Source organism: Actinacidiphila yeochonensis CN732 (genome assembly GCF_000745345.1).
Taxonomy (GTDB): Bacteria; Actinomycetota; Actinomycetes; order Streptomycetales; family Streptomycetaceae; genus Actinacidiphila; species Actinacidiphila yeochonensis.
Map to the genome: position 1 here is coordinate 2,303,119 of NZ_JQNR01000005.1, position 57,671 is coordinate 2,360,789.

A 57,671-nucleotide genomic window follows, 5' to 3' on the forward strand; every position below is an offset into this window, starting at 1 on the left:
CGTCGGCAAGGACACCTTCGATGCGAGCCTCGCCAGCCTGCGAACCCGCGGCCACCTGGTGCTCTTCGGCGCCGCGAGTGGTGCAGTGCCGCCCTTCGACCCTATCCGGCTCGCCCAGGGCGGTTCGCTGACCCTGATCCGGCCAAGCCTCGGGCACTTCATCGCCGATCGGTCCGAGCTGCTCCGGCGCGCCGCCGACGTGCTTGAATTGGTGCGCACCAAGGCGCTTGAGACCACCGTGACGGCCCGCTACCCGCTCGCCGAGGTCGCCCAAGCTCACCGCGATCTGGAGGCTCGGCGTACCACCGGCAAGCTGCTCGTCATCCCCTAGGGCAACCGGCGGAATTGACTGACCTGCAGGAACGTGGCTTCCGTCAGGCGTCGATCCCGCGCAGCTGTGTCCGCGATACCGGGTGATGACCCCTAACGGGAGCCAGCTGCGGTGCGAGCGCAAGCAGAGCCGAAGAGCCGAGATGCCCGGCCGACCGTCGACTGCGTTTCGTCACCTGGGCAGGCCCATTCCGTCGGTGGTACACCTTGGCGTCCGGTGCGGGGTATGCCGGTCCGCTCCGCTCCGCCCAGTTCGGTCCTGACGATCAGTCAAGGACGGACCGGAGCGGCACAAGCCAGCGCCGTGGCCGAAGCGACCCCGGACGCGGCTGACGTGTCGGACACCGAACTGGCGCGCCGGATCGTCGAGGAGGAACAGGCCCGGCTGGGCATGACCGACGAGAGGCTCACGGCAACCGAGCACCTCGGGCCGGAACAGGCGGCGGGCGTGGCCGACGTCTGACCGGCCGCGCCCGCCCGCCGGAACCGTCGGCGGAGGGGGCGCGGCCGTCGTGCTCCACCGGAGGCGCCGTCCGCACACCGAGGCGGTGTCGCTCTCCGCCGGCCGGCCGGGGGCCGCCCTACGCGGCGGGCGGCCGCAGCATCGGCTGGAAGGCGGAGCCCTCCTCGCCGGGGACCTGGGGCAGGAAGCCGTCGGAGACGGTACGGGCCGCGGTGGTGAGGAGGCGGTCCAGGACCTCCTGGTCGGTGGCCGGGGGGAGGCCGAGGGCCGCGAGGAGGCGGTCGCGGACGCCGGGGTGGTCCGGATTGTCGTCGAGGTAGTCGGAGTTGAGGTCCGGGGGACGGAAACCGTCCAGGGCGTCGTGCCAGGACGGCAGGACGGCGACGAGGGTGAGCGCCTCGGCCAGGGACTCGGCGATCAGGGATGCCCGGCCCTCGGAGTCGGTGTAGAGGACGGGGCGGGGGCCGCCGGGGACGGCCGGGCCGCAGAGGTAGTGGGTGCCGCCCGCGCCGCACCCGGCCACAGGCTCCACCGGAAGGCCGTTGGGCAGGGCGATCGACTCGATCGGGTCGGTGCGGTCCAGGTCGAACTCACCGTCGCCGGCCAGGTAGGACGCGGCCTCCGGATGCGCGGCGATCCCGCGGAGCAGCGCGTCCTCCGAAAGGGAGGCCGGGTTGAGGGCGGCCGCGATCGCGGGGGTGAGGGGGTGTCCGGCGAGGACGTGGCGGACGGCGTCGAGGGGGACGGTGCGCTCGTAGTAGTCCTCGAAGTAGGCCTGGACGGCCTCGGGCGAGCGGTCGGTGAGGAGGTGGAAGAGGAAACCGGAGCCGTCCGGGTCCTCGCTGCCGGCGGGGAAGGCGAGGGACGAGCCGGTGCGCCAGGCGGTGTCGCCGGTCTCCCGCCACAGGCAGGCGGTGACCCGAGGGGCGTCGACGCCCTCGTCCCAGAAGGCGGGTTCGTCCAGCAGCGGGCGCAGCGCGGCGGGCACGTCGTCGATGACGCCGGGCCAGACCTGCTCGTCCTCCGTCGCGTACGGGCTCATCGCCGACTCGTGGTCGAAGCCGCGTATGAGCACACCGGCCGGGGTGAAGAGGACGGAGAAGTCGTCCCCCGAGCCGTTCTCCATCAGGGCCGCCTCCTGGCCGGGTCCCCAGTCGGCGTCGAAGACATAGCAGCAGAACTGCGGATCACCGCCGACCGCGGCCTCGGTCGCGGCCAACGCGCGGAGATGTGCGCGGAGTTCGTCGGGGTCGGGGAGGAGGGCGGCGGTCTCGCGCACGGTGGTCATGGCGCCATGAAACCAGCCGCCCCCGACATCCCGGTCCGGCCGGCCGCCGCCACCGGTCACCTCATCGCCGCCACCCCCTCGGCCGTACCGACGGGTTCGCCCGCGACGGCCTGGCGGGCGGCCTGCCGGACGAGGGCGGCCGCGTGCTCGGGGAGGTGGCGTCCGAGGTGGAAGCGGCGCGCGGCGGCGGTCGTCGCGTCCCTGCGGGCGCGGTCGGTGAGCAGGTCGGCGCAGTGCCGGGCCAGGCCGTCGGCGGTGTCGGCGACGGCGAGGTGCTCACCGGGGACGACGTCGAGACCCTCGGCGCCGATCGTGGTGGAGACCACCGGCACGCCGTGCGCGAACGCCTCCAGGATCTTGACGCGGGTGCCGCTGCCGACGCGCAGCGGGACCACGACGAGGTCGGCGGCCGTCAGGTAGGGCGTCATGCTCGCGACCGTGCCGGTGACCTCGACGTGCGGGCCGGCCAGCGCGGCGACCTCCGGGGCGGACCGGCCCGCCAGGACGACGGTCGCGTTCGGCACCCGCTCCCGGACCAGTGGCAGGACCTCGCGGACCATCCACTCGGCGGCGTCCGCGTTGGGCGCCCAGTCGAAGGAGCCCTGGAAGAGGATGACCGCGCCGCCGGTGCGCGGCCGCTCCGGCGGGCGGGTCGCGGGGTAGGTGTTCGGCACCACCGCCGTCCGCCCCGCGCCCATCCGGACGGCGTCCCCGGCGCCGGCGACCACGGCCAGGTCCGCCTCCCGCGCCACCCGCCGGTGGACGCGGCCCCACCAGGTGATCGAGCGGCGCGCCTGGAGCCGCTGCCACGGTGTCAGCGGCACGCCCCACACGCCCCGGCCGAGCCGTTCCCAGCGGCGGATCAGCACGTCCTCGAAGTCGTCCACGTCGACGACGGTGCGGCCGGTGAACCGTCCGCGCAGCGGCAGCCAGGTGCGTTCGCGGCTGAACCACACCAGGTCGTAGCGGGTGCCGGTCGCCCAGTCGGGCAGGACGGGCGGGAGCGTGCGGCGCTGGTGCCGGGCGTAGGCGGCGGACGGCCCGTGCCCGGCGATCTCCAGGAGGGCGCGCGCCCCCGTGTACGGCGGTACCGGGGCGAGCCCGGCGCGGGTGAAGCGGGCGGCCTCCTCCGGCGGCAGCGAGGCGTCCGGTGACGTGAGGAACAGCGCGTCCACCGGGCCCAGTTCGGCGAGGGCTCCGGTGACCACGTCCATCCGCTGGACGGCGCCCCCGGCCGGGCGGCGGGGCAGGATGTCGGCTACGAACAGTGAACGGATCATCGGTTTCCCTCCTACCGGCTGCCCGCGCCATCCGGCTGGGCGGCCTGCTCGGTACGGCTTCGCGGCCCGGCTCGTGACGCGGCGACCGTCTGCCAGGTGGCCAGCAGGGTGTAGGCCAGCCCAGCGGACCAGCCGATCACCACCGCCCACATGACGCCGTCGACCCCCCACGCGTGGGCCAGCGCGTAGGAGAGCGGCAGCATGACCACGCCCAGCGACATCACCGTGGAGACCAGCGGCACGACGGCGCGGGCGATGCCGTTGAACCAGCCGTGCAGCACGATCATCAGGGAGTAGCACAGGAAGAACGGTGCCGTGATGAGGATGTACCGCTCGGTCACCATGCGGGTCTGCGCGTTGCCGGAGAACAGCGCGGCGACCGGCCCGCGTCCGGCGAGCAGCAGCAGCGACACCGCCGCGGTGAGCGTGGTGCCCAGCCACACGGTGCGGCGGACCCCCTCGCGGACCCGGTCGGCCAGGCCGGCTCCGGTGTTCTGCGCGGTGAACACCATCAGCGCGCCGGACAGGCTGAGGAACAGCGCGGTGGTCAGCAGCTCCAGCCGGGTGACGACGGTCAGCGCCGCGACGGCCCCCGCGCCGAACGGCGCGATGATCCACACCAGCACCAGGATGCCGACGCCGGTCAGCAGGTACTGCAGGGCCATCGGGGCGCCGATCCGCAGGCCGCGCCGGACCTCGTCGCGCACGGTGGCGGCCGTCACGGCGACCGCCCCGGGCGGCCGCCGCCGCTGCTCGCGGACCAGGCGGACGAGGCCGGCCGCCGCCGCCACGGCGTTGGCGGCCGGCACGGCCAGCGCCGCGCCCTCGATGCCGAGCCGCCAGACGCCCACGAACAGCCAGGCGAACAGCGCGTTCAGCACGCTGGAGGTGATCAGCAGGACGGTGGAGCGGCGGGCGTCGCCGCGACCGTTCAGCACCGCGCACACCGCCCCCAGCGCGTAGATCGCGAGCATGCCGGAGCACAGCGTCACGACGAACGTACGGGCCTCGCCGGCCACCGCGCCGGTCACCCCGGTCAGCGCCAGCAGCGGCCCGGCGACCAGCACCGCGGCCACGGCGCAGAGCGCCGACCAGGCCGCGGTGCAGAACGCGAGCGCCAGCAGTGCGCTGGGATCGTCGCGCCGCCCGGCTCCGGCAAGGTGGCCGAGCCGTACCGAGAACGCGCCGGAGACGCCGGTGAACAGCGAGCTGAGGATCGTGTACAGCGGCTGCCCGGCGCCCATCGCCGCGAGCCCGGTGACACCCACGTACCGGCCGACGACCGCGCTGTCGATCAGCAGGTAGCCCTGCTGGAGCAGGGCGGCCAGGGCCAGCGGGGCCGCGATACCGACGATGCCCGTCAGCACCGGGCCCCGCGTGAGGTCCGGCACGTCAGTTCCCGGGCGTGGCGAGCAGCTCGTCGAGCCACGCGTCGTCGTCGCCCAGTTCGTCGGTGCCGGCAGCGCCGTCCGCGCCGTCCGCGTCGTACTTCTTCTCGATGAGCCGGGCGAGCGCGGTCACGGTCCGCTCGGCCAGCAGGTCGAAGGTGTCGAACTGCTGGCCCAGGCAGGCGGAGATGCTGTTTCCGACGGTCAGCGCCATGATCGAGTCGCCGCCCAGGTCCCGGAAGTCGGCGTCCACGTCGATCGTCGGGTGGCCGAGGGCGTACGCGATGCAGCGCGCCACCAGCCGTTCCCGTTCGGTGTAGTCGCCGTCCGACCGCCCGGTGAGCACCACCTCGGTGGACTCGACGGTCTCGCGCACCCGGGCGATGTTGTGCTTGTTCCGCTCCGCGAGCGCCGCCATCCCCGCGTCGATCTTGGCCGCGAGGTCCGGGGTGAGGGCGAGGGTGTACGTCGGCAGGATGCTCATCAGCTCGTTGCCGTAGTTGATCCCGCCGGCGAAGAAGCCCGACCGGTCGCCGCGCAGCGCCGCGTCGATCAGGCCGAGGCCGGTGCGGGTGCGCAGCGACAGGAAGGCCATGTCCTCGTGGGTGCCGGTGGCCAGCGCCATGCCGACCTCCCGCCAGGACACCCAGTTGACGCTGACCACGCGGTGCTCCGGCGTGTTGAGGGTGCGGGCCAGGTGGTCCACGTAGCTGTTCGCCGCCGCGTAGTCCGCCTGCCCGAGCGACGGGAAGACCGACGCCACCGAGGACATGTGCAGGACGAAGTCGGGCCGGTCGTCCCGGGTGAGGTGGTGCAGCAGGAACGCGCCGTGCAGCTTCGGCCGGACGATGTAGGCGGCTCGGGCGATCTCCTGGTGCGCGACGAGGTTCTCGCCGGGCACGCCGGCGGAGTGCACGATGCCGTCCACCCGGCCGTGCGCTGCGCGGATACCGGCCAGCACCGCCGCCAGGTCGTCCTCGTCGGCGACGTCGGCGGCCACCGGGTGCACGGTGGCGCCGAGCGCCGCGATCTCGCGGACCGCCGTGACCCGCGCGGCGGCCGGGTGCTGCGGGTCGGCGGCGACCGCGTCCCACTCGGCCTCGGGCGGCAGCGCGGTGCGGCCGAGCAGGTAGAGGTGGATGCCGGGGGTGCGGGCGGCGAAGTGCCGGGCCGTCTCCAGGCCGATGCCGCCGAGACCGCCGGTGATCAGGTAGGCGCCGCCGGGCCGCAGGTACTCGTCACGGACCGCCGGGACCTCGGCCAGCTCGGCGAAGGTCTCCTGGTACTTGTCCCTGCCGCGCAGCGCGTACACGCCGCTCTGCGAGGCGAGGACCTCCTCCCGCAGCAGCTCGGCCGGCACCGCGTCGTCGACGTCGAGCAGCCGGACGGTCGTGTACGGGTACTCCCGGGCGACCGCCTTGGCCAGTCCGGCGAGCGAGGCGTTTTCGACGACCACGCCGGACTCGCCGGGCACGACCGCCAGCGCCCGCCGGGTCAGCACCACGAGGTCGAGCGCCGCGCCCGCGTGCATCAGCGCCTTCGCCAGCCGGAAGAGGCCGATCAGGTGCTCGTCGACGCGCCGCTCCAGCTCCGCGGCGTCGGCGGCCGGGGCGTCCTCGAAGGCGGGCGCGTAGACCAGGTGGGTGTACTCCTCGTCGACGAGCTCCTCCGCGAGCTCCTCGGCGAGCCGGTCCTGGTCGGGGCCGGCGCCGTCAGGGGTGCGCAGCACCGCGTCCGGCGGCAGGGCGGCGGCCACGGCGGCCGACGAGGCCGGGCCCACCAGCGCCATGACCTTGGCCGGTGCCTCGCCGAAGGCCGCGAGCGGGGCCGGCGTGAACCGCACCTCGTGGGTCAGCGGGTGCTCGACCCGCGGCGCGGCCAGCGCGAACCGGTCGCGCCAGCTCTCGGGGAAGTCGATCCAGGCGCGGGTCTCGTCGAACTCGTACGGCGGCAGGTGCACGGTCCTCGGCCGGTGGTCGCCGTGGTCGCCGTACAGCGCGCCCAGGTCGAGCGGGGAGCCGCCGACCCAGTCGCGGGCGGCCTCGGTGCCGGCGGCGTCCGGCACCTCGCCGGCCTCGGTCGCCGCGAGCGCCGCCCGCAGCCCGGCCAGGTCGGCCACGGAGTAGGCGAGCCGGTGCTCGTGTCCGGCGCGGGAGATGTTCGACGTCCAGCACACGTCGCGGATGCTCCCGGTGATCCGGCCGCCGTCGATCGCCTCGCGGTAGGCGGTGACCAGCCGGCCGAGCGACGCGGGGGTCCGCGCGCTGAGCGTGAACAGCCAGGGCTTCCGGCCCACCCCGGCCGGCGCCGCTTCCGGTGCCGGTTGCGAATCCGTGCCCGCTGCCGGTTCCGTCGCCGGCTCCGGGACGAACTCCTCCAGTACGACGTGGGCGTTGGTCCCGCCGAGGCCGAACGCGCTGACCCCGGCGCGGCGGGGGCTGTCCCCCTCCGGCCACTCGCGCGCCTCCAGCGGCACGTACACCGGGCCGTTCTCCAGGTCGAGCGCCGGGTTCGGCCGCTCGTAGTTGGCCAGCGGCGGGATCACGCCGTGCCGCAGCGCGAGCGCGGCCTTGATCACGCCCATCACGCCCGAACCCTCGAAGAGGTGGCCGATGTTGGCCTTCACCGTGCCGACCGCGCAGAACCGCCGGTCGTCGGTCCGGGCGGCGAACGCCCGCCGCAGCCCCTCGAACTCGATCGGGTCGCCGACCTTGGTGGCGGTGCCGTGCACCTCGAAGTAGCCGATGGTGCGGGGGTCGACGTCCGCGTTCCGCCACGCGGCCTCCAGCAGCTCCGCCTGGGACTGCGAGTCCGGCGCGGTCATCATCTCGGACCGGCCGTCGTGGTTGACCGCGCTGCCCTTGACGACGGCGTAGACCTGGTCGCCGTCGGCCAGCGCCCGGTCCAGCCGCTTGAGCACGACCGCCCCGGAGCCCTCGCCGAAGCCGGTGCCGTCCGCGCTCTCGTCGAACGTACGGGTCACGCCGTCGGACGACTCGATGCCGATCCGGGTGTGCGGGTGCTGCAGCGGCGCCAGCACCACCCGGGTGCCGGCCACCACGGCCATCTCGCAGTCGCCCAGCAGCAGCGCGGACCTGGCCTGGTGCAGCGCCAGCAGCGAGGCCGAGCAGGCGCTGTCGACCACCATGCTGGGGCCGTGCAGGTCGAACAGGTACGACACCCGGTTGGCCAGCATGGTGACGATGTTGCCGGTGATGCCCAGCTGCGCCAGCGCGGGATCGACGCGGCAGAAGTACTCCATGTACGACACGCCGGGGTTGCCGGCGTAGCCGATGTAGACGCCGGTGCGGCTGCCGGCCAGCCGGTCGCCGGTGTATCCGGCGTCCTCCAGGGCGCGGTACATCGTGCGCAGCACCAGCCGCTGGTGCGGGTCGGTGACGGCGGCCTGCTTCGGGGTCATACCGAAGAACGCGTGGTCGAACTGGTCCACCCGGTCCAGGAAGCTGCCGTTGTGGAAGGTGAGGCTGCCCTCGGTGTCCGGCACCAGTGCCGCGTCCTGGTAGTACCGCAGGTACTCCTCGATGTCCTCGCGCCGCCGCGCCGGGAACGGCCGGGTGAGGCTGCGGCCGGTGCGCACGACGTCCCAGAACGCGTGCTGGTCGGGGGCGTCCGGCACTTCGACGGACAGTCCGACGATGGCGATGTCCGTGGTCATATGAGCTCCTCCGTGGGCTGTGCCGCGATCCGTGCGATAAAGGCGGTGAGGGTGGTGCCGTTGACCTCGTCGAACCGGTCGACGCCGGCCGCGCGCAGGGACCGGACCGTGCGCACCCACTCCACCGGGCTGGAGATCTGCCTGCTGAGCAGCGTGACCGCCTGGTCCGCGGCGAACTCCGCGCCGGTGACGCTGGACATCACCGGTGTGTGTCCGGCGCGGAACTCGTACTCGCGCAGGACCTTCGTGAACGCCCGCCCGGCCGAGGCCATCAGGGGGGTGTGGAACGGGCCGCTGACGGCCACCGGCAGTACCCGGGCGCCCGCGGTGCGCAGCGCCTTGACCGACAGCGCCAGCTGCGGCCGGTCGCCGGCCACCGTCACCTGCTGGTCGCTGTTGCGGTTGGCGATGTGCACCAGGTTGACCCCGGCGCCGCGCAGCGTCGCCTCGATCCGCTCCGGGCTCAGCCCGACCACCGCGGCCATCGCGCCGCCGGTGACGCCGGCCATCAGCTCGGCGCGGCGCCTGACCAGCGCCAGGCCGTCCATCAGGTCGAGGACTCCGGCGGCCACCAGCGCGTTGAACTCGCCCAGGCTGTGCCCGGCGACGTAGTCGTACGCGCGGCCCTCGCGTTCGAGGTCCATCCAGGACAGCGCGTTGACGAGGAAGACGGCCGGCTGGGCGTAGCGGGTGTCCGCGAGCCGGTTGCCGGGGTCGTCGAGGCACAGCCGCGCCACGGGGAAGCCGAGCAGTTCGGAGGCGGCCGCGGTCTCCCGGGGGTACCGCTCGAACAGCTCCTCTCCCATGCCCTTGCGCTGTACGCCCTGGCCGGGGAAGACCAGACAGTGCATTTCGTACACGCTCCTTACTGAGCCTTGCTCAAAGCCGGTGGCTGCTCATGGGGTTGGCCGCTGAGGCGCTTGGCCGCCCACGGTGTCGGCCGCCCACGTTCGTGGCCGCTCACGCTGTCGGCCGCTCACGCTCGTGGCCGCTCACGCTGTCGGCGCCGGGATGCTGCGGTAGCGCAGGCCGCTGTCGGTGCCGCGCAGGCTCTCCCGGGTGAACACCCGGGCCGACGGGCCCGGCCCGAAGTCGACGACCTGGTCGGGCCGGCAGTCCTGGACCGCGGCGTGCACCGTGCGGGGCCAGTCCAGTGGGCGGCACACCCCGTAGGCCATGACGTCGGGCAGCAGGTCACCGCGGTGCTGGAGGTTGACCGGCGCGTCGGCGACGTACACCGGCACGGCCAGCCGGTCGCCGGTGAGCGGGGAGGTCAGGAAGTGCCGGTCCTCCAGCGCCGCCTGGACCGCCGGCTCCAGCAGCGGCGTGTGGAACGGCGCGGTGCTGCGCAGGTAGGCCCACTGCGCCCCGGGCTCGGCCAGCCGCCGTCCGAGGCCCGCCCGGAGATCGGCGAGGTCGGCCGGGTCCCCGGCCAGTACGTGCGAGCGGCCGGAGTTGGCGAGGGCCAGGTGCACCGGCGAGCCCGCCACCAGATCGCGCAGCTCCTCGGCCGGGATGCCCATCACCGCCGCCATCGGTGTGGCGGCGCCGGTGCGCCGCGGGGTCAGCTGGTGGCAGCGGATCAGCGCCAGCGCGGTCATCGCGATGATGCCGTGGCAGAACGCGACGTACTGGCGGCGGTTGGTCAGCCGCATACCGGCGACCATCGCGCCGATCAGGCCCAGGCTGTGGCCGATGGCGGCCACCGGCGCGGGCCGGTCGCCGTCCGGGCCGCCGACGGCCGGGGCACCGATGGCCGGTTGCAGCAGGCACAGCTGGTAGATGTGGGCGAACAGGCCGTCCACGATGGAGTTCTCCAGGGCGCCGGGTTCCGGCGGGTCGCCGCGCAGCCAGGCGGTCAGCGGGATGCCACCGGGCAGCTCCCGGCGGTAGGCGTCCGGGCCGACGTGGTCGAGCACGCTCGTGACCGCGTCGGCCGCGGCGGTGAAGTAGCGCGCGTTCTCGGGCCGCGCGTAGAGGGCTCGCAGTTCGGCCAGCGGCGGGCCGTGCACGCCCGCCAGGCCGCTGAACAGGTACAGGTGTCGCACCGACTCTTCTCCGTGAGGTCGCGTCCGCCGGCCGTTCTCCGTGGGCCCGCGGAGTCTGGGGGAGTCGTGGGGGGTTGGTCCTACTGCGCGTCGGCGGGGGCCGGCAGGAGCCGTGGGAGGCCGGCCGCCTCGTCGACGAGGAGCCGCGCCGCCTGCTGTTCGAGCTGGCGCAGGTGTGCGAGGGCGCGGCGGACGCGGTCCGCGGGCAGGCCGGGCAGCCCGGCCTGGAAGGCGGTGACCCGGTCCGACAGCACCGTGGCCAGCCGCGCGATCCGGGCGTAGGCATCGCGAACCGGCTCACCGTGCGCGGTGTGCGCCAGGAAGCGGCAGAACAGTGTCCGTGAACCGGCCAGCAGCGCGAGGCTGTTGACGGCGGGCGCACGGTACGGGACGGTGCCCGACGCGCGCTCGACGACGAGGTTGTCGCCGATGACGTCGTAGAGCTCGAAGCCGTCGCGGAACCCGGCCAGGAACGTGCGGTAGGCCGCCTCGAAGCCGTCCCGGTCGGGGTCGGAGACCTGCCGGACGGTGGCGCAGCCGGTGAACCAGCGTTCCGGCTCCCTGGCGTAGCCCTCGCGCAGGACGTCCCACCCCACCGACAGGGGGAAGTACTCGTGGTCGTCCGCGGTGTTGTCGACCAGCAGCACCTCGGTGCTGCTCGCCCCGCAGACGAGGAAGGAATGCAGCAGCCGGAACTCCTCGGGGACGGTGCCCGACCGGCGCATGAACTCCACCCAGTACGGGAGGTGGTAGCGGGGCGCGTAGAAGAACACCGGTAGTCCCGCGGCGAGGAAATCAGCCAGCCCGGATTCGAAGAGGCTCAGGTCCACGTCCCCGGCGGAGAGCACCTCGAACCCGAGCAGGCGCAGGTCGCCGTCGGTCACGTACGGGGTTTCGAAAGCCCAGCGATCCTTGCCATGCAGGTAGCAGTGGCGGTGGATGGCCGAGGTGGACCCCAGCGCCCTGTACATCAGCAGGTCGGACCAGGGGGTGATGCCGCCGACGTACGCCAGGAGCTGCGTCTTGCGGCAGTGCAGGTGGTTGTTCGGATCGCGGGTGCGTATGTTCTCCACACCCGGCAGCGTGATCATCCGGTCGGCGGACAGCAGCGGGTCTCTCCGTTCAGCGACATCTCGGTGGCGAATGGGGTGGTGAATTCCGGGTCGAGTACGCGGGGAAGGATGGAGAGGAAGAAAGGTGGAAACGCGGAAAGGGAGGGGAGGGAGAAAAGGGGAAAAGGCCGCCGCGGGAACTCGCCGGGAGAGTTCCCTGTGGGAATCCGGCGTGCCGACCCGGTGCGCGGACCCGCCGCGCATTCGATCCGCGGCGGCGGGAGGTCCGCTCCGGGGCAGGGGTGAGCCCGTTCCTGCCTGTCATGTCATCGATGGACGGATGTCGCCGCAGGTCACGGCCGTAGACTCCCGCCATTGGGCGATCTCCGGCACGGGTGTGGCACGTGCGTGGCAAGGACGAGCGATGGGGCCCACGGGCCCGGTCGGTGGATTGTTCGAGGCGGGCGAAGGTGATTGTCCACCCGTTCGCCCTGACGTGCTCATGATGGCGACTCTGTCGGCGCCGGAGCAATAAAAAGTCATATGAATGCAACCCGGTGCGCAGCATCATGTCATCCCGATCCGACATGGTCAATAAAGATCATATGGAATCGGTGTTCAGGTTTCAGGCAGGCTGAAAACAGCCTGCGGACCGCCGGTAAACCCACTGGTAGCATATGGGCGCCAACGCCGAATGCCTGCTCAGGGCCCTTGGGGGGCTGGAGGCGGCCACTCCGCAACGATCAGATTCAGCCCCGAAATGTTTCGGCACGGGGTGTGGGGGCGGCACCCTGCCGGTTGTCGGCGGTTGTGCGAGTGCCGGTTGCCGGTTGCCGGCTGCCGGCTGTGCGAGTGCCGGGGTCCGGCGGCGGGCGCTGAACCGGCGGTGTCCGGGTAGGCGCCTCTCTGACGCTCCGTCATCACGGTGGGCGTCAGAGAGGGAGAGCGGCCATGGGCAGACTCGACGACGTGATGGCCCGCCACGTGTGGCTCAGGTTCGCGGGCGGTTGGATGCTGGCGACGGCCGTCGTCGTGGCGGCCCACCCGACACGCTCGCGGGTGGACGTCGCCGCCCGCGTCGTCGCCGGCTCGGCGGGTGCGGTGTGGCTCGCAGTGCGCCGGCACCGCCGCGAGAAAGCCGTGGCGGGCGGCACGGCGGACGACCTGGTCGTCATGGAGCACCACCTGCTGACCGGCGAGCCGCCGGCCGGCCCGAGGCGGCGGGAGGCCATGCGGGCGCTGGTGGCGCGGCGGCTGTACCTCGCCCGCTACCGGCGGGCCGCGCTCGTCCTCCTCGCCGTCCTGTACTGCGCCGGGGTCGTCTGCTTCGCGCTCACCGAGCCGGCCTGGCGGGCCGTGCCGGAGTGCGTGGCCGTCGGCGCCCTCTTCGGCTACGCCTACGCGGCCGGCGCGCGGGCGCTGCACCGTCTCCGGCGGATGCGCGACGTCCTCGCCGGCGACCGGACGGCCGGGCCCGCCCTCGCCGGCGGCCCCGCGGCCGCGCGCGAAGCCCCGCCGCGGCAGCGCGCCGCCGGCCCGCCCCGGCCGTCGGCGGGCTGACGCCCGCCGCCTCCGCCGGACAGGAGCCCCGCGTCCACGGACCGCCACCGCGGTCGCCGCCGACCCGGGCCCGAGGCGGCGACCCGGGCCGGAGGTGCCGCATCGGGCCGGAGGTGCCGACCCGGGCCGGAGGTGCGGGAAGCGGCGAGTCGGGCGGGAGGCGGCCGAGCCCGCCCCGCTACGCCGTTCGAGTGGCGAGGGGTGGCACCGAGGCGTCGAATGGAGGGGGGCCCGGCTGGAGGGGGCCCGGCGAGGAGACGCTGGAGGCGAACGTGTCAGTCGTACCGCTCAGGGAGATCCTTGCCGACGCCTTCGACCAGCGTTATGGCGTTCCCGCCGTCAACATCGTCAACGACCTGACGCTGGAGGCCGTGCTGGCCGCCGCCGAGCAGCACTCCTCGCCGCTGATCGTGCAGACCTCCGTGAAGACGGTGAAGTCCGTCGGCTACGGCGTGCTGATGGCGATGTGGCGGGAGATGACCGCGGGCCTGCGGGTGCCGGTCACCCTCCACCTCGACCACTGCCCCGAGCGCGACGTGATCAGCGAGTGCCTGCGCCACGGCTGGAACTCCGTACTCTTCGACGCCTCCCGGATGCCGGTGGAGGAGAACACCCGGCAGACCGTCGAGGTGGTCGCCGAGGCCCGCCGGCACGGCGCCGACGTCGAGGGCGAGATCGAGTCGATCACCGGCGTCGAGGACGACATCGGCTCCGACGAGGCCGCCGCCCAGAAGGGCCTGGAGGTCGCCCTCGACTTCCTGCGCACCACCGGCGTGGACGTGTTCGCGCCCGCGATCGGCAACGCGCACGGCTCCTACCGGCGCGCCCCCGTCCTGGACTTCCAGCGGGTCTCCGACATCGTCGCCGCGCACCCGCTGCCGATCGCGCTGCACGGCGGCAGCGGCCTCTCCGACGAGCAGTTCCGCGACCTGATCGCGCGCGGCTGCGCGAAGGTGAACATCTCCACGGCCCTCAAGGAGACGTACATGAAGGGCAACCTGGCCTTCCTGCGCGACGCCGAGGAGCGGCAGAAGTGGGACCCGCCGTCCCTCTTCCGCAGCGTCCGGGCCGACGTGATGGGCCTGGCGGGGTCGCTGATGGACGTCTTCGGCAGCACCGGAAGGGCGGGGTGAGGCCATGCCCGCGCTGATCTTCGACTGCGACGGCGTGCTCGCCGACACCGAGCGCTACGGGCACCTGCCCGCGTTCAACCAGACCTTCGAGGAGTTCGGCCTGCCCGTGCGGTGGAGCGACGAGGAGTACGCCGAGAAGGTGCGGATCGGCGGCGGCAAGGAGCGGATGCGCTCGCTGCTGACCCCGGACTTCCTCGCCAGGACCGGGCTGCCCTCCGACCGGGACGCGCTGGACGCCGAGGTGGCGCGCTGGCACGCCCGCAAGACCGAGATCTACACCGGGATCATCGGCGGCGGGACGATCCCGCCGCGCCCGGGAGTGCGGCGGATCGCCGCCGAGGCGCACGCCGCCGGCTGGCCGCTCGCTGTCGCCTCGACCTCCGCGGAGCCGTCGGTGCGGGCCGTGCTGCGGCTGGCCGCGGGGCCCGAACTGGTGGAGCACTTCGCGGTGTTCGCCGGCGACGTGGTGCCCCGCAAGAAGCCCGCGCCGGACATCTACCTGCACACCGTGGCGAACCTTGAGCTGGACCCGGCGGAGGTCGTGGTCGTGGAGGACAGCCGCAACGGCATGCTCGCCGCGCTCGGCGCGGACCTGGCCTGCGCGGTCACCACCAGCGCGTACACGGGGGAGGAGGACTTCACGGGCGCGTCGCTGGTGGTGGACTCGCTCGGCGACCCGGCGCCCGGCGTGCGCGGTGACGGAGCCCCCGGGGGCCCGGCGAGCCCGGTCGCCACCCGGGTGCTCGCCGACCCGCTGGGTGTCCGCCCCGACCCGTACGTCCGCCTCGCCGACCTCGCCGCGCTGCTGGCCGGCGCGGGTCCGGGGGACACCGCCTCCGGCACCGGACGCGGCAAGAAGAGCTGACATCACGTCAGCACTACCCCCGGGAGAGCCATGTCGACGCCCACCGCAGCAGCCGCCAGCGACCTGGAGTTCGCGGTCGCGACGATCGCCCGTACCGCCGTCGACAACGAGGCGGCCTTCGGTGAACTCGACGCGGTCGCGGGCGACGGCGACTTCGGCTTCTCCCTGGCCCGGGGCTTCGAGATCGTCCTCGCCGACTGGGACTCCCTGGACCACGGCACGCCCTCGGACTTCCTGAAGCAGGCGGCGCTGGTGATCTCCAAGCGCGTCGGCGGCACGTCGGGCCCGTTGTGGGGGACCGCGTTCCTGCGGGCGGCCGGGGCCGTCCGCGAACGGACCGCCATGGACGAGGTGACCGGCGCCGACGCGGTGGCGATGCTGCGGGCCGCGGCCGAGGGCATCAAGGCCCGCGGCAAGTCCGACCTGGGCGACAAGACCCTCCTGGACGCGCTGATCCCGATGACCGACGCGCTGGAGGTGCGGCTGGCCGCGGGGGGCGGCAGCGGCGCCGAACTGGCCGCCACGGCCGCGTCGAGCGCCCGCGCGGCGGCCGACGCCACCACCCCCATGCAGGCCCGCCGCGGCCGGCAGAGCTACACCGGCGAGCGCAGCATCGGCTCGCCGGACCCGGGCGCGGTGGCGGTGGCGGTGATGGCCGAGCGGATCGCGGCGGAATGGGACGCCGGCCGGGGCTGACCCGGCCGCGCCCGACCCGGGCGGCCCGGGAGAGCCCGCGGCCGCACGCGGCGGCCCGGGGAGGGCGGGCGGCTCAGGGAGCACAGGCAGCGCGGGGAGCGAGGAGACGAGAGCATGAAGAAGTTCGTCAACGACCCGAAGGACTACGTGGCGGAGATGCTCCAGGGCCTGGCACTGGCCAACCCGGACACCCTGCGCTACGTCCCGGACTACAACCTGATCATGCGGGCGGACGCCCCGCGCCAGGACAAGGTCTCCATCGTCCAGGGCTCCGGCTCCGGGCACGAGCCCGCCCACGTGATGTCGGTCGGGCCCGGCATGCTCGACGCGGCCTGCCCGGGTGACGTCTTCTCCGCCCCGCCGTCGGACTACGTCTACGAGACGGTGAAGCTCGTCGCCTCCGAGAAGGGCGTGCTGCTGCTGGTCAACAACTACACCGGCGACCGGATGGCGTTCGAGATGGCCGAGGAGCTGTCGCAGGCCGACGGCGTCAACGCGCGCACGCTGTTCGTCGACGACGACGTGGCCGTCCAGGACTCGACCTACACCGTCGGCCGGCGCGGCGTGGCCGGCAACTTCTTCGTCATGAAGGCCGTCGGCGCGGCGGCCGAGCGCGGCGCCGACCTCGACGAGCTGATCCGGATCGGCGAGAAGGTCAACTCGGTGACCCGCAGCATGGGCATGGCGCTGACCCCCTGCACGCCGCCGGCCAAGGGCTCCCCGCTCTTCGAACTGCCCGAGGACCAGGTCGAGATGGGCGTCGGCATCCACGGTGAGCCCGGGCGGCGCCGGGAGCCGCTGAAGACGGCCTCGGAGCACGTGCGCGAGCTGCTCACCGCGGTCGTCGACGACCTGCCCTACACCTCCGGGGACGGCGTGGCGCTCATGGTCAACGGCCTGGGCGGCACCCCCGTCGGCGAGCTGTACCTGCTGTACGGGCTCGCCCACCGGCAGCTGGCCGAGCGCGGAATCGGGGTCCGCCGCTCCTACGTGGGGGAGTACTGCACCTCCCTCGACATGGCCGGGGCCTCGCTGACCCTGTGCCGGCTGGACGACGAGATCGCCGACCTCCTGGCCGCACCGGCCGGCACGCCGATCCGGGTCTTCTGACGTACCCCGCCGTACGGGCCGCGGCCCGGCCCCGGGTGACCCGGACGGCGGAGCGGGAGGGCCGTGCGGTTGCGGCGGCCCGGAGCCGGCCGTTGACTCGCCACGATGCCCGTCAGGCGGCGAGAGGAGTACGCGATGCTGTCGGCCCGCGAGTTGTTCACCGAGATGGTGGACGACGACGACGCCTACCGGCTCTTCTGCTCGATCGCGGCCAGCGGGGAGGCGCAGGGGGGCTGGGAGAACGGCCGGATCGCCGCTCTGGTGCCCCCCGGACTGCGCGCGCTGGCCCCCAAGATCGCCCGGCACGGCGCCGACGAGGACAAGCACGGCCGGATCTTCAACGCGCTGCTGCACAAGCGGGGCCTCGATCCCGTGGAGGTCCCGCACGACACCGACTACACGATGCTGCTGGAGCGGGCCGGCATCGGCCTGGCCCACACCCGGCTGCGCCAGGACGAGCCCCTGACCGAGCGGGACATCGTCACCTACCTCGCGCACAGCAGGGTCACCGAGCAGCGCGCCTCGGAGCAGATGAGGCTGCTGGTCAAGCACTTCGCGGACCACCCCGAGATCGGCAAGGCCGTCCGGCAGATCTCCCACGACGAGGACAACCACCTCGCCTACTGCCACGAGGAGCTGCTGCGGCTGGCCCGCGCGGGCCACGGGCGGACCATCCAGCGCATCCTGCGCGAGTGCGCGCTCGCCGAGATCCGCGTCCACCGGGACGTCAGCCTCGCCGTGATGGGCCGCATGGGCCGCATCCTCGGCTGGTCCGCCGCCCGCGCGGCCGTGCTCCAGGGCGGCATCCACGCCGTCTACCTCTACGAGCGGGCGCACGGCTGGCGCCGCATGGTGACGCTGGCGATGCCGCAGCGGCGCAACGCGCTGGGCGGCGGCCCCGCCGAGGGCGGTGCCGAGGCGCTGGCCCCGGCCGGCGCCTGACCGTACGGGGGCCGGCGGACCGGAAAGGGCGGGAGAGCGCGGGAAAGGGCCGCGCTGGAAGGGCGGGCCGCGGGGGCGCGTCAGGGCTTGCTCAAGGGCCGCTCAGGGGCTGGTCAGGGCGCGGGCGGGTGCTCGGTCAGGACGACGTCGGCGTCCGCGACGTGCTCGCAGTCGGCGGCGAACGCGATCCGCGCCCGCAGGAAGCGCCCGGCCAGCACCTGGGGCAGCCAGTAGCGGGCGTCGTCCCACATGGCGTCCAACGGCGGCGCGTCCACGGGGAACCACGCGGGTTCGATCTCGTCGGTCTCGGCCGGCTCACCGGGGACGTCCCGCACGGTGAACGCCGTCACCCACATGTCCCACGCAGGGCGGGCGGGGAAGACCCAGTCGACGACCGCGACCGGCCGCAGCGCCGCCGGGTCCACCCGCAGCCCCGACTCCTCGGCGAGCTCGCGGGCCGCCGCCTGCGCGGCCCCCTCGCCGGGCTCCACATGGCCGCCGAGCCCCACCACCTTGCCGGCGCCCAGCCCGCGCTTCTTCCGTCCGAGCAGCACCTCGTCGCGCCCGTCGGCACCGGTCCGGACGACGAAGCACAGGCAGGTCTGAGGTCGCTCCACCGTCCGGATCATGCCGTACGCCGCGCCCCGCCCGCCACCCGCCGCCCCGCCCCTGCGCGGCCCGCCCGTACCCGCCGCAGTGGGGCCGGTCAGCCGGCGGCCGGGCCGGGGCCGCCCCGCTCCACCGCGCCCACCACCTGGCGGCACGCCCGCACGTAGGCCCGCAGCAGCGGTCCCGCCGCCCCCCGGGGCCAGGCCAGCGCCAGCCGGCTGGGCTCGATCCCGCGCACCGGCCGGGTGACGACGCCGCCGAGGGTGACCAGCGGCGCGTTGCCGGCCGCGAGCAGTACCACCCCCAGTCCGGCGACCAGCGCCTCGTACGTCTCCTCCGCGGACGCCACCTCCGCGCCGATCCGGGCGGGGCGGCCGTCGCGGGCGTCCAACGCCAGCCAGTAGTCACGCAGCGGGCCGGCGGACGGGGGCAGCGCGAGGAACGGCTCGGCCAGCAGCTCGGCGAAGTCCACGGGCGCGTCCGGCTCCCCGGCCGCCAGCCGGTGGTCCTCCGGCAGCGCCACCAGCCGCGGCTCCCGCGCGACCACCAGATGGTCGAAGCGCTCCTGCCCGGGCAGCGGCAGCCAGACGTACGCCACGTCGCTCCCGCCGTCGGCCAGCCCCGCCGTGGAGTCCTGCCAGCCCACCTGGCGCAGCCGCAAGGCGGCCTCCGGGCACGCGGCCGCGAACCGGGAGCGGACCGCGGGCAGCAGCCCGCCCCGCCCCGGGCTGGTGCTCATCCCCACCACCAGGGTGCTGCGCTGCGCCGCCTTGGCCCTCTCCACCGCCCGCCAGGCGTCGTCCCACGAGTCCAGCACGCGGCGCGCGTACGGCAGCAGCGCCTCCCCGGCCGGGGTGAGGGTCACCCCGTGCCGGTCCCTGGCCAGCAGCTCGACGCCCAACTGCCCTTCCAGCGCGCGGATCTGCTTGCTCAGCGCGGGCTGCGAGACGAACAGCCGCTCGGCGGCCCTGGTGAAGTGCAGCTCCTGCGCGACGGCGACGAAGTAGCGAAGGTCCCGCCCGTGGACGTCCATAACCCGTGGCTATCACCAACGGTCTTGGACGGGCAACCGCCGCCGCGCCCAGCATGGGGAGTGCGGCGGGGAACGCCGCCGGAGCCCGAGCGGGCGGGGCAGGCAAGCAAGCAAGCAAGCAAGCAGGCAAGCGAGCAGGCAAGCGAGCAAGCGAGCAGGCAAGCAAGCCGATAAGCAGGCAAGCGGATAGCGACTCAGGAGCTGTGATGAACAAGGTCTGGCTGGTCACAGGTGCCAACAGCGGCTTCGGCCGCGCCATCACACGGGCCGCGGTGGCCGCAGGCGACGTCGTGGTCGCCGCGGCCCGCCGGGTGGATGCGGTGGAGGACCTGGCGGCGGCCCACCCCGACCAGGTCGACCCGGTCCGCCTCGACGTCACCGACACCGCCGCCGTCGGGCAGGTCGTCGCGGACGTGCTGGCCCGGCACGGCCGGATCGACGTGCTGGTCAACAACGCGGGGCGCGGACACGTGGGGGCGTTCGAGGAGGACACCGACAAGGAGCTGCGCGACCTGTTCGACGTGCACGTCTTCGGTCCGGCCGCGCTGGTGCGGGCGGTGCTGCCGGGCATGCGCGAGCGCCGTTCCGGGGCGATCGTGCAGATGAGCAGCATGGGCGGCCAGACGTCCTTCGCCGGGTTCTCCGCCTACAGCGGCACCAAGTTCGCCCTTGAGGGTATGACCGAGGCGCTGCGGGCCGAGGTCGCCCCGCTGGGTATCAGGACGCTGATCGTGGAGCCGGGGGCCTTCCGCACCACGCTGTACGGCAACACGACAGCCAGCGCCCGGCGGGTGGAGGACTACGCCGCCACCGTCGGGGCCACCCGCGCGATGGTGGACGGCGGCGACGGCGGCCAGCCGGGCGATCCGGCGAGGGCCGCCGCGGTGATCATCGCGGCGCTGGAGGCCGAGGAGACCCCGCTGCGCCTGCCGCTGGGCGCGGACGGCGTCGACGCGGTGCTCGGCCACCTCGACGAGGTCCGCGCCGAGGTCGAGGCCTGGCGGGAACGGGCCAGCGACACCGCCTTCGGGTGACGCGGCCCGCGTCGGGGGCGTCAGCGGCCGGGCCCTGTCCCGTCCGGCCGCGGGCGGCTACGCTCACGTGCCCGTGAGCACCGAGAGCGCGGCCACCGACAGCGCGAGCACCGAGAGCGCGGCCACCGCCGCAGCCGCCGGGACAGGCGGGACAGGCGGGGCCTCCGCCGACGACCGTCCCGTCCCCCCGAGCCACGGCACCGAGCGCGAGACGCTGCGCGGCTTCCTGGAGTTCCACCGCGCCACCCTCGCGATGAAGTGCCGCGGCCTCACCGACGAGCAGCTGCGCGAGCGATCCGTGCCGCCGTCCACGCTCACCCTGCTGGGGCTGGTGCGGCACCTCGCGGAGGTCGAACGGACCTGGTTCCGGCGGGTGTTCGAGGACCGCGACATCCCCCTGGTCTGGTCGGACCGGATGGACTTCCAGGCCGCCTACGACCCGGAGGGGTCCACCGGGGCCGAGGCGTTCGCCGCCTGGCGGGCCGAGGTGGAGCACTCCCGCCGGATCGAGCGGGCCGCCGCCTCCCTGGACCTGACCGGGTACCAGCCGCGCTGGGAGGAGGAGGTCAGCCTGCGGATGGTGATGGTGCACGTCCTGCTGGAGTACGGGCGGCACAACGGCCACGCCGACCTGCTGCGCGAAGGGGTCGACGGGACGGTCGGGGCGTGACCCCGCGGCGGCTCCCGGGGAACCCTTCCGTCCGCCCCAAGAGAACGTAAACTCCCCGCGTGGACATACCCCCTCCGCCGCCCCCGCCTCCGCCGCCCCCTCCTTCCGGGGACGTGCCGCCGCACGAGCAGCAGTCGGCCCCGTACGGCGTTCCGCCCCAGGGTGCGGGACCGTACGGAGGCCCGTACCAGGGCGGGGACCCCTACGGCCCGCCGCAGCCGGGGAACGGCAGCGGCCCCGGCTTCCCCTTCGGCCCGGCCGTCCCGCCGCAGGGCCCGCCGCCGCAGGGTGGTCCGGCCGGCTACGGCTGGCCGCAGCAGCCGTACGGCGCGAACCCCGACCCGCACCCGAACCCGTTCCAGCCGGCCAACCCGTACGGGGTGCCGGGCGGGTACCCCGGGTACCCGGGCTACCCGGGGCAGCAGGGCTGGTACGCGGTGGAGCGGACCACGAACGGGCTGGCCATCGCCTCCCTGGTGACGTCGTTCACCTGCGTCCCGCTGCTGGGCCTGGGCCTGGGCATCGGCGGACTGCGGCAGATCCGGCGGCGCGGGCAGCGCGGGCGCGGGCTGGCCATCGCCGGCATCATCGTCAACGCCATCACCACCGTGATCGTCGTGCTCTCCGTCGTGCTCGACGCGACGGGCGCGCTCGACGAGGGCAACACCAAGGTCGAGGACGTCAAGGCCGGCGAGTGCTTCAACACGGTCGGGGCGTCGCTGTCCGAGTACGGCCAGAAGAAGCACGTCTCGCGGGGCGTCGACGTCGTCTCCTGCGACGACGAGCACGACGCCGAGGCGTTCGCGGTGCTCAACCTCGACCCGACCGGGGAGCAGGACTACCCCGGCGCCGACGCCGTGGCCGGCGAGGCCGGGCAGCGCTGCGCCGGCGCCGCGCGCGGCTACCTGGGCGACGGCTCGCTGCCCGACGGCATGGACGTCTACACCTACTACCCGCCCGAGTCCTCCTGGAACGCCGGCCACACCTCGGTGACCTGCTTCTTCGGCAGCCGCGACGGCAAGGTGACCGGCTCGGTGAAGTCCGGCGGCGGCTCCGGCAGCTCAGACGGCTCCAGCGGCTCAGACGGCTCCGGTGGTTCGTCGGACGGCGGCGGCGGTTCGGGCGGTTCCTCGAACGGCTCGGGCGGCGCGACGGGCGGTTCCTCGGACGGTGGCGTGGGCGTCTGACCCGCCCCGGGGCCGTCCCGGCGCGCGCGGGAGCCCGCAGTGCTCCCGCGCGCGCCTCTGACGCCCCGTAAACCTCAGGTCAGGGCTTGCGAACGAGTACCCAGGGTTGCGAAGCTGTCGCACACAGTCAACCCCCTGGGAGGGGCACGTGGCCTTCGGTGAGCAGCCCGCCTACCTCCGCGTCGCCGGAGACCTGCGGCAGAAGATTCTCGACGGCACCCTGCCGCCGCACGCCCGGCTGCCGTCACAGGCCCGTATCCGGACCGAGTACGGGGTGTCGGACACCGTCGCGCTGGAGGCGCGCAAGGTGCTGATGGCCGAGGGCTACGTCGAGGGCCGCTCGGGTTCGGGCACCTACGTACGGGAGCGCCCGGTGCGGCGGCGGGTGGTGCGCAGCGGGTTCCGGCCGTCCGGCGCGGCCGGCACCTTCCGCCAGGAGCAGGCGGACGAGGACGTCAAGGGCACCTGGGAGTCGCACAGCGTGCAGGAGCCCGCCTCGCCGGAGGTCGCCCGCCGGCTCGCGGTCGAACCCGGCGACCGGGTGATGCGCACCAGCTACGTCTTCCGTGCCGACGGTGAGCCCGCCATGCTCTCCACCTCCTGGGAGCCGTTGGCCGTCACCGGCCGGACGCCGGTGCTGCTGCCGGAGGAGGGCCCGGTCGGCGGCCAGGGCGTGGTCCCCCGGATGGCGGCGATCGACGTGCTGGTGGACCACATGGACGAGGAGGTCGGCGCCCGTCCCGGCCTGGCGGAGGAGGCGGCCGTCCTCGGCGGGGTGCCGGGCCACATCGTCATCGAGATCCGCCGCACCTACTACGCCTCCGGCCGCCCGGTGGAGACCGCCGACGTGGTCCTGCCGGCCGACCGCTTCCGGGCCGTCTACCACCTCCCCGTCCGCTGACCTGGGGGCGCCCCTGAGCGGGCCCTCACCGCCTTCCGGCCACCGTCCCCTCCGGCGGTGGCCGGATTCCGTCGTTTCCGGGGCCCCATAGGGGAATTCCGACCTCGTGCGGTGAACCTCGGGCGTAGGGTCTGGGCATATGCGAACCGTCGGGCATATGCACGGAGGAAGGGGCGACGCGGTGGCGTCCGAGCTCGGGTGGGTCCTCATACGGCAGGACGAGGGCGGCAACCGCTACCGCGTGGGCCGGTACGCGACCCGGGCCGAGGCCGAGCGGGTGGTCGGCGTGCTCGGCTTCCGCGCGGTCGGCGCCGAACACCCCCTCGAAGCCTCCGGTGCCCCCGGCGCGGGCGGCGCCGGCACCGAGGAGCCGCGGCCCTACCTGATCGAGCGGTGGGTGCCCCGGCCGGCCCAGGACTGACGCGCTCCCCGGGCGTTCCGGCCCGGAAGGGGGCACCATCGGGTAGGAGGGGGCGAATCCTCCACGCGTTCGGACGTGCCCGCGCCCGGACCGACCCGGTCGGGGGTGCACGGTATGAGCGCCAGCGGCGAGCCCCGCGCCGGCACCCTGCTGGACTCGCTGCGCGTCGCCGTCGTCATGCTCGACACCTCCGGCCGGGTGCAGCTGTGGAGCCCGCTCGCCGAGGAGGTGCTGGGCTGGCCCGGCGAGCACATCGTGGGCCGCCGGATCGGCGGACTCTTCGGCCCGCCCGCCGGCACCCCGCTGGAGGCCATCGGCCTGGCCGGGAGCGGCGGCGAGGGGGCCGGCCCCCCGGACGCCGAAGCCCCGGACGAGGACCCGTCCGCGCAGACCCTGCTGGCCGAGCTGCTGCGCGACGGCCGCTGGGACGGCATCCTGTCGCTGCGCCACCGCGACGGCCACACCGTCCAGGTCGAGACCCGCGCCAGCCTGCTCGTCGACGGCGACGGCCGGCCGTTCGTCCTGGCCTCCCTGGCCGAGACCAGCCGGCTCAACACCCTGGAGCACGACCTCGCCGTCCTGGACTCGCTCTTCCACTCCTCCCCGCTCGGCGTGGCCGTCTTCGACAACGACCTGCGCTACGTCCGGGTCAACGACGCGCTGGTCCGGATGAACGGCGTGCCGGCCGCCGGCCACCTCGGCCGTACCGTCATGGAGGTCCTCGACCCCTCGATCGCCGGCAAGGTGCTGGAGCTCCAGCGGCAGGTACTGGCCACCGGGGAACCGGTGATCGACCTCGTCCTCACCGCCCCCGACGGCCGCTTCCACCGCTCGGTGTCCTACAACCGGCTGGTGGACCGCGCCGGGCGGGTACTCGGCATCTCCACCACCATCCTGGACGTCAGCGAGCGGGTCCGGCAGGCCGAGCGGGCCGAGCGGCACCGGCGCCGGCTGGACCTCCTCAACGAGGTCGGCTCGCGGGTCGCCGGACTGCTCGACGTGGGACCGGTCGCCCAGGCCGTCGCCGAGGCGCTGGCGCCGGGCTTCGGCGACTACGCGGGGGTGGTGCTGCACCGTGAGCTGGCCGGCGGCGAACTACCCGCGTCCGGCTACCAGGAGGGCATGCCGCTGCGCCTGGCCGGTGTCGCCGCCCGGGAGTGGAGCGCACCGGTGAAGCGGATGCTCCGCCGCGACCAGCCGCTCGCCTTCGTCCGGCGGTCCGCGTACGGGGACGTGCTGGCCGGCGGCCGGCCCCGGCTGGTCGCGTCCGAGGAGGAGCTGCCGGCCACCAGCTACCCGGGCGACCCGATGGTCCACGGCGCCCTCGAACTCGGCGTCACCTCCCTGCTGGTGCTGCCGCTGCGGGCCCGGGGGGTGGTGCTCGGGCTGCTGGTGGTGGCCCGCGCCCGCGGCCGGGAGCCCTTCGACCACGGCGACCTGGCGATGGCCGGCGAGGTCGCCGTACGCGCCGGCATCGCGCTGGACAACGCCCGGCTGTACGTGCGCGAACGCGAGGGCGCCCTGATGCTCCAGCGCAGCCTGCTGCCGCGCACGACGCCCGAACCGCCCGGCGTGGCCGTGGCCATCCGCTACCTGCCGGCCAGCAGCGCCGCCGAGGTGGGCGGCGACTGGTACGACGTGATCCCGCAGAGCGGCGGCCGGCTGGCGCTCGTCGTCGGCGACGTGATGGGCCACGGCCTGCCCGCAGCCGCGGCCATGGGTCGGCTGCGCACCGCCGTCCGCACCCTGGCCGCGCTCGACCTGCCGCCGGACGAACTGCTGCGCCGGGTCAACGAACTCGGTGACGACCTCGCCCCCGGCCCCGGCGAGATCTGGATGGCCACCGCCGTGTACGCCGTCTACGACCCGTCCACCCGCCGCTGCTCCGTCGCCCTCGCCGGACACCTGCCGCCGGTGCTGGTCGTCGACGGGCCCGGCGGGGTCGGGGCGTCCGCCCGGGTGCTGGACCTGCCGGCCGGCCTGCCGCTGGGCGTCGGCAGGGAGCGCTTCGAGACCACCGAGCTCGACGTACCCGACGGCGGAGTGCTGGTGCTCTACACCGACGGCCTGGTCGAGGCGCGCGGCAGCGACATCGACGCCGGCATCGGACGGCTGCGCGCCGCGCTGTCCGGGCGCCGGCTGGACTCCCTGGAGGACGCCTGCGACGGGCTGCTGGCCGTCCTCGACCCGGACCGCGAGGCCGACGACGTGGCGCTGCTGATGGCCCGGCTGGGGGCGCCGGACGGCTCCGCCGTCTCCTGGTCCTTCCCCGCCGAGGCCAGCGCGGTACGGCTGGCCCGCCGCCGGGTCCGCGACCGGCTGGCCGCCTGGGAGCTGCGGCCGCTCACCGACGTCACCGAACTGCTCGTCAGCGAGCTGGTCACCAACTCGCTGCGGTACGCCAGGGGCCCGATCGGGGTGCGGATGGTGCGCGGCGACTCGCTGCTGGTGGAGGTCTCCGACCCGCTGCCCGACCCGCCGCGGGTCCGGGACGCGGCCGAGGACGACGAGGGCGGGCGCGGCCTTCAGCTGGTGGCCAGGACCTCCCGGCGGTGGGGCACCCGGCGCGGCGCGCTCGGCAAGACCGTCTGGTTCGAGCTCGCCCTGCCCTGACTCCCCGCCGACACCCGCCGACACCCGCCGACGCCCGCCACGGCTGCTCAGGACCACCGGGGCTTCCGGACCACCAGTGCTTCCGGATCGCCACGGCTGCTCCGACGTCCCCACGGTCGGCGTGCGGCGTGGTGGCGTCCGCCCGCGCCGTCCGCCCTTCCGGTCCGCCTGCGGGGCGCCCCGCCGCCGTGATGTCCGTCACACCACCGGGTCCGCGCCGCGCCTGCGGGCCCCGGCGCGTCCGGTGCGCGCCCGCGCGCGGCGGCCCGTCAGACCAGGCGCGCGGGACGCTCCGCGCGCCCACCCGGTGCCCCCGCGCGCCCACCCGGTGCCCCCGCGCCCGAACGGCGCCGTTCCGGCGCCTCCGCGCGCCCGCCCGGCGGCGCACCGCCGGGCCGCGCGCCCGCGCTCCGACCGGCCCCGACGCACGGCCGCCGGCCGCGCGCGAGCCGGGTCCGGTCGGCTGACCTGCGCCGGGTGGGGAACACGATGGTTCGGCGGGCCCGAGTCGGGTATGCCGAAGGGACGGGAGGAAGAGGCGGGGCGACGTGTGGGACCACGTGCGCGAGTGGGAACGGGAAGGGAACGTGCGCATGAGGCGGCCGGGGGAGGCCGCGGTGCGCAGGAGCTGAGATGATGCTGTGATCGCGAAGACCGTGTGCTGGACGCTCGCCATGCTGAATACTCGGCAGCAACCGGTCCATGTGTGCTGAGCTGGAGGGGTCGGGCGAGTGAGCGACATGCCAGCCGGGGCTGAAGCGCCCGGCGACGACGCGGACATGGCGCGGGCCGGGTTCTGGCAGTCGAGCCCGCCCGGTTCCCTTTACGACTACATACGGGTCGCCGCGTTCTCCCTGGACAGCGGCGGCCGGGTCGAGCAGTGGAGCGAACGGGCCGCCGAGTTCTTCGGCGTGCCCGCAGCCGAGGCGATCGGCCGCGACCCGATCGACGCCTTCGCCCCCGCCGAGGTGCGCGGCCGCGCCCACCACCGGATGGCGGAGATCCTCGACGGGCGCGAGTGGAACGGCCTGCTGCCCTACCGGGACCCGGCCGGCGGCCAGGGCCTGGCCGAGGTCTACGTCATGCCCGCCGACGGCGGCGCGCTGTGCGTGGCCGTCGACGTGGCCGCGCTGCGCCAGATCGAGACCGACCTCGCCGCCTCCCAGGCGGTGTTCGGCCAGTCCCCGATGGGCTTCGTGCTCTTCGACGTCCGCCTGCGGCTGATCCGGGTCAACGACCGGTTCGCGGAGGTCTTCGGCCGTCCCGCCGACACGCACCCCGGCCGCGGCCCGCACGACTTCCTCTCCCGGGTGGAGGCCGACCGGCTCACGGCCGCGCTGCGGCAGGTGCTGGAGACCGGCGACCCGGTCCTGGACATGCCCTTGGTGGGCACCGTGCCCGGCGACCCGGCCCGGCGACGCTGGGCGATCTCGCTGTACCGGCTGCACAGCAACTCCGGCCGCCCGATCGGCGTGGCCGGCCTGGCCGTCGACGTCACCGGCCGGCAGCGCGCCGAACGCGAGGCCGCGCACGCCCGCCGCAACCTCGCGCTGCTCAACGAGGCCGGCTCCCGTATCGGCACCTCCCTCGACCTGGAGACCACCGCCCGGGAACTGCTCGACGTGGCCGTGCCGCACTTCTGCGACCTCGCCTCCGTCGACCTCTACCAGGCGCTGCTGTCCGGCGCCGAGGAGCTGACGGGCACCAGCGACGGCAGCGGCGAGCTGCGCCGGGTCGCCTTCGCCAGCGCCGTCTCGGACGCGCCCGTGGTGATGGCCGGCGACGACGACGTCAACCCCGGCGACGGCCCGGTGTCGGTCGGCGCGGTGCACCGCTACCGCTTCAGCTCCGCCAGCGCCCGCGCCCTGCGCACCGCCCAGCCGCAGGTGATCGACGGCGAGAGCGGCCACGACCTCCGCACCCCGCTGGTGCAGTCCACCCTGGTGGTGCCGATGGTCGCCCGCGACACGGTGCTCGGCCTGGTGCAGTTCTCCCGGGCCAAGGGCAGCGAGCCGTTCACCGGGCGGGACCGCATGCTCGCCGAGGAACTGGCCGCCCGCGCCGCCATATTCCTCGACAACGCGCGCCTGTACCGGCGCGAGCACGAGCGCGCCCTGATCCTCCAGCGCAGCCTGCTGCCGCCGGACGACCCGGAGGCGGCCGGCCTCGACATCGCCTGCCGCTACCTGCCCGGCAGCATGGAGACCGAGGTCGGCGGCGACTGGTTCGACGTCATCGAACTACCCGGCCACCGGACCGCGTTGGTGGTCGGGGACGTGATGGGGCGCGGCCTGCGCGCGGCCGTCGCGATGGGCGAACTGCGCACCGCCGTCCGCACGCTGGCCATGCTCGACCTCGAACCCGCCGAGGTGCTCACCGCGTTGGACGAGGTGGCCAGCGGCCTGGGCGCGCCCTCGGCCGGTCGCAGCCGCCGCTCCAAGGAGACCTCCGACGCCGACCTGGGCGAGGTCTACCTGGCCACCGCGGTGTACGCCGTCTACGACTCGGTCACCCGGCGCTGCACCATCGCCAACGCCGGCCACCTGCCGCCGGTGGTGGTGGAGCCCGGCGAGCAGCCGATGCTGCTGGAGCTGCCCAAGGGCGTGCCGCTCGGCGTCGGCGGCGAGCCGTTCGAGGAGACCGAGGTGCAACTCGCCGACGGCTCGCTGCTCGCCCTCTACACCGACGGCCTGGTGGAGTCCCGGAACCACCCGCTCGACGAGGGCCTGGACGCCTTCCGCAACTCGCTGGCCGACTCCGGCCGCCCGCTGGAGGACGTCTGCGACCACGTGCTGGCCACCCTCGACACCGCCCACGGCGAGGACGACATCGCGCTGCTGATGGCCCGCGTCGAGGGCCTGCCGGCGGACCACGTCGGCGACTGGCGGCTGGAGCCGCAGCTGACCAGCGTGGCCAAGGCCCGGGAGCTGGCCCGCGGCCAACTCCTCGCCTGGGACCTGGAGGAGCTGGTCGACACCACCGAACTCCTCGTCAGCGAGCTGGTCACCAACGCGCTGCGGCACGGCTACGGCGACATCCGGCTGCGGCTGCTGCTGGACCGCACGCTGGTGTGCGAGGTGTGGGACAGCGCGCTGGTGCAGCCGCGCCGCCGCCGCGCCCGCGACACCGACGAGGGCGGCCGCGGCCTGCAACTCGTCGCGATGCTCAGCCGCAGCTGGGGCAGCCGCCGCACCCACCGGGGCAAGACCGTCTGGTTCGAACTCGCCCTGCGCGCCTCCGCCTCCGGCTCCGCCGGCCCGTCCGTGGACGACCTGCTGAACATGTTCTAGGGCCGTGGCCGGCAGGGTCTGCCCGGTGGCGAGGTGTCCTGGTGCGGTCAGCCGCAAGGCGCCGAACCGGCCTCGTCGCGGGTCTGCTCGGCCGGTACGGCAACGTGGCGGACGGGCGTGCCAGGGCGGCGAGCGGGGCAGACCTCGCCGGGAGCGGCACCAGGGCCGCGCCCCGGGCGGGTCCCCGCCCGCGGCGCCCGCCGGGGCCGCGCCCGGAGTCGGCGGTCAGCGGTTGGCGGGGGACTTCAGACGGGCGAGGCGGGTGCTGACCTCCGGGTCGTCCTCCAGGACCTCAAGGGACTCGAACTGGCCGTCCAGGGCCGAGGCCGGCAGGTCCTGGCGGCCCTGGCTACGGACCTCCTCGCGGCGGACCTTCTCCTCGAAGCGGCCCAGGTCGCTCGTCGGGTCGAGGACGTCGATCTCCCGGACCGTGTCCAGCACGGTGCCGCGGGCCGGGGCCGGGGCGGTGCGCGACCGGACCACCAGCTCGTCGCGGTGCGCCCGCAGCCGCTCCAGCCGCTCCTTGCAGCGGTCCAGCCCGGCGCGCAGCCTGTCCACCGTCTCGCTCTGCGCGGTGATGGGCGACCGGCCGGCGGCCGCCTCCCGCTCGGAGTGCAGCTGGCGGCCCAGCGCGACCCGGGCCAGGGTGTCGAAGCGGTCCGCCTCTACCGTCCGACCGGCCGAGCGCAGCTCGTCGGCGCGGGTGCTGGCCTGCGCCGCCTTGCCGCCCCACTGCACCGCGGCCGCGACGTCCTCGGCGTGGTCCTGCTCCATCAGCCGCAGGCCGCCGACGGCGTCGGCGACCGCCTGCTCGCCCTCCCGGACGGTGTCGGCGTAGTCCCGGATCAGCTGGTCGGCCATCTTGTGCTCGTCCTCGGCCTGGTCGAGGAGGGCGCCGATGTCCGCGCGGGCCAGCTGTCCCACCCGGCCGACGATCGTCTGCTTGGTCATCTCTGCTCCCTGGTGCGGTGGTTCGGGCGCTCTTCGGGTGCCTGCGGTGCCTGCGGTGCCTGAGGTGCTTCACGGGTGCGGGGTGCGGGGTGCGGGGTGCTCGGACGCTTCGGGCGCCGGCGGGGCCGGTCGGCCCGGTGGCCCCGGCCGGCTCGTGGTGGTGGCGGGGGTGGCGGGCGGCGGCGCGACGGGGGGTCAGGGGCGGTCGCCGGCCAGCCGGCCGCGGGTGCGGCCGCCGCCGAAGCTGCCGGGCCCGGCGCCGCCGAAGCCGCCGCCGCGGCCGCGCCGGCCCCGGCGCGGATCGCCCAGCAGGAGCCCGCCGAGCACCGCGCCGGCCAGGCCGGGCACGGCGTCCGCCCCGGCCGCGCCCCGGCCCCCGGTGTCTCCGGGCTCCCCGTCGGCGAAGCCGGTGAAGTCGGCGACGTCCTCCCGGGCGTACGCCAGGGCGTCCCGGGCCAGCCGGTCCGCCTCCCGGGCCAGGCCGAGTGCGGCCCGCGGATCGCCGCGGTAGGCGGCCGACGAGGGCCCCGACCGCCAGCGCCTCCGCTTTCCGCAGCCTCCGCTCCGCCTCCGCCAGCCGGGTCCTGGCCTGGCTGCCGATCGCGCCCCGGTGCGTGGCCACCTCGTCCCGGGCCGCCGCCACCTCGCCCCGCGCGGCCAGCAGCGCCCGCTCCAGCAGGGCCACGGCCCGCCGCCCGGCCGCCACCTCGTCCCGGGTGCCGGCCAGCGCGCGCTCCAGCGCGGCGTCGGCCACCGCCACCCGGCGCAGCGCGGCGATCGGGTCGGGCCGGCCGCCCGCCAGCTCCTCGCGGACCGCGGCCAGCGCCGCCTCGGCCCGGGCCACCCGGCCGCGCAGCGCCGCCTGCCCGCCGGGCCCGCCGGGGCCGGCCGCCGGCCGGGCGGGCGGCGAGCAGCTGCCGCGCCTCGGCCAGATCCGCGCCGGTCACCGCGAGCGCCTCGTGCAGTGCGGCGTCGGCCGAGCGCAGCACCTCGCCGCGCCGGGCCACGGACCCGGCCAGCACCGCGGCCTGGCCCAGCGCCCCCTCGGCGGCGCGGACGAACGCGGCGGCGCCGGTGTCCCCGCCCAGCGCGGCCTCCGCCCACGCCAGGCAGGCCCGGGCGAAGGCCAGCCGGTCCCGGGCCTCGGCCGGGTGCCCGGCCACCGGGGCGAGCGCGGCGGCGGCGTACCGCTCGCCCAGCAGGCCGAGCGCGGCCTCCGCCGCCGCGATCCGCTCGTGCAGCGCCGCCGCCCGTGCCCGCGCGCGCTCCAGCGCCTGGGGCGCGTCCGCCGCCAGCGACCGCAGCCGGTCGAACGCGTCCACCTCGGCGTCCAGCCGGCGGTCGGCCTGTGTGCAGCGGGAGAGGATCTCGTCGAGCATCTGCCGCCGGGCCGCGTCGTCCGCCGCGCCGACGTCGTCGAGCTTCTGGCGCAGCCGGAACGCCGAGGTCAGCTCGGCCCGCGCGTAGTCGACCGCCTCGCCGAACGGCCGCGCCGCGTCCTCGCCGCACTGGGCCGCGGCCAGGCCCACGTCCTCCTGGCTGGTGAGTACGGCGTCGTCGGTGGCCACCAGCAGCTCGCGGGCCTGCGCGTCCAGCTCCGGCAGCGGGGTGACCGGCACCGGCAGCCTGGGCCGGGCCCGCCAGCCGGCCGTCTCCGGGCTGACCGCCGCGCGCACCGGCCGCGGCCGCACCCGGCGCCGCCGCATCGCCCACATGGTCAGCAGGGCCGCGGCCGCGAGCGCCGCCAGCGGGAACCACAGCGCGCTGGTGGCACGGCCGTCCGACCCGGGGTTGGCGGCACCCGGGGAGGACGGCGGCGTGTCCAGGGTGGTCGGCGGCGCCGCCGGCACGGCCACCGGGAGCGGCTCGGCACCGGCGGCGTCTCCCGCGACGGCAGCGGTGACGGCCGGAGTACGGACGGCGCGGTCCGCGGAAACGACGGCGGTGACCGCCACGGACGCGGACGCGGCCGCGGGCTCGGCGAGGTCGTGGCCGTGGCCGTGGTCGCCCGGGTCGTCCGGGTCGCCCCGGCCGGCGACGGCTCGCAGGCGGCCGGGCACCGCGCGGGTCGGCGGCGGGTGGCCGGGGGAGGCGTCCGCCCGCCCGTCCGCTCCACCGTCAGTCCGTCCTTCCGGCCGGCTGTCCGCCCCGCCGTCCGCCCGTCCGCTCGGACCGCTCGCGGCCGGGCCGCCGCGGGACAGGGACAGGGATATGGGCGCGTGCTCCCGGGCGGCCGCCCCGGGCCCCGCTCCCGCCAGCGCTGCCACCGCCGCGGCGAACAGGGCGGGGACCAGCGCGGGGAACGCCGCTCGTCTTCTGCGCACCTCGCCGCCTCCCGCCGCCTGTCCTTTTCTGGAGCGTATGTGCGCGTATGTTCTTCCGCGACTCCACGGGCGCGCCCGGGCGGCGGGCGCGGGCGGCGGCCGGGACGGCGTCCCCCAGCAGGGGCAGGCCCTCTCGGGCGGGCGGCCGTGGAGCGGACGCGGCGCATGCCGAACGTGTCGCCGGCGTGCTCGTCCAGCCGGGCCGAGCGGAGCGTCGGGTCGTCCAGCCGGCGCCGGATCGAGGCCGGGGCGTCGTGCGGGGGGGCATGGCTGTTCCCTCACGCACGCCGCGGCGCCCCGCTCCTCGCCGCCGAGAGCCCCGCCCGGGCGGCGGGCGGGGCTCTTCGGGGGGGTGGGGTGGGCCGGACGGGTGGAGGTCGCCGGAGGTCGCGCCGGGTCCGCCCGGGACGTGGGACACCTCCTCTGGAGCCGGGGCGGATCAGGCCGCCCTTGCCGCACCAGAGCAGAAACGTCCCCCGGCGCACCGCAGGCGCGGCACGCCGCAAGGGCCGCGGAGGTGTCCGAGTCCATGAACCGCAGCTCCAACCCGCCCGCAGTCCGGGGGCGGAACCGCCGAGCCGTACCGGCTGCCACCCGCGCCGTCCTGGTGCTCACCGCCGGAGCGACCGCGCTGGCCGGCTGCTCCTCGTCCGGCACCCGCGCGGCCGGCAGCGCCGGCACCGACGTGGCGGCCGTCGCCCGGTCGGGCGTCCGCCAGGGCGGCACCCTGACCTGGGCGGTCGACGCGATGCCCGCCACGCTCAACGCCTTCCAGGCCGACGCCGGCGAGGCCACCGACACCGTCACCGGCGCCACCCTGCCGACCATGTTCCGGCTGAACGGCCACGGCTCCCCGGTGCTCGACGCGGACTACCTCAAGGACGCGTCCGTCACCGCCCAGTCGCCCCGCCAGGTCGTCACCTACGACCTCGACCCGCGGGCGAAGTGGAGCGACGGCCGGGCGATCGGCGCCGACGACTTCACCGCCCAGTGGAAGGCCCTCAACGGCAAGAACTCGTCGTACTGGACGGCCCGCAACGCCGGCTACGACCGGATCGCCGCCATCAGCCGCGGCGCCGACGCGCACCAGGTGAAGGTCACCTTCACCAGCCCCTACGCGGACTGGCGCTCCCTCTTCACCCCGCTGTACCCGAAGTCGGTCACCGCCAGCGCGGACACCTTCAACGACGGCGTGCGCACCGCCCTGCCGGTGACGGCCGGGCCGTTCGCCGTGCAGGCCGACGACGCCAAGGCCGGCACGGTCACCCTGGCCCGCAACGCCGGCTGGTGGGGCGACCCGGCCAAGCTGGACCGGATCGTGCTCAGCGCGGTTCCCGGCGCCAAGCGGCCGGCCGCGGTCGCGGCGGGCACCCTCGACGTGGCCGCCATCGAGCCCGACCAGATCAAGGCGGTGCAGGCGAGCAAGGACGCCGGGGTGCGCAAGGCGCCCGGCGCGGCCTACGCGCAGCTCGCCCTCAACGGCAGCAGCGGCCCGCTCTCCGACGAGCGGGTCCGGCACGCGGTGGCCCGCGCGGTCGACCGCAAGAAGATCGCCGCCATGGTGCTGGGCCCGCTCGACCTGCCCGACAAGCCGCTCGGCAACCACCTCGTACTGCCCTCGCAGGCGGGCTACGCCGACCACAGCTCGGCGCTCGGCAAGAACGACACCGAGCAGGCCGCCGCGCTGCTCGCGGACGCCGGCTGGCAGCAGTCCCCGGCGAAGACGGGCGAGAAGGCGGCGGCCGGTCCGGCCGGCCCCGACCGCACCTCGGCGTCGGGCGCGCTGACCGTCGTGGAGCCGGCCCGGGCCGCGATGAAGTCCGGCAAGGAGCTGAGCCTGCGGTTCGTGCTGCCGGCCGGCTCGCCGACGCTCGACACGGTGGGCGGGCAGATCGCGAAGATGCTGTCGGCGATCGGCATCCGCACCGAGATCAGCAAGGTCGCCGACGACAGCTACTTCCAGGACCACATCGCGGCCGGCGACTTCGACCTCGCGCTGTACTCGTGGCCGGGCACGGCCTACCCGGCCACCGACGACACCCCGATCTTCGCCAAGCCGGTCCCGGCGCCCGACGGCACGCTCGCGGTGGCGCAGAACTACACCCGGGTCGGCACCGACCAGATCGACCAGCTGATGGCCCGGGCCGGGGCGGAGCTGAACGCCTCGCAGGCCCGCAGTCTGACGAACGAGGCCGACGCGCGGATCTGGGCGGCGGCCGGGTCGATCCCGCTCTACCAGCGGCCCGAGGTGGTCGCGCTGCGGGCGAACGTCGCCAACGTGGGGGCCTTCGGGTTCCAGACGCCGGTGTTCCAGGACATCGGCTTCCGCAAGTAGCCCCCGCAGCCCCCCGCGTTCCTTCCGGCGCCCCCGCCGCGGCCCCACCGCCGCGCCGGGGCGCCGGGTGCTGCCAGGGCCGGGCCCGTCGGGGTGCGGCCTCCGACCGGGCCGCGGCCGGCCGGGCGTCTCAGGCCGTCGGCGCGAGTACCTCGGCGGTCGGGGCGGCCGGCGCGAGCAGCTCCGCGTCGGGGGCGAGACGGCGGGCGCGGCGCAGCGCCCTCGCGGCCTTGGCCGGGTGCCCGGCCGCGCGCAGGGCGACGGCCTGGACGGCGAACGCCTGCGCCCGGGTGAACCGGTCCGGAGCCCGGCGCGCGGACCTGGCGGCACGCCGGGCGGCCTGGCCCAGGTCGCCGGCGAGCAGCGACTCCAGCGCGCCCAGGGCGATGTTCCGGACCAGGGACGGGTGGATGCGGCGGATCGAGGCCAGGGCCGCGGCGAACTCGGGGCGGGCCGCCTCCGGGTCCCACAGCCGGGTGGCCGCACCGCAGCCGAGCGCGGTCGCGTAGACACCCAGCGCCTCTGCCTGGAGCTGCGGCACCCGGCTGGCCTCGGCCGCGGTGTGCGCGGCCCGCGCGCCCTCGTCGAAGCGCCCGGTCGCGACCGCGACCGCCGCGGCGACGGCCCGCCGCCGGGGGCCGTCGGCGGGGGCGCCGCCGCCAGCTCGGCGCGGGCCGCCGCCGCCCGGCCTGTCGCGAGCAGCCGGGCCGCGCGCACGGTCGCCGGGTCGCCCGCCCACTCCCGGACCACCTCGGCGCTCGGGCGGCTGGGCAGCCGCAACAGGATCCAGCCGGCGGCCATGGGCCGGTTCGCGGTGATCGGCAGGACCACCAGCACGGCCATCGCCCCCCATCCGACCGCGGCGGTCCTACCGCCGCCGCAGAGCGTCAGGGCCGCCGCGCCGGCCGCGGTGAGCAGCGCCGGGGCGGCGACGGCCGTCCACAGCCTCGGCCGCAACCCCGGCCGGTCCACGACCGCGAAGCGCAGGACGACCGGGAACAGCGGCAGGCGGCGGAGAACCAGCAGCCTCCCGCCCACCCGCAGGGAGCCGGCCCAGCGGCCCAGGCCGACCGACCATGACAGGGTGGAGAACCCGCCGGTGAGCGCCGCCGTCAGAGCGAGCAGCAGCATGAAGGCGGTGCCTCCCGCCAGGACGCCGAGCGCGAACAGCCACGGGATCACGGCGGAGCCCGGCAGGTCGTTCGCGCTGACGACCGTGCTGCCGAGCACGCCGAGGAGGCCCGCCAGCACCAGCATCGGCGCCCTCCGGATCGGCCTGCCCCTTCCCGGGGGCGGTACGGGGCACGGCGGAGGAGTGGAGGAGGCTCCGCCGAGGGAGGGCCCTCCGGGCGTGGAGCCGGGCACGGAGGGGTTCTCAGAGATGGTCACGTTCGGTGATCTTGGCACCAGAAATGGGCCCTCACCAGCGGTTTCTCGAAGTTGCCGATCTTTCTCGCGCCATCTCCCGGCCGGCCGGAAACGGGGACCGAACCCCTCGCGAACGGCGGTTGAACGACCTCCGCGCGGTCCCGTGCGCCCCCCTCCGCGTTCCCGCGACGGTTCCGGCCGGGCTCACCGGGCCGGCGCGAGCAGCTCCGCGTCGGGGGCGAGACGGCGGGCCCGGTCCAGGACCTTCGCGGCCTCGTCCGGGTGCCCGGCCGCGCGCAGGGCTACGGCCTGGACGGCGAACGCCTGGGCCCGGCTGAACCGGTCCGGGGCCAGCGACGCCGCCCTGGTGCTCCGCCGCAGGGCCTCCTTCAGGTCGCCGGCGAACATCGACTCCAGCGCGCCCAGCGCGGTCGCCTGGAGCAGGACCGGCTGGACGTTCCGGATCTCCTCCACCGCCGCGTGGAAGCCGGCCCGGACCTGCTCCGGCGTCCACAGCCGGGTGGCCACCCCGCTGCCGAGCGCGATCGCGTAGGCGCCCAGCGCGCCCGCCCGCAGCTGCGGAGCCCGGCTGGCGGCAGCGGAGGCCATCGCCGCCCGCGCACCCTCGTCGAACCGCCCGGCCGCCACGGCGACCGACGCGGCCACGGCCGTCCGCCGGGGGCCGCCGTCGGCGGGGGCGGCGGCCAGCTCCGCCCGGGCCGCCGCGATCCGGCCCGTGGAGAGCAGCCGGGCCGCCCGCAGGGACGCCGGGTCGTTGGCCCACTCCCGTACCGCCTCACCGCCGGCGCGGGTGGGCAGCCGCCACAGGGCCCAGCCGCGGGACATGGGCCGGTTCCAGCCGGTCAGCAGCACCAAGAGGACCAGGAGGGCCGCCCCCCAGCCGAGCGCGGCGAGCGCGGTGTCACCCGAAAGCACCAGGGCCGCGGCGCCGGCCGCGGTCAGCACCGTCGAGCCGGCGATGCCGCTCCACACGCGCAGCCGCAGGCCGGGCCGGTCGACGGCGATGACGCAGGCGTTGAACGGCACCGCCAGGAGCAGGCGGAAGACGACGAGGACGCCGCCCACCCGCACCGAGCCCAGCCACCGGCCCACTCCGACGGACGCGTACACCACCGAGAGCCCGCCGGTCAGCGCGGTCACCGCGGTGAGCAGCAGGGTGGACGCGGCGCCGCCCACCAGCAGCCCGAGGACGAAGAGCAGCGGGGCCGCGGCGCCGGTGTGCGGCAGCGCGTGGGAGGCGGCGAGCAGGCCGCCGGCACCGCCGCCGAGGCCGCCGACGGCCATGGCCGCCGCCCGCCGCCGGGGGCTCCGGCCCGGCCGGACCGCTCCGGAGGGCGGTGCCGGCGGCGGTGGGGCGGCGGGTTCGCCGGCGGCGGGGGCGTCGGGAACGGGAGGGTTCTCGGGTGAGGTCACGTTCGGTGATCTTTCCACCATGGACCGGCCACCACCAGGGGTTTCCCGTAGTCCGAAGCCCCCGTCCCGGCCCTGTTCCGGACCGGTCGCGGGCCGCATCCCGGCCGGTGGGGAGGACCGGTGGCGACGGAGGTCGGGGTGGGCCCCGTACCATGGGGTGAGGCCGTGGCGTGACTTGCCCGGCAGGCGGGCGCGCCGTACCGAGGAGCGCGACGCCACCCACGAACCCGGGAGAAGCGCCGCACCCATGTCCACCCGCCACGACATCCGCAACGTCGCCATCGTCGCCCACGTCGACCACGGCAAGACGACCCTCGTCGACGCCATGCTGAAGCAGGCGGGTGCGTTCGCCGCCCACCAGCACGTGGACGACCGGGTCATGGACTCCAACGACCTGGAACGCGAGAAGGGCATCACCATTCTCGCGAAGAACACGGCCGTGAAGTACCACCCGAAGGACGGTGGCGCCCCCGTCACCATCAACATCATCGACACCCCCGGCCACGCCGACTTCGGCGGTGAGGTCGAGCGCGGCCTGTCGATGGTGGACGCGGTGGTGCTGCTCGTCGACGCCTCCGAGGGCCCGCTGCCGCAGACCCGCTTCGTGCTGCGCAAGGCGCTGGCCGCCCGGCTGCCGGTGATCCTGTGCATCAACAAGACCGACCGCCCGGACTCCCGGATCGACGAGGTCGTCAACGAGACGTACGACCTGTTCCTGGACCTGGACGCGGACGAGGAGCAGATCGAGTTCCCGATCGTCTACGCCTGCGCCCGTGACGGCATCGCCTCGCTGACCAAGCCGGCGAACGGCACCGTGCCGGCCGACAGCGACAGCCTGGAGCCGTTCTTCTCCACCCTGCTCCAGCACGTCCCGGCGCCCACCTTCGAGGAGGACGCCCCCCTCCAGGCGCACGTCACCAACCTGGACGCGGACAACTTCCTCGGCCGTATCGCACTGCTGCGGGTCGAGAACGGGCACCTCAAGAAGGGCCAGACCGTCGCCTGGATCAGGCGCGACGGCACCGTGCAGAACGTCCGCATCTCCGAGCTGATGATGACCGAGGCGCTCACCCGCAAGCCGGCCGAGAGCGCCGGCCCCGGCGACATCTGCGCCGTCGCGGGCATCCCCGAGATCATGATCGGTGAGACGCTGGCCGACCCGGAGAACCCGGTGGCGCTGCCGCTGATCACCGTGGACGAGCCGGCCATCTCGATGACCATCGGCACCAACTCCTCCCCGCTGGTCGGCAAGGGCGGCAAGGGCCACAAGGTCACCGCGCGCCTGGTCAAGGACCGGCTGGAGCGCGAGCTGATCGGTAACGTCAGCCTCCGCGTGCTGCCCACCGAGCGGCCCGACACCTGGGAGGTGCAGGGCCGCGGCGAGCTGGCGCTGGCCATCCTGGTCGAGACGATGCGCCGGGAGGGCTTCGAGCTCACCGTCGGCAAGCCCGAGGTCGTCACCAAGGAGGTCGGCGGCAAGACGCACGAGCCGATCGAGCGGATGACGATCGACTCGCCCGAGGAGCACCTGGGCGCCATCACGCAGCTGATGGCCACCCGCAAGGGCCGCATGGAGACGATGACCAACCACGGCTCCGGCTGGATCCGCATGGAGTGGATCGTTCCTTCGCGCGGCCTGATCGGCTTCCGTACCGAGTTCCTCACCCAGACCCGCGGTACGGGCATCGCGCACTCCATCTTCGAGGGCCACGAGCCCTGGTTCGGCGAGCTGCGCACCCGCAACAACGGCTCCCTGGTCGCCGACCGCTCCGGCGTGGTCACCGCCTTCGCGATGACCAACCTGCAGGAGCGCGGCGTGCTGTTCACGGACCCCGGCACCGAGGTGTACGAGGGCATGATCGTCGGCGAGAACTCCCGCTCCGACGACATGGACGTCAACATCACCAAGGAGAAGAAGCTCACCAACATGCGGTCGTCCAACGCCGACGTGGCGGAGTCGATCGTGCCGCCGCGGAAGCTGTCGCTGGAGCAGTCGCTGGAGTTCTGCCGCGACGACGAGTGCATCGAGGTCACCCCGGAGACCGTCCGCATCCGCAAGGTCGTCCTGGACCAGAAGGAGCGCGGGCGCGCCGCCTCGCGGGCGAAGCACGCGTAAGCGCTGCCGCCGGGTCTGACGCAGCAGGGAACAACGGGGGGTGCCCCCCTGGGCACGGGTTCGCCGTCATCACGGCGGGGCCGGGCGCAGGGGGGCACCCCCTTTTTCCGGCGTACGTGTGTACGTGCGCAGGTGCGGCCGTCCGGCCGCGGCGGCGTTCGGCTCCTCAGCGCCGGCGACGCGCTCGCGGCCGTTACGCACAGTCGTTCCCCGCCCCGCCGGCGGCGGGGCGGCGGGCCGGGGAGCGGGTGGGTCCTGGGTACTGGCGGGTGTTCCGGGCGTGGTTCCGGTTATCGGTGCGGGGGACGCCGACAGGGGATCAGTGGTTCCCAAGATCGTCCGGATATCGGACAGCGACAGGCGGAAATCGGCGTGTGAAATATCACTCTGTCCCTTTTGGCATCGTATGCGTATGGGGCGGAATGTCCGAATTTCAAGACCGCATACGGCCCTTCTGTGACCGAAGCGAGATCTCGCGCGTTCCGGACGGAGCTGAAAGTGGCGGATAGTGGACGGTGTTGAGCTCGGGTCAATGGGTCACGCGCAGCTACGCGCCGACTCACGAGCATCGGAGGCCGGTAGCCACTGTCAGGGGTGTCAGGGGCGGACGGCCTCCTCACGTATCGAAGTGCGTATTCGACAGTGACTCCTGAGGAGGCATACCCATGCGCGGTGCCAAGAGCGCCAAGTGGGTCGTAGGGGCGGCAGTGATCGGCCTGGCCGCGACCGCCTGCGGTTCCGGGGGAACCAGCAGCGCCGGCGGTTCGAACGACGGCATCGTCCGGGCCTGGTGGGGCGACCCGCAGAACCCGCTGGAGCCGGCGAACACCACCGAGGTGCAGGGCGGCAAGGTCCTGGACATGATCTTCATGGACCTCAAGGAGTACGACTCCACCACGGGTGCGGCGAAGCTTGAGGCCGCCCAGTCGATCACCACGAACGACCAGCAGAACTTCACCATCAAGCTCAAGCCGAACCTGAAGTTCTCCGACGGCACCGCCGTCACCGCCCACTCCTTCGTGGACGCCTGGAACTACGGCGCGCTGCTCACCAACAAGCAGCTGAACGCCTACTTCTTCGAGGACATCGAGGGCTACGACAAGGTCCACCCGGACTCGGGCCAGCCGACCGCGAAGACGATGTCCGGCCTCAAGGTCGTCGACAACGACACCTTCACGGTGAAGCTGAACCAGAAGTTCTCCACCTGGCCGGACCGCCTCGGCTACAAGGCGTTCGCGCCGCTGCCGAAGGAGTTCTTCACCGACCACGCCGCCTACCTGAACAAGCCGGTGGGCGACGGGCCGTACAAGATCGTGTCGTACACGAAGGGCTCCAGCATGAAGCTGGTCCCGAACCCGTACTACACCGGGCCGAGCAAGCCGAAGAACAAGGGCGTGCTGCTGAAGGTCTACACGAGCTCGGAGACCGCCTACGCCGACCTGCAGGCCGGCAACCTGGACGTCCTGGACGACGTCCCGGCCGAGGACCTCAGCCACGTCAAGTCCGACCTGGACGGCCGCTACCTGAACCAGCCGGCCGGCATCAACCAGACCATCTCGTTCCCGCTGAACCAGAAGGCCTGGAACGCCCCGGGCATGGACAAGGTGCGCGTCGGCCTGTCGATGGCGATCGACCGCAAGACGATCACCCAGAAGATCTTCCAGGGCACCCGCACCCCGGCCACCGACTTCACCTCCCCGGTGCTGGGCGCGGCCGGCGGCTTCAGCAGCGACCTCGCCGGCGACTCCCTCACGTACAACCCGGCCAAGGCGCGCGAGCTGATCAAGGAGGGCGGCGGCATCCCCGGCGGTCACATGACCATCGGCTACAACGCCGACTCCGGCTCCCACAAGGAGTGGGTGGACGCGGTCTGCAACAGCATCAACAACGTGCTGGGCGACAACAAGGCCTGCGTCGGGGCCCCGACGGGCACCTTCGCGGACTTCCGCAACCAGATCACCAACGGTGAGATGACCAACCCGTTCCGTGCGGGCTGGCAGATGGACTACCCGCTGATCGACGACTTCCTGACGCCGCAGTACGCGACCGGTGGCAGCTCGAACGACGCGCACTACAGCAACCCGAAGTTCGACGCCCTGATCAAGCAGGCCGACGCCGCCCCGGACGCCGCCAAGGCGACCGCGCTGTACCAGCAGGCGGAGAAGCTGCTCTTCACGGACATGCCGGCCATCCCGCTCTGGTACCAGGACGGCCAGGCCGGCTGGTCCTCGCGGGTCTCCAACGTGACGGAGAACTCGTTCAGCTTCCCCGTCTACACCGACATCACGGTCAACAACAGCTGACCGGGTAGTCGCGGCCCGCCCGGCCCTGTCACCCCAGGGCCGGGCGGCGCCGAACCCTGAACCACGGAAGGACACACACATGGGGCGCTACGTCGTCCGACGACTGCTCCAGATGGTGCCGGTCTTCATCGGTACGACCTTCCTGATCTTCGTCATGGTCTACGCACTCGGCGACCCCGTGGCCGCGATGTTCGGCGACAAAACGCCCGACCCGGCCACGGCGGCCCAGATCAGGCACGCGTTGTACCTGGACCACTCGCTTCCCGCGCAGTACGTGCACTACATGAAGCAGATCTTCACCGGGAACTTCGGTACCGCCGCGACCGGCCAGCCGGTCACCCAGCTGATGGGTACCGCCTTCCCGGTGACCCTCCGGCTCACCCTCGTGGCGTTCGCGATCGAGGCCGTGGTCGGTATCGGCCTGGGCCTGCTCGCGGGCATGCGCCGGGGCCGCTTCGCCGACAACGGCGTGCTGGTCTTCACGCTGCTCGTGGTGGCCGTGCCGACCTTCGTCACCGGCTACCTGCTCCAGTACTTCCTGGGCGTGAAGTGGCACGTGGCGAACCCGGCGGTGGCCGAGGGCGCGCCCATCGGCGACCTGATCCTCCCCGGCCTGGTGCTGGCCGCGGTGTCGCTCGCGTACGTCGCGCGCCTGACCCGCACCTCGGTCGCGGAGAACGCCCGCGCGGACTACGTCCGCACGGCCGTCGCCAAGGGCCTGCCGCGGCGCCGCGTCGTCACCGTGCACCTGCTGCGCAACTCGCTGATCCCCGTGGTGACGTTCCTCGGCACCGACATCGGCGGCCTGATGGCCGGCGCCGTCGTGACCGAGCGCATCTTCAACGTGCACGGCGTCGGCTACCAGCTCTACCAGGGCATCCTGCGCGAGAACCCGCCGACCGTGGTCGGCTTCGTCACCATCCTGGTGATCATCTTCCTCGCCGCCAACCTGCTCGTCGACCTGCTCTACGCGGTCCTGGACCCGAGGATTCGGTATGCCTGACACGACCGACACCGCGGCCGCCGTGGCCACCCCCGCCGTCCCGCTCGCCGCGGCCGCCACCGGCGGCCCGGCCGGCCCGGAGCAGGAGAAGGCGCGCAGTCTGTGGAGCGACGCGTGGGAGGACCTGCGCCGCAAGCCGATGTTCTGGATATCCGGGCTGCTGATCCTCTTCCTGATCGTCATCTCGCTGTGGCCCGGCCTGATCGCCAGCGGCAACCCGCTCGCCTGCGACCTGGCCAAGTCCCAGAACGGCCCCACCGCGGGCCACCCCTTCGGGTTCGACACGCAGGGCTGCGACGTCTACACCCGCACCGTGTACGGCGCCCGCGCCTCGGTGTCGGTGGGCATCTTCTCCACCCTCGGGGTGGCGGTGCTCGGTTCGGTGCTGGGCGGCCTCGCCGGGTTCTTCGGCGGCTGGTGGGACGCGATCCTCTCCCGGATCAGCGACATCTTCTTCGGCATCCCGATCCTGCTCGGCGGCGTCGTCTTCCTGTCCGTGGTCAAGGGCGGCACCGTCACCACGGTCACCCTGTTCATGGTGCTGCTGGGCTGGCCGCAGATCGCGCGTATCGCCCGCGGCGCGGTGATCACCGCCAAGCAGCAGGACTACGTGCAGGCGGCCCGCGCGCTGGGCGCCGGCAACACCCGGATGCTGCTGCGGCACATCGCGCCCAACGCGCTCGCGCCGATCATCGTCGTCGCGACGATCGCGCTGGGCACCTACATCTCCCTTGAGGCGACGCTGTCGTTCCTCGGCGTCGGCCTCAAGCCGCCGGCCGTGTCCTGGGGTATCGACATCTCCCAGGCGTCGGACCAGATCCGCAACGCCCCGCACATGCTGCTGTGGCCGGCCGGCGCGCTCAGCATCACGGTGCTGGCGTTCATCATGCTCGGCGACGCGGTCCGCGACGCCCTCGACCCCAAGCTGCGCTAGGAGGGCGTACGTTGACAGCCATCGACGAGAGGGCGGGCGCTACGCCCGCCAAGACCACCGGGCCGCTGCTGGACGTCCGCGACCTGCACGTGGAGTTCCACACCCGGGACGGCGTCGCGCACGCCGTCAACGGTGTGAACTACTCGGTGAACGCGGGCGAGACGCTGGCGGTGCTCGGTGAGTCCGGCTCCGGCAAGTCCGTCACCGCGCAGGCCGTCATGGGCATCCTCGACATGCCGCCCGGCCGCATCCCGCAGGGCGAGATCCTCTTCCAGGGCCAGGACCTGCTGAAGATGTCCGCCGAGGCGCGCCGCAAGATCCGCGGCCGGAAGATCGGCATGATCTTCCAGGACGCGCTGTCCTCCCTCAACCCGGTGCTGAGCGTGGGCTACCAGCTCGGCGAGATGTTCCGGGTGCACCAGGGGATGTCGCGCAAGGACGCCAAGGCCAAGGCGATCGAGCTGATGGACCGGGTGCGCATCCCGGCCGCCAAGCAGCGGGTCGGCGACTACCCGCACCAGTTCTCCGGCGGTATGCGCCAGCGCATCATGATCGCGATGGCCATCGCCCTGGAGCCCGACCTGGTGATCGCCGACGAGCCCACCACCGCCCTGGACGTCACCGTCCAGGCCCAGGTGATGGACCTGCTCGCGGAGCTCCAGCGCGAGTCCAACATGGGCCTGATCCTGATCACCCACGACCTCGGCGTGGTCGCCGACGTCGCGGACAAGATCGCCGTGATGTACGCGGGGCGGATCGTCGAGCACGCGCCGGTCCACGAGATCTACCGCACCCCGGCCCACCCCTACACCCAGGGCCTGCTGCGCTCGATCCCGCGGGTGGACCAGAAGGGCCAGGAGCTCTACGCCATCCAGGGCCTGCCGCCCAACCTGACCCGCATCCCGTCCGGCTGCGCCTTCAACCCGCGCTGCCCGATGGCCCAGGACGTGTGCCGCACCGACGTGCCGACGCTGCACGCCGTCGGCGCCGGGCGCGGGAGCGCCTGCCACTTCTGGAAGGAGACCCTCGGTGGCTGAGATCCGGACTCCGAACGAGACCCCCGCGCAGACCTCGCAGGACCGGGGCGAACCGATCCTGCGGGTGCGCAACCTGGTCAAGCACTTCCCGCTCACCCGGGGCATCATCGTCCAGAAGCAGGTCGGCGCCGTGAAGGCCGTCGACGGCGTCTCCTTCGACCTGTACGCGGGGGAGACGCTGGGCATCGTCGGCGAGTCGGGCTGCGGCAAGTCGACCGTGGCCAAGCTGCTGATGAACCTGGAGCGGGCCACCTCCGGCGAGGTGTTCTACAAGGGCGAGGACATCACCAAGCTGTCGGGGCGTGCCCTGAAGGCGGTGCGCCGCAACATCCAGATGGTCTTCCAGGACCCGTACACCTCGCTCAACCCCCGGATGACGGTCGGCGACATCATCGGCGAGCCCTTCGACATCCACCCCGAGGTGGCGCCCAAGGGCGACCGCCGCCAGCGGGTGCGCGAGCTGCTCGACGTGGTCGGCCTCAACCCCGAGTACATCAACCGCTACCCGCACCAGTTCTCCGGCGGCCAGCGCCAGCGCATCGGCATCGCCCGCGGCCTCGCGCTCAACCCGGAGATCATCATCTGCGACGAGCCGGTCTCCGCGCTCGACGTCTCGGTGCAGGCGCAGGTCGTCAACCTGATGGCGAAGCTCCAGGACGAGTTCGGCCTCTCCTACGTCTTCATCGCGCACGACCTGTCGATCGTCCGGCACATCTCCGACCGGGTCGGCGTGATGTACCTGGGCCGGATCGCGGAGATCGGCACCGACTCCGAGATCTACGAGCACCCCACCCACCCGTACACCCAGGCCCTGCTGTCGGCCGTGCCGGTGCCGGACCCCGAGGCGCGCGAGCGCCGCGGGGAGGCGGCGGCCGAGGCCGCCCGCGAGGAGGGCGCGCCCACCCACGGCGGCCGCATCATCCTCACCGGCGACGTGCCCTCCCCGGCCAACCCGCCGTCCGGCTGCCGGTTCCGCACCCGCTGCTGGAAGGCGCAGGACCGGTGCGCGCAGGAGAGCCCGCTGCTGGCGGTGCCCGAGGTGTTCCAGGGCACCGGCACCCCGGCCGAGCACCTCTCGGCCTGCCACTTCGCCGAGGAGCGGGACGTCGTGGGCGCCGCCGACGCCGCCTGACCCGCCGCCCGCCCAGCGCAGCGCCCCGTTCCGCCACCCGGCGGGCGGGGCGCTGCGCCGTGTCCGGGCACCCCGGCCGCGCCGCGCGGCTCAGGGGCCGCCGCTTTCGCACACCCCTGCTTCGCGCACACCTGCTTCGTACGCCTCTTCGACGCCGAGCCGGTCGGCCGCCGCCGTCCGGGTGAACCCCGGGTCGGGCGCCTCCCGGACGCCGCCACTTTCTTCCCGCGACACGGGGCCGAAGAGGTGCAGTGGTGCCCGACTTGCGATGTCATGGGTAGTCACGTCCCATTTGTGACCCCATGAGGAGGCGTTCGATGCGCGGAGCCACGCGCGTGAGGTGTGCTGTCGGCGTGCTGGCCGTCGCGCTGGCCGCCACCGCCTGCGGCGGCGGAAGCAGCGGTGGCGGTGGCGGCAGCGGCGACGGCGTCGTCCGTGCTTCCTGGGGTGACCCGCAGAACCCGTTGGAGCCCGCCGACACCAACGAGGTGCAGGGCGGCAAGGTGCTCGACATGATCTTCCGCGGCCTGAAGATCTACAACCCGAAGACCGCCGCGGCCGAGAACGAGATCGCCCAGTCGATCACCAGCAGCGACAGCCAGAACTTCGACATCAAGCTCAAGCCGGGCTGGAAGTTCAGCAACGGCGAGGCGGTCACCTCCGACTCGTTCATCAACGCCTGGAACTACGGCGCCGATCTGCGGAACGCCCAGCTCAACGCCTTCTTCTTCGCGCAGATCGACGGCTACTCCAAGGTCCACCCGGACGCCTCCGGGGCCAAGGCCACCGCGACCAAGCTCTCCGGTCTGACGAAGGTCTCCGACACCGAGTTCAAGGTGAAGCTCAACCAGAAGTTCTCGCTGTGGCCCGACACCCTCGGCTACGCGGCCTTCTACCCGCTGCCGCAGGCGTTCTTCAGCAACCACGCCGCCTGGCTGTCCAAGCCGATCGGCAACGGCCCGTACGAGATCTCCTCGTACACCAAGGGCAGCGGCATGTCGCTGCGCAAGTGGGACGCCTACCCGGGCAGCGACCCCGCCGCCAACAGCGGCGTCGACCTGCGGGTCTACACCGACAACAACACCGCCTACACCGACCTCCAGGCCGGCAACATCGACGTCGTCGACGACATCCCGGCCAACCAGCTCAAGAACGTCAAGGCGGACCTCGGCAGCCGTTACATCAACGAGCCGGCCGGCCTCAACCAGACCCTCACCTTCCCGCTGTACGCCAGCAACTGGTCCTCGGCGAAGTCGGCGCTGGTCCGGCAGGGCCTGTCGATGGCGATCAACCGCCCGCAGATCACGAAGGCGATCTTCCAGGACACCCGCACCCCGGCCACCGACTGGACCTCGCCGGTGCTCGGCGACGCCGGCGGCTACAAGGCGGGGCTGTGCGGCCAGGAGTGCGAGTACAACCCGACCAAGGCCAAGCAGCTGATCCAGCAGGGCGGCGGCCTGCCCAGCGGCGGGATCACCATCGGCTACAACGCCGACACCGGCTCCCACAAGGAGTGGGTGGACGCCGTCTGCAACAGCATCAACAACGTGCTGGGCGACAACCACGCCTGCGTGGGGGCGCCCACCGGCACCTTCGCCGACTTCCGGAACAAGATCACCAACAAGCAGGTGACCATGCCGTTCCGGTCCGGCTGGCAGATGGACTACCCGCTGATCCAGGACTTCCTCCAGCCGCTGTTCTACACCGACGCCTCGTCGAACGACTCGCACTACAACAACCCGCAGTTCGACAAGCTGGTCGACCAGGCCAACGCCGAGACCGACAGCGGCAAGGCCATCGGGCTCTTCCAGGACGCGGAGAGGCTCCTGGTCAAGGACATGCCCGCGATCCCGCTCTGGTACCAGAACGGCAACGCCGGCTACTCCACCAACGTCTCGAACGTCATCCTCAACCCCTTCAGCGTCCCGGTCTACAACGAGATCAAGGTCAAGTGAGACCAGCGGAGGCCGCACCGGGCTCCCCGGTGCGGCTTCCGCCCGCTCCCGGTGCAGGAGGTCCCCATGGGACGCTATGTGATCAGGCGGCTGCTCCAGATGATCCCGGTGTTCATCGGCAGCACGTTCCTGATCTTCTTCATGGTCTACGCGCTCGGCGACCCGGTCGCCGCGCTCTTCGGCGAGCGCGCCCCGGACCCGGCGACCGCCCAGCAGATCCGCCACGACCTGTATCTGGACCACTCGTTGGGCGCCCAGTACCTGCACTACATGAAGAACATCTTCGTCGGCGACTTCGGCACCGCCTTCAACGGACAGTCCGTCACCGCCCTGATGGGCAGCGCCTTCCCGGTCACCATCCGGCTGACGATCGTGGCGATCATCTTCGAGATCATCATCGGCATCCTGCTCGGCGTCATCACCGGCATGCGCCGCGGCAAGCCCGTCGACACCGGCGTGCTGCTGCTGACCCTGGTGGTCATCTCGGTGCCCACCTTCGTCACCGGCTACGTGCTCCAGTACGTCTTCGGCGTCCGGCTGGGGTGGACCGCGCCCTCGGTGTCGCCCAGCGCCCCCTTCAACGAGCTGATCCTGCCCGGCCTGGTGCTCGCCCTGGTCTCGCTCGCGTACGTCACCCGGCTGACCCGCACCTCGATCGCGGAGAACACCCGGGCCGACTACGTGCGCACCGCCATCGCCAAGGGCCTGCCCCGGCGCCGCGTCATCACCCGGCACCTGCTGCGCAACTCGCTGATCCCGGTGATCACCTTCATCGGCACCGACATCGGCGCCCTCATGGGAGGCGCGATCGTCACCGAGCGGATCTTCAACATCCACGGCGTCGGCTACCAGCTCTACCAGGGCATCCTGCGCAACAACGCGCCCACCGTGGTCGGCTTCGTCACCGTCCTGGTGCTGGTCTTCCTGCTGGCCAACCTGCTCGTCGACCTGCTGTACGCGGTCCTGGACCCGAGGATTCGGTATGCCTGACGGAAAAGACCCGCTGGAACCGGTGGACCCCAACCAGGCCATCGCGCCCGGCGGCGGCTACGGCGGGGGCATGGACCTGGCGGCGGCCGACGCGCAGAGCCTGGAGAAGGAGCCCGGCCACGGGCAGGACGCCGGCGGGCCCACCGGCAAGCCGCGCAGCCTGTGGTCGGACGCCTGGCGCGACCTGCGGCGCAACCCGATCTTCATCATCTCCGCGCTGATCATCCTCTTCCTGGTCTTCATCGCGATCTGGCCCGGCACCATCGCCACCCAGGACCCGCTGGCGGCCAACCTGGCCCGCGCCCAGGAGGGGTCGGCCCCCGGCCACCCCTTCGGCTTCGACACCCAGGGCCGCGACGTCTACACCCGGGTGGTCTACGGCGCCCGCGCCTCGGTGACCGTCGGCGTCTGCGCCACCGCCGGCGTGGTCATCCTCGGCTCGGTCCTGGGCGGGCTGGCCGGGTTCTTCGGCGGCTGGTGGGACGGGGTCCTGTCGCGGATCAGCGACGTCTTCTTCGGCATCCCGGTGATCCTCGGCGGCCTGGTCTTCCTGTCGGTGGTCACCAACTCCACCGTCTGGCCGGTCGTCGGCTTCATGGTGCTGCTGGGCTGGCCGCAGATCGCCCGTATCGCCCGCGGCTCCGTCATCACCGCCCGGCAGAACGACTACGTGCAGGCCGCCCGCGCCCTGGGCGCCGGCAACAGCCGGATGCTGGTGCGGCACATCGCGCCCAACGCGGTGGCCCCCGTCATCGTCGTCGGCACCATCGCGCTGGGCACCTACATCGCGCTCGAAGCCACCCTGTCCTACCTGGGCGTCGGTCTGAAGCCGCCCACCGTCTCCTGGGGCATCGACATCTCCGACGCCTCCACCGAGATCCGCAACGCCCCCCACATGCTGCTGTGGCCGGCCGGCGCGCTCAGCCTGACCGTCCTGGCGTTCATCATGCTCGGCGACGCGGTCCGCGACGCCCTCGACCCCAAACTGCGCTGAGGAGGCGGGCCATGGCGACAGAAGCCTCAGCCGCGAGCGGCGGCAACGGCACCGGCGGCGGAGCCGGCCCGGCCGGCGGCACCGGCGGCGGCACCGAGGAGCCCACCGCCCCGGCGGCGGCTCCCCGTACCGGCGGCACCGGCGGCGGCGAGGACGCCCCGCTGCTGGACGTCCGCGACCTGCACGTGGAGTTCCGCACCCGGGAGGGCACCGCCAAGGCGGTCAACGGCGTCAGCTACTCGGTCAACGCGGGCGAGACGCTGGCGGTGCTCGGCGAGTCCGGCTCCGGCAAGTCCGTCACCGCCCAGGCCATCATGGGCATCCTCGACTCCCCGCCCGGCTTCATCAGCCGCGGCCAGGTCCTCTTCCACGGCCAGGACCTGCTCAAGCTCAAGTCCGAGGAGCGGCGCAAGATCCGCGGCGCGCGGATGGCGATGGTCTTCCAGGACGCGCTGTCCGCCCTCAACCCCGTGCTCAGCGTCGGCGAGCAGCTCGGCGAGATGTTCCGGGTGCACCGCGGCATGTCCCGCAAGGAGGCCCGCGCCCAGGCCGTCGAGCTGATGGACCGGGTGCGCATCCCGGCCGCCCGGGAACGGGTCAAGCAGTACCCGCACCAGTTCTCCGGCGGCATGCGGCAGCGCGTCATGATCGCCATGGCGATGGCCCTGGAACCCGAGCTGATCATCGCCGACGAGCCCACCACCGCCCTGGACGTCACCGTCCAGGCCCAGGTGATGGACCTGCTCGCGGAGCTCCAGCGCGAGTACCGGATGGGGCTGATCCTGATCACCCACGACCTCGGCGTGGTCGCCGACGTCGCGGACAAGATCGCCGTGATGTACGCCGGGCGGATCGTCGAGACCTCCCCGGTCCACGACATCTACCGCGCCCCGGCGCACCCCTACACCCGCGGCCTGCTCGACTCCATCCCCCGGGTGGACCTCAAGGGGCAGGAGCTGTACGCCATCAAGGGCCTGCCGCCCAACCTGCTGCGCATCCCCTCCGGCTGCGCCTTCCACCCGCGCTGCCCGCGCGCCCGGGAGGTGTGCCGCACCGACGTCCCCCCGCTGTACCGGGTCAGTGCCGACCGGGCGAGCGCCTGCCACTTCTGGAAGGAGACCCTGGATGACGACCGCGCCCCGTCCGGCGACGCCTGAACACCCCTCGGCGCCCGACCCCGCCGGCCGCGAACCCATCCTGCGGGTGCGCAACCTGGTCAAGCACTTCCCGCTCACCCAGGGCATCCTCTTCAAGAAGCAGGTCGGCGCCGTCCAGGCCGTCGACGGGGTGAGCTTCGACCTCTACCCGGGGGAGACGCTGGGTATCGTCGGCGAGTCCGGCTGCGGCAAGTCGACCGTGGCCAAGCTGCTGATGAACCTGGAACGCCCCACCTCGGGCGAGATCCTCTACAAGGGCGAGGACATCACCAAGCTCTCCGGCCGGGCCCTGAAGGCGGTGCGCCGCAACATCCAGATGGTCTTCCAGGACCCGTACACCTCGCTCAACCCCCGGATGACGGTCGGCGACATCATCGGCGAGCCCTTCGACATCCACCCCGAGGTGGCGCCCAAGGGCGACCGTCGGCGCCGCGTCCGGGAGCTGCTGGACGTGGTCGGCCTCAACCCGGAGTACATCAACCGCTACCCGCACCAGTTCTCCGGCGGCCAGCGGCAGCGCATCGGCATCGCCCGCGGCCTGGCCCTGCGGCCGGAGGTGATCGTCGCCGACGAGCCGGTCTCCGCGCTGGACGTCTCGGTGCAGGCGCAGGTGATCAACCTGATGGAGAAGCTGCAGGACGAGTTCGGCATGGCGTACATGTTCATCGCGCACGACCTGTCGATCGTCCGGCACATCTCCGACCGGGTCGGCGTGATGTACCTGGGCCGGGTGGTCGAGATCGGCGCCGACGCCGAGATCTACGAGCACCCCACCCACCCGTACACCCAGGCCCTGCTGTCGGCGGTGCCGATGCCCAACCCCGAGGCACGCGAGCACCGGGAGCGGATCATCCTCACCGGGGACGTGCCCTCCCCGGCCAACCCGCCCTCCGGCTGCCGGTTCCGCACCCGCTGCTGGAAGGCGCAGCAGCGGTGCGTCGAGGAGGACCCGCTGCTGGCCGTCCCGGAGATCTACCGCGGCACCGCCGGCCCGGCCGAGCACCCCTCGGCCTGCCACTTCGCCGAGGAGAAGCAGGTCGTACCGCCCGAGGAGTGACGCCGGGCCAGGACCCCGGTCCGGTGGACCGGGGCCGGGAAACGCCGGACGGCCCGTACCCGGGGTGGTGCTGGGGTGTCCGGGTACGGACCGTCTCCGAGCGGAGGCCGCGGGCGAGCCCGGGTCAGAGGGTCTTCTTGTCCTCGGTCTCCTCGATCGCGGCGAGCGCCGGGTCGAGGACGATGTCCTCGCCGCGGCCCGCGACCGTCGGCTCCTCCGGGAAGTGGCACGCCGTCAGGTGGCCTTCGCTGTTGCCGCCCAGCTGGATCAGCGGCGGCTCCTGCTCGGCGCACTTGTCCTGCGCCTTCCAGCACCGGGTGCGGAAGCGGCAGCCGGACGGCGGGTTGATCGGCGACGGGACGTCGCCGGCCAGCCGGATGCGCTCGCGCCCGTTGTCGTCCGGGTCCGCCTCGGGCGCCGCCGACAGCAGCGCGTGCGTGTACGGGTGGCGCGGCGAGTTGTAGATCGAGTCGCGGTCGCCGATCTCCACGATCTTGCCCAGGTACATCACCGCCACCCGCTGCGAGAAGTGCCGGACGATCGCCAGGTCGTGCGCGATGAACAGGAACGCGATGCCCAGTTCCCGCTGCACCTTCTGGAGCAGGTTGACCACCTGCGCCTGGATCGACACGTCCAGCGCGGAGACCGGCTCGTCGGCGACGATCAGCTTCGGGTTGAGCGCCAGCGCCCGGGCCACCCCGATGCGCTGCCGCTGGCCGCCGGAGAACTCGTGCGGGAAGCGGTTGTAGTGCTCCGGGTTGAGGCCGACGATCTCCAGCAGCTCCCGCACCCGGCGTTCGAGCCCCCCGGGCGGGTTGATGCCGTTGACCTCCATCGGGCCGGAGATGATCGTGCCGACCGTGTGCCGCGGGTTGAGCGAGGCGTACGGGTCCTGGAAGATCATCTGGATCTCGGACCGGACCGGCGCCAGCTCCCTGCGGGAGGCGTGCGTGATGTCCTGGCCGGCGTAGGCGACGCGGCCGCCGGTCGGCTCCAGCAGCCGGGTCACCAGCCGGCCGGTGGTGGACTTGCCGCAGCCGGACTCGCCGACCATGCCGAGCGACTCGCCCTTGTCGATGTGGAAGTCGAGCCCGTCGACGGCCCGCACGGCCCCGACCTTGCGCTTGAGCAGGAAGCCGCCGTTGATCGGGAAGTGCTTCTGGAGGCCGGTGACCTCCAGGATGCGCTCACCGGAGGGACGGGGGGCCGGCACCTGCTCCAGGGTCTGCTGTTCACTCATTGCTGGTTCCTCGGTCCTGGTCAGCTCAGCCGCGGCTTGATGTGCTCGTCGAAAAGGGTCTGCTTCTGCTCCGCCGTGAGGTGGCAGGCCGCGCCCCGACCCGGCGCCAGCTGGGGCCGCTCGGTCGCGCAGCGGTCACCGGAGACGTGCTCGCTGAACGCGCAGCGCGCCTCGAACGGGCAGCCGGTCGGCGGGTTCAGCAGGCTGGGCGGGGTGCCCGGGATCGGCGTCAGCGGGACGTCGACCGAGGCCGACAGCCGCGGGATCGAGCTCAGCAGCCCCCACGCGTAGGGGTGCTCGGGGGTCTTGAGGATGTCCCGGACGGTGCCGCGCTCGACGACCCGGCCCGAGTACATCACCACCACGTCGTCCGCGGTGTCCGCGATCACGCCGAGGTCGTGGGTGATCAGGATGATGGCCGTGCCGGTCTCCTGCTGGAGGTCCTTGAGCAGGTCCAGGATCTGCGCCTGCACCGTCACGTCCAGCGCGGTGGTCGGCTCGTCCGCGATCACCAGGTCCGGGTCGCAGACCAGCGCCATGGCGATCATCGCGCGCTGCCGCATACCGCCGGAGAACTGGTGCGGGTAGTCGTCCACCCGGGTCTGCGGCTGCGGGATGCCGACCCTGGCCAGCATCTCGACGGCCCGCTCCCGCGCCGCCTTCTTCGAGGCGCCGGTGTGCTTCATGTACGGCTCGGCGATCTGCCGCCCGATCGTGTAGTACGGCGACAGGGCGGTCAGCGAGTCCTGGAAGATCATCGACATCTTGTTGCCGCGCAACCGCTGCAGGCTGCGGTCCGTGGCGCCCACGATCTCCTGGCCCTCAAGCTGGATGGAGCCGGTGATCGTGGTGTTGCGGGGGTTGTGCAGGCCCAGGATGGCCATGTTGCTGACGGACTTGCCGGAGCCGGACTCACCGACGATGCCCAGGGTCTTGCCCCGGTCCAGGTCGAAGGAGAGCCCGTCCACCGCCTTCACAGTGCCGTCCTCGGTGGCGAACTGCACACGCAGGTCACGCACCGAGAGGAAGTGCTCGGTGTCCTGAGGCGCGGACCCGGCCTCGGGCTTCGTCATGATGGTCACGGCGGGTTCTCCTACCGGGTGGTGCGCTGGTGGCGGGGGGTGGCTGCCATGGTCATGCGAGCCGGATCCGCGGGTCGATGAGGGCGTACGCGGCGTCGACGACGATGTTGAAGACCACGATGGCGGTCGCGCCGATGAGCATGACGGACATCTCCATCGGCAGGTCCAGCTTCTGCACGGCCTCCACGGACAGCATGCCGAGGCCGTGCAGGTTGAAGGTCGCCTCGGTGATGATGGCGCCGCCGAAGACGCTGCCGAGGTCGATGCCGAAGATGGTGACGATCGAGGCGGCCGCGCCGCGCAGGGCGTAGCGGAAGAAGACGTACTTCGAGCTCATGCCCTTGGCCCGGGCGGTCCTGATGTGGTCCTCGCCGAGCTGCTCCACCAGCAGCGAGCGGGTCTGCCGGCTGTAGTTGGACCAGAAGATCACCGACATCACCAGGCACGGCAGGATCAGCCCGTTCAGTGAGGCCAGGGGGTGCGATCCCCACTGGGGGTCGGCTCCCATCTTCAGCCAGCCGAGGTTGTTGACGAAGAGGGCGATCGCCAGCGGGCCGATGAAGTAGATCTGGACCGAGTTGCCGACCAGCGAGATGGAGCTGGCCAGGCGGTCGAACGTCTTGCCCTGCTGCCATGCCGCCATCATGCCGAGGCCGACACCGATGATCAGGAACGCGGCCGAGCCGCCGACCGCCAGGGACAGCGTGGTGGGGTAGCGGTCCTTCAGCTCCGGCCAGATCAGCTGGTTGTCGGCGAAGGAGTACCCGAAGCAGGGGGCCGGGCAGTTCTGGCCGTCGGGCATCTTGCGGCCGACGAAGATGCCGCGCATGAAGTTCCAGTACTGCTCAAGGATGGGCTGGTTGAGCCCCATGCGCTCCTTGATCTGGCTGAGGATCGTCGGGTCCGAGCAGTTCTTCCCACAGGCCAGCTGGGCGGGGTTCGAGGGAAGGACGAAGAACAGCAGATAGGTGACGAGGCTGATGACCAGCAGGATCACGATCGCGCCCAGCACGCGGCGTGTGAGGAAACGGAGCATCGGCGAGGCTCTTCCAGAGTGGGGCGCGGAGGGGCGGGCCGCGCGGTCAGAGCCGGGCGGCCGGCCCCGGGGGTACCGGGGCCGGCCGCCCGGATGTCGAACTACTTCTTGACGAAGACGGTGTTGGCGTTGATCACGCCGGTCACCGAGTTGTAGGTCACGCCGCCGAGGCCGGCGCCGTAGACGTTGAAGTACTTGTCGAAGAGGAAGGGCACCTGGGCGGTGTCGTTCTTCAGCGAGTACTCGGACAGCGCCTCCCAGTCAGCGGTCTGCTGCTTGAGGTCCGACTCCTTCGAGATGCGGTCGATCTCGCTGTTGATGTGCGAGTCGTTCAGGAAGGAGTAGTTGTTGGTGCCGTCCTGCAGGTTGCGGCCGTCCATCGTCGGCGGGACGACGGTGGAGGCGTTCGGCCAGTCGGAGCCCCAGCCGGTGCGGTAGATGTCGAACTGGTTGTTCACCTTGCCGACCACCGTGTAGTAGGAGGTCGGGTCGATCGGCTTGCGGACGACCTGGAAGCCGGCCTTCTCCAGCGCGTTGGCGATGGTCAGCGAGACGGTCTGCATCCGGGTGGTGTTCGAGTACGGGAACACCAGCTTCGGGTGCGGCTGTCCGGCCTCCTTCAGCAGCTCCTTGGCCTTCTCGACGTTGCCGGCGGGCTCGGTGAGCTTGCCGAACGGGTCGTACTTCTTCCAGCCGGCCATGGTCGGGCTGAGCAGCGTGGTGCCCATGTCACCCTGCTGCGCGCCGCCGTACGCCTGCTGGACCTGCTGCATCGGGAAGGCGTAGGCGATCGCCTGGCGGACGCGGACGTCCTTGATGCGCTTGGTGTTGATGTCGAGGGTCTCGACGTACGGCTGGTACTCGTTGACCTCGCGGCTCTTGTACTCCGGGTTGGTCACCAGCTGCTGCATCACGGACGTGTCGGCCACGTACGACAGGTCCAGCGCGTCCTTGTCGTTGCCGGCGCCGGCCATCAGGCGCTGCGACAGGCTCGGCTGCTGGATGCCGAGGGTGAAGTTCCACGAGTCCGGGTAGGCGTTGCGGATCGGGTCCGTCTTCGGGTCCCAGTACGGGTTGCGCTTGAAGACCAGCGACTTGCCCGCCTTGTAGGAGGCGATCTCGTAGGGGCCCGAGGAGACCGGGTTGTTGTTGTACGAGCTCTTGGTGTCCTTGGACTTCTCGACCGGCGCCGTGGTCGGCATCGCCATCGCGTACGGGGCGTCGGCGTGCGGGTCCTTGAAGTGGAAGACGATGGTCTTGTCGTCAGGGGTCGCCAGGAGGCTGTCCGGGATCTCCTTGCCGTCGTAGGGACCCGTGTACAGCTTCCGGTAGTCCGGGCCGTACAGCCACTTCTGGATCCACTGCGGGCCCTGCGTCTCGAAGCTCGCGTACAGCCGCTCGATGCTGTACTTGATGTCCTTCGAGGTGATCGGCGTGCCGTCCTGGAACTTCAGCCCGTCCTTGAGGGTGTAGGTCCAGGTCTTGCCGCCGTCCGACTCCTTGCCGGTGTCGGTGGCCATGTCGCCCACGAGGATGGTCTTGCCGGTCTTCGGGTCGATCTTGTACCCGGTGAGGGTACGGGCGTAGAGCGGCGAGATCGAGAGCTGGTCGCTCACGTACTGCTGACCGGGGTC

At 73.3% G+C, this 57,671-nt stretch carries 44 protein-coding genes (2 of these 44 only partly in view); 27 read left to right on the forward strand and 17 right to left on the reverse strand.

The annotated features are described in order from the left end of the window. Both BS72_RS21775 and BS72_RS34505 read left to right on the forward strand, forming a co-directional pair. Positions 1-331 carry the final stretch of a quinone oxidoreductase family protein gene (locus BS72_RS21775; protein WP_037912803.1) on the forward strand. It extends 641 nt beyond the left edge of the window, so the window shows 331 of its 972 coding nt (coding positions 642-972); the start codon falls outside the window, past its left edge; it ends in the stop codon at positions 329-331. Between the two features lie 303 nt (positions 332-634). Next, complete coding sequence (locus BS72_RS34505) at positions 635-793, forward strand: hypothetical protein (protein WP_198546041.1); 159 nt, start codon at positions 635-637, stop codon at positions 791-793. 118 nt (positions 794-911) lie between these two features. Here BS72_RS34505 and BS72_RS21780 read toward each other — a convergent pair whose 3' ends face one another. The 7 genes from BS72_RS21780 to BS72_RS21810 form a co-directional block, all read right to left on the reverse strand. After that, entirely contained in the window at positions 912-2,081 is a 1,170-nt protein-coding gene (locus BS72_RS21780; RefSeq protein ID WP_037912806.1) for a hypothetical protein, read from the reverse strand. A 56-nt stretch (positions 2,082-2,137) separates the two neighbouring features. Further along, positions 2,138-3,361, reverse strand: a complete 1,224-nt coding sequence (locus tag BS72_RS32610) for a glycosyltransferase (RefSeq protein ID WP_051951398.1) — start codon at positions 3,359-3,361, stop codon at positions 2,138-2,140. Between the two features lie 11 nt (positions 3,362-3,372). Then, positions 3,373-4,752: an MATE family efflux transporter gene (locus tag BS72_RS21790; protein ID WP_037912808.1), complete on the reverse strand. Its 1,380-nt coding sequence runs from the start codon at positions 4,750-4,752 to the stop codon at positions 3,373-3,375. 1 nt (position 4,753) lies between these two features. After that, entirely contained in the window at positions 4,754-8,425 is a 3,672-nt protein-coding gene (locus tag BS72_RS32615) for a type I polyketide synthase (protein WP_051951400.1), read from the reverse strand. Further along, positions 8,422-9,276 carry an ACP S-malonyltransferase gene (locus tag BS72_RS21800; protein ID WP_037912810.1) on the reverse strand — a complete coding sequence of 285 codons (855 nt, stop codon included), beginning with the start codon at positions 9,274-9,276 and terminating at the stop codon, positions 8,422-8,424. The genes BS72_RS32615 and BS72_RS21800 overlap by 4 nt, the downstream gene beginning before the upstream one ends. 141 nt (positions 9,277-9,417) lie before the next feature. After that, complete coding sequence (locus BS72_RS21805) at positions 9,418-10,473, reverse strand: ACP S-malonyltransferase (protein ID WP_037912813.1); 1,056 nt, start codon at positions 10,471-10,473, stop codon at positions 9,418-9,420. 80 nt (positions 10,474-10,553) lie between these two features. Further along, a complete protein-coding gene (locus BS72_RS21810; RefSeq protein ID WP_157856300.1) occupies positions 10,554-11,546 on the reverse strand; it encodes a hypothetical protein in 993 nt (330 codons plus the stop codon). A gap of 930 nt (positions 11,547-12,476) precedes the next feature. Between BS72_RS21810 and BS72_RS21815 the strand changes: the two genes are divergently transcribed. From BS72_RS21815 to BS72_RS21840, 6 genes are all read left to right on the forward strand, one after another. Beyond that, positions 12,477-13,085 carry a hypothetical protein gene (locus tag BS72_RS21815; protein WP_037912822.1) on the forward strand — a complete coding sequence of 203 codons (609 nt, stop codon included), beginning with the start codon at positions 12,477-12,479 and terminating at the stop codon, positions 13,083-13,085. A gap of 272 nt (positions 13,086-13,357) precedes the next feature. Further along, on the forward strand, positions 13,358-14,218 hold the full coding sequence (locus tag BS72_RS21820; protein WP_037912823.1) for a class II fructose-bisphosphate aldolase: 861 nt from the start codon (positions 13,358-13,360) through the stop codon (positions 14,216-14,218). A gap of 4 nt (positions 14,219-14,222) precedes the next feature. Further along, positions 14,223-15,083 carry an HAD-IA family hydrolase gene (locus BS72_RS21825; RefSeq protein ID WP_051951402.1) on the forward strand — a complete coding sequence of 287 codons (861 nt, stop codon included), beginning with the start codon at positions 14,223-14,225 and terminating at the stop codon, positions 15,081-15,083. A gap of 30 nt (positions 15,084-15,113) precedes the next feature. Further along, a complete protein-coding gene (gene dhaL, locus BS72_RS21830) occupies positions 15,114-15,779 on the forward strand; it encodes a dihydroxyacetone kinase subunit DhaL (protein WP_037912824.1) in 666 nt (221 codons plus the stop codon). A gap of 114 nt (positions 15,780-15,893) precedes the next feature. Continuing rightward, complete coding sequence (gene dhaK / locus BS72_RS21835; RefSeq protein ID WP_037912825.1) at positions 15,894-16,889, forward strand: dihydroxyacetone kinase subunit DhaK; 996 nt, start codon at positions 15,894-15,896, stop codon at positions 16,887-16,889. A 135-nt stretch (positions 16,890-17,024) separates the two neighbouring features. Then, positions 17,025-17,831, forward strand: coding sequence for a hypothetical protein (locus BS72_RS21840; RefSeq protein ID WP_037912826.1), 807 nt, complete (start codon positions 17,025-17,027; stop codon positions 17,829-17,831). Between the two features lie 113 nt (positions 17,832-17,944). Here the strand turns inward: BS72_RS21840 and BS72_RS21845 are convergent, their stop codons facing one another. Further along, positions 17,945-18,448 (reverse strand): 8-oxo-dGTP diphosphatase, encoded by a 504-nt coding sequence (locus BS72_RS21845; protein ID WP_232792498.1) that lies wholly within the window; start codon positions 18,446-18,448, stop codon positions 17,945-17,947. Positions 18,449-18,537: 89 nt separating this feature from the next. Then, positions 18,538-19,473, reverse strand: coding sequence for a LysR family transcriptional regulator (locus BS72_RS21850; RefSeq protein WP_037912828.1), 936 nt, complete (start codon positions 19,471-19,473; stop codon positions 18,538-18,540). 206 nt (positions 19,474-19,679) lie between these two features. Here BS72_RS21850 and BS72_RS21855 point away from each other — a divergent pair, with 206 nt between their 5' ends. From BS72_RS21855 to BS72_RS21885, 7 genes are all read left to right on the forward strand, one after another. Next, positions 19,680-20,507 (forward strand): oxidoreductase, encoded by an 828-nt coding sequence (locus tag BS72_RS21855; protein WP_037912832.1) that lies wholly within the window; start codon positions 19,680-19,682, stop codon positions 20,505-20,507. 214 nt (positions 20,508-20,721) lie between these two features. After that, complete coding sequence (locus tag BS72_RS21860) at positions 20,722-21,177, forward strand: DinB family protein (protein ID WP_051951989.1); 456 nt, start codon at positions 20,722-20,724, stop codon at positions 21,175-21,177. 59 nt (positions 21,178-21,236) lie between these two features. Then, positions 21,237-22,364 (forward strand): DUF4190 domain-containing protein, encoded by a 1,128-nt coding sequence (locus tag BS72_RS21865; RefSeq protein ID WP_157856301.1) that lies wholly within the window; start codon positions 21,237-21,239, stop codon positions 22,362-22,364. Between the two features lie 148 nt (positions 22,365-22,512). After that, complete coding sequence (locus BS72_RS21870; protein ID WP_037912835.1) at positions 22,513-23,265, forward strand: GntR family transcriptional regulator; 753 nt, start codon at positions 22,513-22,515, stop codon at positions 23,263-23,265. A gap of 157 nt (positions 23,266-23,422) precedes the next feature. Then, positions 23,423-23,686, forward strand: coding sequence for a hypothetical protein (locus tag BS72_RS21875; RefSeq protein ID WP_051951405.1), 264 nt, complete (start codon positions 23,423-23,425; stop codon positions 23,684-23,686). A 114-nt stretch (positions 23,687-23,800) separates the two neighbouring features. Next, entirely contained in the window at positions 23,801-26,299 is a 2,499-nt protein-coding gene (locus BS72_RS21880) for a SpoIIE family protein phosphatase (RefSeq protein WP_037912840.1), read from the forward strand. 740 nt (positions 26,300-27,039) lie between these two features. Continuing rightward, entirely contained in the window at positions 27,040-29,589 is a 2,550-nt protein-coding gene (locus BS72_RS21885) for a SpoIIE family protein phosphatase (protein WP_232792650.1), read from the forward strand. A gap of 225 nt (positions 29,590-29,814) precedes the next feature. Here BS72_RS21885 and BS72_RS21890 read toward each other — a convergent pair whose 3' ends face one another. Together BS72_RS21890 and BS72_RS32620 are read right to left on the reverse strand one after the other, a co-directional pair. After that, the gene (locus BS72_RS21890; protein ID WP_037912844.1) at positions 29,815-30,540 is read right to left on the reverse strand and encodes a PspA/IM30 family protein; all 726 of its coding nucleotides are present in this window, start codon (positions 30,538-30,540) and stop codon (positions 29,815-29,817) included. Continuing rightward, positions 30,537-32,864 carry a hypothetical protein gene (locus BS72_RS32620; protein ID WP_051951407.1) on the reverse strand — a complete coding sequence of 776 codons (2,328 nt, stop codon included), beginning with the start codon at positions 32,862-32,864 and terminating at the stop codon, positions 30,537-30,539. The genes BS72_RS21890 and BS72_RS32620 overlap by 4 nt, the downstream gene beginning before the upstream one ends. A 529-nt stretch (positions 32,865-33,393) precedes the next feature. On the opposite strand from BS72_RS32620, the gene BS72_RS21900 reads away from it, so the two are divergent. Beyond that, positions 33,394-35,199, forward strand: coding sequence for an ABC transporter family substrate-binding protein (locus BS72_RS21900; RefSeq protein WP_063836198.1), 1,806 nt, complete (start codon positions 33,394-33,396; stop codon positions 35,197-35,199). Between the two features lie 130 nt (positions 35,200-35,329). On the opposite strand, the gene BS72_RS21905 is transcribed toward BS72_RS21900, so the two are convergent. Together BS72_RS21905 and BS72_RS21910 are read right to left on the reverse strand one after the other, a co-directional pair. Next, positions 35,330-35,938, reverse strand: coding sequence for a hypothetical protein (locus BS72_RS21905; protein ID WP_037912845.1), 609 nt, complete (start codon positions 35,936-35,938; stop codon positions 35,330-35,332). An 833-nt stretch (positions 35,939-36,771) separates the two neighbouring features. Beyond that, the gene (locus tag BS72_RS21910) at positions 36,772-37,872 is read right to left on the reverse strand and encodes a hypothetical protein (protein ID WP_037912846.1); all 1,101 of its coding nucleotides are present in this window, start codon (positions 37,870-37,872) and stop codon (positions 36,772-36,774) included. Between the two features lie 376 nt (positions 37,873-38,248). Here BS72_RS21910 and typA point away from each other — a divergent pair, with 376 nt between their 5' ends. The 11 genes from typA (at position 38,249) to BS72_RS21965 (ending at position 52,679) form a co-directional block, all read left to right on the forward strand. Continuing rightward, the gene (typA, locus tag BS72_RS21915; RefSeq protein WP_037912847.1) at positions 38,249-40,117 is read left to right on the forward strand and encodes a translational GTPase TypA; all 1,869 of its coding nucleotides are present in this window, start codon (positions 38,249-38,251) and stop codon (positions 40,115-40,117) included. A 665-nt stretch (positions 40,118-40,782) separates the two neighbouring features. After that, the gene (locus BS72_RS21920; RefSeq protein WP_037912848.1) at positions 40,783-42,420 is read left to right on the forward strand and encodes a peptide ABC transporter substrate-binding protein; all 1,638 of its coding nucleotides are present in this window, start codon (positions 40,783-40,785) and stop codon (positions 42,418-42,420) included. Positions 42,421-42,499: 79 nt separating this feature from the next. After that, complete coding sequence (locus BS72_RS21925) at positions 42,500-43,423, forward strand: ABC transporter permease (protein ID WP_037912852.1); 924 nt, start codon at positions 42,500-42,502, stop codon at positions 43,421-43,423. Next, a complete protein-coding gene (locus tag BS72_RS21930; RefSeq protein WP_037912854.1) occupies positions 43,416-44,357 on the forward strand; it encodes an ABC transporter permease in 942 nt (313 codons plus the stop codon). Before BS72_RS21925 ends, BS72_RS21930 begins: the two co-directional genes overlap by 8 nt. An 11-nt stretch (positions 44,358-44,368) precedes the next feature. Then, on the forward strand, positions 44,369-45,394 hold the full coding sequence (locus BS72_RS21935) for an ABC transporter ATP-binding protein (protein WP_037912857.1): 1,026 nt from the start codon (positions 44,369-44,371) through the stop codon (positions 45,392-45,394). Continuing rightward, positions 45,387-46,526, forward strand: a complete 1,140-nt coding sequence (locus BS72_RS21940) for an ABC transporter ATP-binding protein (RefSeq protein ID WP_051951408.1) — start codon at positions 45,387-45,389, stop codon at positions 46,524-46,526. The genes BS72_RS21935 and BS72_RS21940 overlap by 8 nt, the downstream gene beginning before the upstream one ends. Before the next feature lie 317 nt (positions 46,527-46,843). Then, on the forward strand, positions 46,844-48,481 hold the full coding sequence (locus BS72_RS21945; RefSeq protein WP_037912860.1) for a peptide ABC transporter substrate-binding protein: 1,638 nt from the start codon (positions 46,844-46,846) through the stop codon (positions 48,479-48,481). A 66-nt stretch (positions 48,482-48,547) separates the two neighbouring features. Then, positions 48,548-49,471: an ABC transporter permease gene (locus BS72_RS21950; RefSeq protein WP_037912865.1), complete on the forward strand. Its 924-nt coding sequence runs from the start codon at positions 48,548-48,550 to the stop codon at positions 49,469-49,471. After that, positions 49,464-50,465, forward strand: a complete 1,002-nt coding sequence (locus tag BS72_RS21955) for an ABC transporter permease (protein ID WP_037912866.1) — start codon at positions 49,464-49,466, stop codon at positions 50,463-50,465. The genes BS72_RS21950 and BS72_RS21955 overlap by 8 nt, the downstream gene beginning before the upstream one ends. Positions 50,466-50,476: 11 nt before the next feature. Beyond that, complete coding sequence (locus BS72_RS21960) at positions 50,477-51,622, forward strand: ABC transporter ATP-binding protein (protein ID WP_078901539.1); 1,146 nt, start codon at positions 50,477-50,479, stop codon at positions 51,620-51,622. Next, positions 51,591-52,679, forward strand: a complete 1,089-nt coding sequence (locus tag BS72_RS21965) for an ABC transporter ATP-binding protein (RefSeq protein WP_051951410.1) — start codon at positions 51,591-51,593, stop codon at positions 52,677-52,679. The genes BS72_RS21960 and BS72_RS21965 overlap by 32 nt, the downstream gene beginning before the upstream one ends. Positions 52,680-52,803: 124 nt before the next feature. Here BS72_RS21965 and BS72_RS21970 read toward each other — a convergent pair whose 3' ends face one another. The 4 genes from BS72_RS21970 to BS72_RS21985 form a co-directional block, all read right to left on the reverse strand. Continuing rightward, positions 52,804-53,919: an ABC transporter ATP-binding protein gene (locus BS72_RS21970; protein ID WP_037912867.1), complete on the reverse strand. Its 1,116-nt coding sequence runs from the start codon at positions 53,917-53,919 to the stop codon at positions 52,804-52,806. Positions 53,920-53,939: 20 nt separating this feature from the next. Further along, on the reverse strand, positions 53,940-55,001 hold the full coding sequence (locus BS72_RS21975) for an ABC transporter ATP-binding protein (RefSeq protein WP_037912868.1): 1,062 nt from the start codon (positions 54,999-55,001) through the stop codon (positions 53,940-53,942). Between the two features lie 52 nt (positions 55,002-55,053). Further along, positions 55,054-56,037 carry an ABC transporter permease gene (locus tag BS72_RS21980; RefSeq protein ID WP_037912871.1) on the reverse strand — a complete coding sequence of 328 codons (984 nt, stop codon included), beginning with the start codon at positions 56,035-56,037 and terminating at the stop codon, positions 55,054-55,056. A 101-nt stretch (positions 56,038-56,138) separates the two neighbouring features. Continuing rightward, positions 56,139-57,671 carry the 3' portion of an ABC transporter substrate-binding protein gene (locus tag BS72_RS21985; RefSeq protein ID WP_051951412.1) on the reverse strand. The gene runs 255 nt beyond the window's last position, so only the last 1,533 of its 1,788 coding nucleotides appear in the window; its start codon lies beyond the right edge, outside the window; it ends in the stop codon at positions 56,139-56,141.

Coding starts and splice junctions, on each gene's coding strand:
- BS72_RS21825 (WP_051951402.1), top strand. CDS start 14,223: ATGCCCGCGCTGATCTTCGACTGCGACGGCGTGCTCGCCGACACCGAG.
- BS72_RS21955 (WP_037912866.1), top strand. CDS start 49,464: ATGCCTGACGGAAAAGACCCGCTGGAACCGGTGGACCCCAACCAGGCC.
- BS72_RS32610 (WP_051951398.1), bottom strand. CDS start 3,361: ATGATCCGTTCACTGTTCGTAGCCGACATCCTGCCCCGCCGCCCGGCC.
- BS72_RS21910 (WP_037912846.1), bottom strand. CDS start 37,872: ATGGCCGTCGGCGGCCTCGGCGGCGGTGCCGGCGGCCTGCTCGCCGCC.
- typA (WP_037912847.1), top strand. CDS start 38,249: ATGTCCACCCGCCACGACATCCGCAACGTCGCCATCGTCGCCCACGTC.
- BS72_RS21855 (WP_037912832.1), top strand. CDS start 19,680: ATGAACAAGGTCTGGCTGGTCACAGGTGCCAACAGCGGCTTCGGCCGC.
- BS72_RS21960 (WP_078901539.1), top strand. CDS start 50,477: ATGGCGACAGAAGCCTCAGCCGCGAGCGGCGGCAACGGCACCGGCGGC.
- BS72_RS21970 (WP_037912867.1), bottom strand. CDS start 53,919: ATGAGTGAACAGCAGACCCTGGAGCAGGTGCCGGCCCCCCGTCCCTCC.
- BS72_RS21780 (WP_037912806.1), bottom strand. CDS start 2,081: ATGACCACCGTGCGCGAGACCGCCGCCCTCCTCCCCGACCCCGACGAA.
- BS72_RS21950 (WP_037912865.1), top strand. CDS start 48,548: ATGGGACGCTATGTGATCAGGCGGCTGCTCCAGATGATCCCGGTGTTC.
- BS72_RS21920 (WP_037912848.1), top strand. CDS start 40,783: ATGCGCGGTGCCAAGAGCGCCAAGTGGGTCGTAGGGGCGGCAGTGATC.
- BS72_RS21980 (WP_037912871.1), bottom strand. CDS start 56,037: ATGCTCCGTTTCCTCACACGCCGCGTGCTGGGCGCGATCGTGATCCTG.
- dhaK (WP_037912825.1), top strand. CDS start 15,894: ATGAAGAAGTTCGTCAACGACCCGAAGGACTACGTGGCGGAGATGCTC.
- BS72_RS21925 (WP_037912852.1), top strand. CDS start 42,500: ATGGGGCGCTACGTCGTCCGACGACTGCTCCAGATGGTGCCGGTCTTC.
- BS72_RS21840 (WP_037912826.1), top strand. CDS start 17,025: ATGCTGTCGGCCCGCGAGTTGTTCACCGAGATGGTGGACGACGACGAC.
- BS72_RS32615 (WP_051951400.1), bottom strand. CDS start 8,425: ATGACCACGGACATCGCCATCGTCGGACTGTCCGTCGAAGTGCCGGAC.
- dhaL (WP_037912824.1), top strand. CDS start 15,114: ATGTCGACGCCCACCGCAGCAGCCGCCAGCGACCTGGAGTTCGCGGTC.
- BS72_RS21875 (WP_051951405.1), top strand. CDS start 23,423: ATGCACGGAGGAAGGGGCGACGCGGTGGCGTCCGAGCTCGGGTGGGTC.
- BS72_RS21930 (WP_037912854.1), top strand. CDS start 43,416: ATGCCTGACACGACCGACACCGCGGCCGCCGTGGCCACCCCCGCCGTC.
- BS72_RS21900 (WP_063836198.1), top strand. CDS start 33,394: ATGAACCGCAGCTCCAACCCGCCCGCAGTCCGGGGGCGGAACCGCCGA.
- BS72_RS21945 (WP_037912860.1), top strand. CDS start 46,844: ATGCGCGGAGCCACGCGCGTGAGGTGTGCTGTCGGCGTGCTGGCCGTC.
- BS72_RS21880 (WP_037912840.1), top strand. CDS start 23,801: ATGAGCGCCAGCGGCGAGCCCCGCGCCGGCACCCTGCTGGACTCGCTG.
- BS72_RS21800 (WP_037912810.1), bottom strand. CDS start 9,276: ATGCACTGTCTGGTCTTCCCCGGCCAGGGCGTACAGCGCAAGGGCATG.
- BS72_RS21890 (WP_037912844.1), bottom strand. CDS start 30,540: ATGACCAAGCAGACGATCGTCGGCCGGGTGGGACAGCTGGCCCGCGCG.
- BS72_RS21815 (WP_037912822.1), top strand. CDS start 12,477: ATGGGCAGACTCGACGACGTGATGGCCCGCCACGTGTGGCTCAGGTTC.
- BS72_RS21965 (WP_051951410.1), top strand. CDS start 51,591: ATGACGACCGCGCCCCGTCCGGCGACGCCTGAACACCCCTCGGCGCCC.
- BS72_RS21885 (WP_232792650.1), top strand. CDS start 27,040: ATGCCAGCCGGGGCTGAAGCGCCCGGCGACGACGCGGACATGGCGCGG.
- BS72_RS21850 (WP_037912828.1), bottom strand. CDS start 19,473: ATGGACGTCCACGGGCGGGACCTTCGCTACTTCGTCGCCGTCGCGCAG.